The sequence below is a fragment of the Shewanella profunda genome, assembly GCF_023283765.1.
Lineage (GTDB): Bacteria > Pseudomonadota > Gammaproteobacteria > Enterobacterales > Shewanellaceae > Shewanella > Shewanella profunda.
In genome coordinates, this window is the sequence record NZ_JAKILG010000015.1 from 1 (window position 1) to 57,671 (window position 57,671).

57 protein-coding genes, 1 pseudogene and 1 riboswitch (1 of these 59 running past the window's edge) are annotated in these 57,671 nt (G+C 45.4%); of the genes and pseudogenes, 29 read left to right on the forward strand and 29 right to left on the reverse strand.

The window, feature by feature from the left end:
* Positions 1-363 precede the first annotated feature (363 nt).
* Complete coding sequence (locus L2744_RS09395; RefSeq protein ID WP_248991665.1) at positions 364-777, reverse strand: hypothetical protein; 414 nt, start codon at positions 775-777, stop codon at positions 364-366.
* A gap of 105 nt (positions 778-882) precedes the next feature.
* Positions 883-1,416 carry a hypothetical protein gene (locus tag L2744_RS09400; protein ID WP_248991666.1) on the reverse strand — a complete coding sequence of 178 codons (534 nt, stop codon included), beginning with the start codon at positions 1,414-1,416 and terminating at the stop codon, positions 883-885.
* 428 nt (positions 1,417-1,844) lie between these two features.
* Here L2744_RS09400 and L2744_RS09405 point away from each other — a divergent pair, with 428 nt between their 5' ends.
* On the forward strand, positions 1,845-2,102 hold the full coding sequence (locus L2744_RS09405) for a YceK/YidQ family lipoprotein (protein WP_283103937.1): 258 nt from the start codon (positions 1,845-1,847) through the stop codon (positions 2,100-2,102).
* A gap of 164 nt (positions 2,103-2,266) precedes the next feature.
* Here the strand turns inward: L2744_RS09405 and L2744_RS09410 are convergent, their stop codons facing one another.
* The 3 genes from L2744_RS09410 to L2744_RS09420 all read right to left on the reverse strand — a co-directional run bounded on the left by L2744_RS09410 (position 2,267) and on the right by L2744_RS09420 (position 5,442).
* Positions 2,267-3,388 carry an aminotransferase class V-fold PLP-dependent enzyme gene (locus L2744_RS09410; RefSeq protein ID WP_248991668.1) on the reverse strand — a complete coding sequence of 374 codons (1,122 nt, stop codon included), beginning with the start codon at positions 3,386-3,388 and terminating at the stop codon, positions 2,267-2,269.
* Positions 3,389-3,392: 4 nt separating this feature from the next.
* Entirely contained in the window at positions 3,393-4,571 is a 1,179-nt protein-coding gene (locus L2744_RS09415; protein WP_248991669.1) for a PrnB family protein, read from the reverse strand.
* Positions 4,572-4,830: 259 nt separating this feature from the next.
* On the reverse strand, positions 4,831-5,442 hold the full coding sequence (locus L2744_RS09420) for a TetR/AcrR family transcriptional regulator (RefSeq protein WP_248991670.1): 612 nt from the start codon (positions 5,440-5,442) through the stop codon (positions 4,831-4,833).
* A 158-nt stretch (positions 5,443-5,600) separates the two neighbouring features.
* Here L2744_RS09420 and L2744_RS09425 point away from each other — a divergent pair, with 158 nt between their 5' ends.
* The 3 genes from L2744_RS09425 (at position 5,601) to L2744_RS09435 (ending at position 8,166) form a co-directional block, all read left to right on the forward strand.
* The gene (locus L2744_RS09425) at positions 5,601-6,683 is read left to right on the forward strand and encodes an MBL fold metallo-hydrolase (protein WP_248991671.1); all 1,083 of its coding nucleotides are present in this window, start codon (positions 5,601-5,603) and stop codon (positions 6,681-6,683) included.
* Between the two features lie 352 nt (positions 6,684-7,035).
* The gene (locus L2744_RS09430) at positions 7,036-7,614 is read left to right on the forward strand and encodes a hypothetical protein (protein ID WP_248991672.1); all 579 of its coding nucleotides are present in this window, start codon (positions 7,036-7,038) and stop codon (positions 7,612-7,614) included.
* 39 nt (positions 7,615-7,653) lie between these two features.
* Positions 7,654-8,166 carry a M23 family metallopeptidase gene (locus L2744_RS09435; protein WP_248991673.1) on the forward strand — a complete coding sequence of 171 codons (513 nt, stop codon included), beginning with the start codon at positions 7,654-7,656 and terminating at the stop codon, positions 8,164-8,166.
* Positions 8,167-8,192: 26 nt separating this feature from the next.
* Here L2744_RS09435 and L2744_RS09440 read toward each other — a convergent pair whose 3' ends face one another.
* Entirely contained in the window at positions 8,193-8,357 is a 165-nt protein-coding gene (locus L2744_RS09440; RefSeq protein ID WP_248991674.1) for a DUF2986 domain-containing protein, read from the reverse strand.
* A 320-nt stretch (positions 8,358-8,677) separates the two neighbouring features.
* Here L2744_RS09440 and L2744_RS09445 point away from each other — a divergent pair, with 320 nt between their 5' ends.
* Complete coding sequence (locus L2744_RS09445; RefSeq protein ID WP_248991675.1) at positions 8,678-10,849, forward strand: TonB-dependent receptor; 2,172 nt, start codon at positions 8,678-8,680, stop codon at positions 10,847-10,849.
* A gap of 121 nt (positions 10,850-10,970) precedes the next feature.
* Here the strand turns inward: L2744_RS09445 and L2744_RS09450 are convergent, their stop codons facing one another.
* The 12 genes from L2744_RS09450 to moaA form a co-directional block, all read right to left on the reverse strand.
* Positions 10,971-11,138 carry a YqaE/Pmp3 family membrane protein gene (locus L2744_RS09450; RefSeq protein ID WP_248991676.1) on the reverse strand — a complete coding sequence of 56 codons (168 nt, stop codon included), beginning with the start codon at positions 11,136-11,138 and terminating at the stop codon, positions 10,971-10,973.
* A gap of 231 nt (positions 11,139-11,369) precedes the next feature.
* Positions 11,370-12,062 carry a TIGR01621 family pseudouridine synthase gene (locus L2744_RS09455; protein WP_248991677.1) on the reverse strand — a complete coding sequence of 231 codons (693 nt, stop codon included), beginning with the start codon at positions 12,060-12,062 and terminating at the stop codon, positions 11,370-11,372.
* Between the two features lie 48 nt (positions 12,063-12,110).
* Positions 12,111-13,367, reverse strand: a complete 1,257-nt coding sequence (locus L2744_RS09460) for a sensor histidine kinase (protein WP_248991678.1) — start codon at positions 13,365-13,367, stop codon at positions 12,111-12,113.
* A gap of 49 nt (positions 13,368-13,416) precedes the next feature.
* Complete coding sequence (locus tag L2744_RS09465) at positions 13,417-14,094, reverse strand: response regulator transcription factor (protein WP_248991679.1); 678 nt, start codon at positions 14,092-14,094, stop codon at positions 13,417-13,419.
* A 41-nt stretch (positions 14,095-14,135) separates the two neighbouring features.
* On the reverse strand, positions 14,136-14,657 hold the full coding sequence (locus L2744_RS09470) for a PepSY domain-containing protein (protein ID WP_248991680.1): 522 nt from the start codon (positions 14,655-14,657) through the stop codon (positions 14,136-14,138).
* A gap of 217 nt (positions 14,658-14,874) precedes the next feature.
* On the reverse strand, positions 14,875-15,978 hold the full coding sequence (locus L2744_RS09475; RefSeq protein ID WP_248991681.1) for an ABC transporter ATP-binding protein: 1,104 nt from the start codon (positions 15,976-15,978) through the stop codon (positions 14,875-14,877).
* On the reverse strand, positions 15,959-16,639 hold the full coding sequence (gene modB / locus L2744_RS09480; protein WP_248991744.1) for a molybdate ABC transporter permease subunit: 681 nt from the start codon (positions 16,637-16,639) through the stop codon (positions 15,959-15,961). The genes L2744_RS09475 and modB overlap by 20 nt, the downstream gene beginning before the upstream one ends.
* Positions 16,639-17,451 carry a molybdate ABC transporter substrate-binding protein gene (modA, locus tag L2744_RS09485; protein ID WP_248991682.1) on the reverse strand — a complete coding sequence of 271 codons (813 nt, stop codon included), beginning with the start codon at positions 17,449-17,451 and terminating at the stop codon, positions 16,639-16,641. Before modA ends, modB begins: the two co-directional genes overlap by 1 nt.
* A 57-nt stretch (positions 17,452-17,508) precedes the next feature.
* A complete protein-coding gene (moaE, locus tag L2744_RS09490; RefSeq protein WP_248991683.1) occupies positions 17,509-17,970 on the reverse strand; it encodes a molybdopterin synthase catalytic subunit MoaE in 462 nt (153 codons plus the stop codon).
* A gap of 1 nt (position 17,971) precedes the next feature.
* Positions 17,972-18,223 (reverse strand): molybdopterin synthase sulfur carrier subunit, encoded by a 252-nt coding sequence (moaD, locus tag L2744_RS09495; RefSeq protein ID WP_248991684.1) that lies wholly within the window; start codon positions 18,221-18,223, stop codon positions 17,972-17,974.
* A gap of 23 nt (positions 18,224-18,246) precedes the next feature.
* Complete coding sequence (moaC, locus tag L2744_RS09500; protein WP_248991685.1) at positions 18,247-18,723, reverse strand: cyclic pyranopterin monophosphate synthase MoaC; 477 nt, start codon at positions 18,721-18,723, stop codon at positions 18,247-18,249.
* 98 nt (positions 18,724-18,821) lie between these two features.
* Positions 18,822-19,802 carry a GTP 3',8-cyclase MoaA gene (gene moaA, locus L2744_RS09505; RefSeq protein WP_248991686.1) on the reverse strand — a complete coding sequence of 327 codons (981 nt, stop codon included), beginning with the start codon at positions 19,800-19,802 and terminating at the stop codon, positions 18,822-18,824.
* Positions 19,790-19,923, reverse strand: a riboswitch (molybdenum cofactor riboswitch). Its footprint overlaps the gene before it by 13 nt.
* Positions 19,924-20,171: 248 nt before the next feature.
* On the opposite strand from moaA, the gene L2744_RS09510 reads away from it, so the two are divergent.
* Together L2744_RS09510 and L2744_RS09515 are read left to right on the forward strand one after the other, a co-directional pair.
* Positions 20,172-21,821 (forward strand): electron transfer flavoprotein-ubiquinone oxidoreductase, encoded by a 1,650-nt coding sequence (locus L2744_RS09510; protein WP_248991687.1) that lies wholly within the window; start codon positions 20,172-20,174, stop codon positions 21,819-21,821.
* 344 nt (positions 21,822-22,165) lie between these two features.
* Positions 22,166-24,082 carry a methyl-accepting chemotaxis protein gene (locus tag L2744_RS09515; RefSeq protein ID WP_248991688.1) on the forward strand — a complete coding sequence of 639 codons (1,917 nt, stop codon included), beginning with the start codon at positions 22,166-22,168 and terminating at the stop codon, positions 24,080-24,082.
* Positions 24,083-24,155: 73 nt separating this feature from the next.
* On the opposite strand, the gene L2744_RS09520 is transcribed toward L2744_RS09515, so the two are convergent.
* From L2744_RS09520 to L2744_RS09540, 5 genes are all read right to left on the reverse strand, one after another.
* Positions 24,156-24,512, reverse strand: coding sequence for a DUF4870 domain-containing protein (locus L2744_RS09520; RefSeq protein WP_248991689.1), 357 nt, complete (start codon positions 24,510-24,512; stop codon positions 24,156-24,158).
* A gap of 37 nt (positions 24,513-24,549) precedes the next feature.
* Positions 24,550-25,245 carry an MOSC domain-containing protein gene (locus tag L2744_RS09525; RefSeq protein ID WP_248991690.1) on the reverse strand — a complete coding sequence of 232 codons (696 nt, stop codon included), beginning with the start codon at positions 25,243-25,245 and terminating at the stop codon, positions 24,550-24,552.
* Positions 25,246-25,349: 104 nt separating this feature from the next.
* On the reverse strand, positions 25,350-26,807 hold the full coding sequence (locus L2744_RS09530) for a sensor domain-containing diguanylate cyclase (RefSeq protein WP_248991691.1): 1,458 nt from the start codon (positions 26,805-26,807) through the stop codon (positions 25,350-25,352).
* A 307-nt stretch (positions 26,808-27,114) separates the two neighbouring features.
* The gene (locus L2744_RS09535) at positions 27,115-27,966 is read right to left on the reverse strand and encodes a PfkB family carbohydrate kinase (RefSeq protein ID WP_248991692.1); all 852 of its coding nucleotides are present in this window, start codon (positions 27,964-27,966) and stop codon (positions 27,115-27,117) included.
* A 575-nt stretch (positions 27,967-28,541) separates the two neighbouring features.
* The gene (locus L2744_RS09540; RefSeq protein WP_248991693.1) at positions 28,542-28,937 is read right to left on the reverse strand and encodes a hypothetical protein; all 396 of its coding nucleotides are present in this window, start codon (positions 28,935-28,937) and stop codon (positions 28,542-28,544) included.
* Positions 28,938-29,209: 272 nt separating this feature from the next.
* On the opposite strand from L2744_RS09540, the gene ovoA reads away from it, so the two are divergent.
* The 9 genes from ovoA to glnG all read left to right on the forward strand — a co-directional run bounded on the left by ovoA (position 29,210) and on the right by glnG (position 38,904).
* Positions 29,210-31,324 carry a 5-histidylcysteine sulfoxide synthase gene (ovoA, locus tag L2744_RS09545; RefSeq protein WP_248991694.1) on the forward strand — a complete coding sequence of 705 codons (2,115 nt, stop codon included), beginning with the start codon at positions 29,210-29,212 and terminating at the stop codon, positions 31,322-31,324.
* A 170-nt stretch (positions 31,325-31,494) separates the two neighbouring features.
* Complete coding sequence (gene ppnP, locus L2744_RS09550; RefSeq protein ID WP_248991745.1) at positions 31,495-31,806, forward strand: pyrimidine/purine nucleoside phosphorylase; 312 nt, start codon at positions 31,495-31,497, stop codon at positions 31,804-31,806.
* A gap of 275 nt (positions 31,807-32,081) precedes the next feature.
* Positions 32,082-32,678: a TetR/AcrR family transcriptional regulator gene (locus L2744_RS09555; protein WP_248991695.1), complete on the forward strand. Its 597-nt coding sequence runs from the start codon at positions 32,082-32,084 to the stop codon at positions 32,676-32,678.
* 155 nt (positions 32,679-32,833) lie between these two features.
* Positions 32,834-33,991: an iron-containing alcohol dehydrogenase gene (locus tag L2744_RS09560; protein WP_248991696.1), complete on the forward strand. Its 1,158-nt coding sequence runs from the start codon at positions 32,834-32,836 to the stop codon at positions 33,989-33,991.
* Positions 33,992-34,106: 115 nt separating this feature from the next.
* On the forward strand, positions 34,107-34,799 hold the full coding sequence (locus L2744_RS09565; protein WP_248991697.1) for a type 1 glutamine amidotransferase domain-containing protein: 693 nt from the start codon (positions 34,107-34,109) through the stop codon (positions 34,797-34,799).
* A gap of 129 nt (positions 34,800-34,928) precedes the next feature.
* On the forward strand, positions 34,929-35,555 hold the full coding sequence (locus L2744_RS09570; RefSeq protein WP_248991698.1) for a glutathione S-transferase family protein: 627 nt from the start codon (positions 34,929-34,931) through the stop codon (positions 35,553-35,555).
* A gap of 195 nt (positions 35,556-35,750) precedes the next feature.
* The gene (locus L2744_RS09575; protein ID WP_248991699.1) at positions 35,751-36,287 is read left to right on the forward strand and encodes a DUF4124 domain-containing protein; all 537 of its coding nucleotides are present in this window, start codon (positions 35,751-35,753) and stop codon (positions 36,285-36,287) included.
* Positions 36,288-36,407: 120 nt separating this feature from the next.
* On the forward strand, positions 36,408-37,454 hold the full coding sequence (gene glnL / locus L2744_RS09580) for a nitrogen regulation protein NR(II) (protein ID WP_248991700.1): 1,047 nt from the start codon (positions 36,408-36,410) through the stop codon (positions 37,452-37,454).
* Positions 37,455-37,491: 37 nt separating this feature from the next.
* The gene (gene glnG / locus L2744_RS09585; protein WP_248991701.1) at positions 37,492-38,904 is read left to right on the forward strand and encodes a nitrogen regulation protein NR(I); all 1,413 of its coding nucleotides are present in this window, start codon (positions 37,492-37,494) and stop codon (positions 38,902-38,904) included.
* Between the two features lie 524 nt (positions 38,905-39,428).
* On the opposite strand, the gene fieF is transcribed toward glnG, so the two are convergent.
* Together fieF and L2744_RS09595 are read right to left on the reverse strand one after the other, a co-directional pair.
* Positions 39,429-40,301, reverse strand: a complete 873-nt coding sequence (gene fieF, locus L2744_RS09590) for a cation efflux pump FieF (protein WP_248991702.1) — start codon at positions 40,299-40,301, stop codon at positions 39,429-39,431.
* Between the two features lie 53 nt (positions 40,302-40,354).
* Positions 40,355-40,846, reverse strand: a complete 492-nt coding sequence (locus L2744_RS09595) for a Spy/CpxP family protein refolding chaperone (protein WP_248991703.1) — start codon at positions 40,844-40,846, stop codon at positions 40,355-40,357.
* Between the two features lie 440 nt (positions 40,847-41,286).
* Here L2744_RS09595 and L2744_RS09600 point away from each other — a divergent pair, with 440 nt between their 5' ends.
* Together L2744_RS09600 and L2744_RS09605 are read left to right on the forward strand one after the other, a co-directional pair.
* Entirely contained in the window at positions 41,287-41,973 is a 687-nt protein-coding gene (locus L2744_RS09600; protein ID WP_248991704.1) for a response regulator, read from the forward strand.
* 14 nt (positions 41,974-41,987) lie between these two features.
* A complete protein-coding gene (locus L2744_RS09605) occupies positions 41,988-43,337 on the forward strand; it encodes an ATP-binding protein (protein ID WP_248991705.1) in 1,350 nt (449 codons plus the stop codon).
* A gap of 42 nt (positions 43,338-43,379) precedes the next feature.
* Here L2744_RS09605 and L2744_RS09610 read toward each other — a convergent pair whose 3' ends face one another.
* On the reverse strand, positions 43,380-45,290 hold the full coding sequence (locus L2744_RS09610; RefSeq protein ID WP_248991706.1) for a sigma-54-dependent Fis family transcriptional regulator: 1,911 nt from the start codon (positions 45,288-45,290) through the stop codon (positions 43,380-43,382).
* Positions 45,291-45,672: 382 nt separating this feature from the next.
* Here L2744_RS09610 and exaC point away from each other — a divergent pair, with 382 nt between their 5' ends.
* On the forward strand, positions 45,673-47,193 hold the full coding sequence (exaC, locus tag L2744_RS09615; protein ID WP_248991707.1) for an acetaldehyde dehydrogenase ExaC: 1,521 nt from the start codon (positions 45,673-45,675) through the stop codon (positions 47,191-47,193).
* A 152-nt stretch (positions 47,194-47,345) separates the two neighbouring features.
* On the opposite strand, the gene L2744_RS09620 is transcribed toward exaC, so the two are convergent.
* Complete coding sequence (locus tag L2744_RS09620) at positions 47,346-48,107, reverse strand: SDR family NAD(P)-dependent oxidoreductase (protein WP_248991708.1); 762 nt, start codon at positions 48,105-48,107, stop codon at positions 47,346-47,348.
* A gap of 140 nt (positions 48,108-48,247) precedes the next feature.
* Between L2744_RS09620 and L2744_RS09630 the strand changes: the two are divergent.
* A pseudogene (locus tag L2744_RS09630) lies at positions 48,248-49,170 on the forward strand (LysR family transcriptional regulator).
* On the opposite strand, the gene L2744_RS09635 reads toward L2744_RS09630, so the two are convergent.
* Together L2744_RS09635 and L2744_RS09640 are read right to left on the reverse strand one after the other, a co-directional pair.
* Positions 49,167-49,670 carry a class I SAM-dependent methyltransferase gene (locus L2744_RS09635; RefSeq protein WP_248991711.1) on the reverse strand — a complete coding sequence of 168 codons (504 nt, stop codon included), beginning with the start codon at positions 49,668-49,670 and terminating at the stop codon, positions 49,167-49,169. The pseudogene L2744_RS09630 and the gene L2744_RS09635 sit on opposite strands and share 4 nt — an antisense overlap.
* Positions 49,671-49,734: 64 nt before the next feature.
* Positions 49,735-50,199, reverse strand: a complete 465-nt coding sequence (locus L2744_RS09640; RefSeq protein WP_248991746.1) for a ribosomal maturation YjgA family protein — start codon at positions 50,197-50,199, stop codon at positions 49,735-49,737.
* Positions 50,200-50,419: 220 nt separating this feature from the next.
* Between L2744_RS09640 and L2744_RS09645 the strand changes: the two genes are divergently transcribed.
* The 9 genes from L2744_RS09645 to L2744_RS09685 form a co-directional block, all read left to right on the forward strand.
* On the forward strand, positions 50,420-51,007 hold the full coding sequence (locus tag L2744_RS09645) for a cytochrome b/b6 domain-containing protein (protein ID WP_248991712.1): 588 nt from the start codon (positions 50,420-50,422) through the stop codon (positions 51,005-51,007).
* 53 nt (positions 51,008-51,060) lie between these two features.
* Positions 51,061-51,507, forward strand: a complete 447-nt coding sequence (locus L2744_RS09650; protein WP_248991713.1) for a DUF1924 domain-containing protein — start codon at positions 51,061-51,063, stop codon at positions 51,505-51,507.
* A gap of 67 nt (positions 51,508-51,574) precedes the next feature.
* Positions 51,575-52,138, forward strand: coding sequence for a diheme cytochrome c (locus tag L2744_RS09655; RefSeq protein WP_248991714.1), 564 nt, complete (start codon positions 51,575-51,577; stop codon positions 52,136-52,138).
* Positions 52,131-52,397 carry a PepSY domain-containing protein gene (locus tag L2744_RS09660; protein ID WP_248991715.1) on the forward strand — a complete coding sequence of 89 codons (267 nt, stop codon included), beginning with the start codon at positions 52,131-52,133 and terminating at the stop codon, positions 52,395-52,397. The genes L2744_RS09655 and L2744_RS09660 overlap by 8 nt, the downstream gene beginning before the upstream one ends.
* Positions 52,397-53,056 carry a winged helix-turn-helix domain-containing protein gene (locus L2744_RS09665; protein ID WP_248991716.1) on the forward strand — a complete coding sequence of 220 codons (660 nt, stop codon included), beginning with the start codon at positions 52,397-52,399 and terminating at the stop codon, positions 53,054-53,056. The genes L2744_RS09660 and L2744_RS09665 overlap by 1 nt, the downstream gene beginning before the upstream one ends.
* A 5-nt stretch (positions 53,057-53,061) precedes the next feature.
* Positions 53,062-54,378 carry a sensor histidine kinase gene (locus L2744_RS09670; RefSeq protein ID WP_248991717.1) on the forward strand — a complete coding sequence of 439 codons (1,317 nt, stop codon included), beginning with the start codon at positions 53,062-53,064 and terminating at the stop codon, positions 54,376-54,378.
* Positions 54,379-54,480: 102 nt separating this feature from the next.
* Positions 54,481-54,957 carry a GNAT family N-acetyltransferase gene (locus L2744_RS09675; protein ID WP_248991718.1) on the forward strand — a complete coding sequence of 159 codons (477 nt, stop codon included), beginning with the start codon at positions 54,481-54,483 and terminating at the stop codon, positions 54,955-54,957.
* A gap of 339 nt (positions 54,958-55,296) precedes the next feature.
* On the forward strand, positions 55,297-57,072 hold the full coding sequence (frdA, locus tag L2744_RS09680; protein WP_248991719.1) for a fumarate reductase (quinol) flavoprotein subunit: 1,776 nt from the start codon (positions 55,297-55,299) through the stop codon (positions 57,070-57,072).
* Positions 57,072-57,671: the 5' portion of a succinate dehydrogenase/fumarate reductase iron-sulfur subunit gene (locus tag L2744_RS09685; RefSeq protein ID WP_248991720.1), read on the forward strand. 141 nt of this gene lie beyond the right edge of the window; 600 of the gene's 741 nt are visible here — the first part of the coding sequence; its start codon is at positions 57,072-57,074; the stop codon falls past the right edge of the window. Before frdA ends, L2744_RS09685 begins: the two co-directional genes overlap by 1 nt.

Sequence of the window (57,671 nt, forward strand, 5' to 3'; positions counted from 1 at the left end):
CTTCCACTAATTTATGCATAGGCCCTCCGGTGTGATGGGGTTTCTCTTGGTCGAAAGATCCGATCACTTGGAGGGCTATTAGTTCAAATTTTCTTATCCCGAGTTCAGGTTAATTACATACTGTATAAATGCAGCCGTAAAGAATAAAAGCCCCAATAGTTTTGCTGTCGGGGCTTTTTTGTATCGCTATTTTGATAATGCAACCAACGTAAACTACCGTTGAATCAGTTTTCTAAAGGTTTGATTCATATCAGCCCCAGAACAGCCGCGAATAGGGTAATAGGGCGGGGTTTTAGGGGATAGCGTGAATCAGTCTGGTATAGAGTGATTCACGAGCCCGGTAATTAACAAACGCATGATGTGTTAGTTTTTTTCATTGAGATAATCGATTGCGAATTCAATATAAGACAACAAATCTTCTACGTATCTGGGGAAAGAATACTCGGCATCATCAGGTTCTAAGTTTATTTTAGGTAACAACGAAATATCAATTTCATCGTTAAAATGCGGGTATAGTTTATGTGTAAGGTAATTACGACGAACAATTATAAACGATAAGATCTCACTAAGTTCATCAGTCACCAATTCAGATGCTTTACAAGTACTAACAAGCTGACCTAGCGTTGCTCGTTCGAGAGCATATTTGACCTGAATATTAGCGGTGAGAACAACAAATTTTAGAGCTGACTCCAATTTACCAGACATCAAAAACAGACGCCCCAAGCTTTCACAAAATCTCTCGCTCTTAAGCAACTCTTCATAAAAATCTAGAGACATGATGCGATTACTCCTGAACACATAACAACCAAACAGTAGACTACCACCGAACACTTCAACCGTTAGTTTTCACTTAAAAATCATTAACTTACAACAAAAAAACAGTTATACTTGAACAAGTTTTTGCCATTCTATATTTAGAGTATCAAAAGCCGCCTTGCTCCCTGTAAAATCAACAATTCCTTGTTCTAGCCGGTAAGCACTTGAGCCAGAACGATGTTTAACAGGTGCCGTTGTAACCTCAAATCTTACTTGGCTTTCATCCATTTTTATAAAGCTTTCTTCAGTTAGTGAATCTAGCAACTGATTTTTGAATAAACATTTTGTACTACCCCTATATTTTTGTGAGCCATAAAAACTAAGATATAAGTCCCTCTCTGAAAAAATGGATTTATTTATATATCCATAAAAACCTTTACCCCCAAAACACCAAACAAGCCCAACTGGAATTGGAGGTAACTCACCAATTGCAGGCTTTATCAACATTAGGCCTACAGAATCACCATTTTGAATTTTCCATAAATACCAACCTTGGTATTTATGGATCAAATTAACAAAAAATCCAAGGCTATATTCTTCATAATAGCCCACATCAAAATCACGCTCTGATGAGCCCAAAAATTTAGATAACCACCCCATATAACACCTTCATATAATTACATTCTAACTATAAAAACTGTTGAAGATTACGAAAGCAACGCAAAAAATATAGCCATCCATTTTAGATCAACAACATAATGCACTTTCAGTTTGCCTACAACCAGCTCTGGCTAAAATGGCTTGAATAACAACTACGTTATTGAAGTTGGTTGTATCTCGTTACAGTTGATGAATAATTGACAGATATAATCATATAGTTAGAATGCCAAGTTGTTGAAACAAAGTACGTTGGCGTCGAATAAAACCTGATCTGGTTCCACACCACTAACACTCTTAGTTGATAAGGTGAGTCGCTCATACCGAAGCAATGCAGTTTTTCACATATAAACAATGGAGTGGTTATGCGTTGGTTGACTTGGTTGGTCGTGTGCTGTTCTCTCACGGGATGTGCGACGATAACATCGAGGATGGGAGAAGATTCAACTTGGGGTCACTCTTTCTCCAGTGTACAAACGGCTGTTGATAATGGCGAAGAGTGTATGATTATCTCCACGTTGGCGGCCCCACCCTTGTTGCTCTTTACCATCCCTCTGACACTGGTGGATATGGGCAGTGCGCTGCTCGTCGACGCTGTTATGCTACCTGCAGATTTAGCGATCACACCCAGCAATCCGAAGCTCCACACCCCACGACCTATGGTCTGCCGCTATGACTACAAGATTTAAGCATGATCGCACCCAAAAATAACCTCAAGTTGCCTGTGTGACGGTGAGTTAACGCCGCCATACGGGAACGACCATGTAGCAGTTGGCATCCCTGAGTGTTGTGACTTGTTAGTTGTAATGACGTAGTACAGCACAACCTATCAAGCCATTTTAAATCATTTAAGTTAGCGATTGGCCTTAATCACACTCAATAACAATTGAATATCGGCTTTATTATTATAGATATGTGGTGATATACGGATCCCAAAGTCACGGGCATCGACGCGGATATTCGCCTTGGCAAGTGCAGCCATTATTTGCTCTTGTTGCTCGCCAAACTGCAAAACTAAAGTGCCACTGCGTTTTTCAGCCTCCCTTGGTGACACAAACTCTTGATCTAATTCCTCAGCAACCGCATCAATCAACAGTTGGTTACATTTACGCAGCTGTTCAGTTCCTATATCGGCAAAGTAATGAATGCTATGAGCAGCAATGGCATAGGGTGCAATGGAAGGCGTGCCACCCCAAAATCGTAGTGCCGAGCTATGATAACGAAAATCGTGGATATTAAACTCAAAGGGATTTTCATGGCTAAACCAGCCCACGTCCTTAGGTTGGCAACTATCAATAATGCTAGGATTAACCCAAAGATAGGCCGCTCCAGGGCCGGAGCAGAGCCATTTCACACTCGAACCTATCAAAAAGTCAGGCTGTAACTGTGCTAAATTAAGCGGAATAATCCCCGCTGATTGCGCGACATCCACCACACTTAAGCAACCATATTGGCGTGCCATAGCCAATATATTTGCGATCGGAGCCTGCTGCCCAGTATTTGAGTAAGCATGGCTGACAAAAACTAAATCTATATCCGAGCCCATATGGCTATCCCATACATTCGCATCGGTAATATCTAAGCTTTTAGGAATAAAACGCACTTCACAACTGGCGGGTAATGCCTTTTTAATGGCAAAACCCATGCTAGGGAAATCAATTTCACTCATCAACACCACGGCATGTTCGCGGTTTAAGCGCGCCAAAGACATGAGGATTTTTGCCAGCGCACTAGAAAGATTTACCTGCGGACAAAAATCCTTTTGCTGACCGTTAAATAGCTTAGATAAAGCAAAAGTAAAATCATCAATCACGCTCAACCATTGACCCCAAGGCTCGCGCCCAGAGTCCTGCCATGGTGCGAAAAATGCTTCTTTAAAGACCTGTTCGGTCGATTTTAGTGGCCGCCCAACGGAATGGTTCAACAAATAACCGGGGGTGGTGAGACAAAAATCCTTTTTAAAATCGCTAAACATGGGATTACCTCAAACTCTCTTTTAAACATTTAAGATCATCATAGCGGGTACGAATATCGCTACGTTTGGTGGCAGCGCGTCTATCCCGGAGTTTTTCGAGGGAACCGATCAGCACATGCAACGGTGGGCCACTCGCAGTCACCTTAGCCAGATGCTGTTGCTCCATGGTCGTTGAAGGCTCGGTAATATACTTAGTGACTAATTCATTATGGTGCTGAATTGCTGTCTCGCCATGTAATTCACACACTTCAATAAAGAGTTTTAGATTGTTTTGATACCATTCTTGGTTCGAATAGCCCTTTGCTTGCAAAAAATCATCCATCAAATTAGACCTACGCATGCATTCCCGCAGTAACAGTTGATCCTCTGGCATCATATATAAAAACTTGTCCACCAGCATTTGCGAATAGGAGGCTTCGTTAGCAAAACAAAGCCCTAACGTCAGATCAATAACGTTAATCCCCGCAAAGTCACCCGCGTTTGCGCCGCGATATATCACTGAACCTACACGATAAGGCTTGTAGTAGGGACGCACACAGTAAAAGAAGCGATCCGTATCTAAACGATTAAATAACTGTGTATTCGACTCAATCACATCCTGCAATGCCTGTTGAGCGACTCGCAGTAAATCGTGGCTTATTGGATGGGAAATCCCTAAAGGTTGGATTTTCAATAACGCATCAGCAGCGCGTTTATAGGCCAAGATGCCCTTGGTGTTGTAATCCACAAACAACTTTTCATCGGGTAAATCGGTAAAGCGCTTGTAGACACCGTTATGGGCACGATTGTGAGTCGTTAAATGTGCGGTAGCAAAGCGTGGCGTAACGCCAATGGAGGCACCAATATGCATAGCAAGTGCCGATGCTTCGGCAAGCGGTGAAATGGTTTCACGGGAGGGTTCGGTAATCTCGTGGCGTCTACAGGCAGCCATATAAAGGCCCACATTACCGAGTAAATCGAAGGCACTATCGAAGCCTTCATCGGTATTACCCTCATCGAGCAGTGTTTTAATCAATACGCGCCCTTCACTCTCTAGCGCCTGCTTGGCTTCGGCGCCTATATTGAGCACATTAGCGCGATCCGCTTGCTGGTAATAACACTTTTCGAGCTGCGAGTTGAGCTCGACAAAGCGGGTACGGATCCAGTCATCGAAGGCTTCAGTATTATAAGTTGCAGGTTTCACTTGGACATCCTTGAATATTATTATCGTTATTTTAGATGGAGTTAGTCCAGTCTAACGAGCTTAAAAGCAGCGACAAACTTAACTTAGCCAGTCTAAGTTAACAAGAATGCAACTAATTACTGAGTGTTGCTAGAGCTAGGCCAAAATTGTCAAAAATCTAATGCCACTTTTTATTTACACCTTGTACCAACGCAGATCTTAAAGGAGATTGCCTCGCAAAATAGAGCAAGGATGAGGAGTCGGCAGATTCTAACGAATATTAGGCCTGATACATGGCTAAAAACATCTTGATATTTGCGTCGATAATCGCTTGCTGGTGATTGTCGTAATTTTTCATATGGAATAGTTTTGGCCAGAAGGCAAACGCCTTAAACATGCCCCAAAACTGGGTCGATGCCATGGCGATATCGTCAATTTTTAAGGCGTTATGCTCCACAGCCCCAACAAGCCAAGCCTCTAACCCGCCTTCTTGTTTAGCAAGCTTTTCCATGGCTTCGGTCGCTTGACTAGGTGAACGAATAAATTCCGCCATCACTACCCGCGCCACATCGAGAAACTCTGGCTGCTGGTACAAAGCCCAGCAACGGCGAGCAATTTGCTGCAACTGTTCTTCAAGACTCTGCGCAGGATTAAAGACTAATGTCGCAGCTTCTTTGGTACGTGCCCACAATTCGTTAGTCGTCGTATCAAACAACACTTCCTTACTAGGGAAATGGTTATACACAGTACGTTTAGAGACATTTGCCCGTTGCGCAATCCTATCCATACTGGCGCCAACAAAACCATTAATCATAAATTCTTCCCGCGAAGCTTTGAGGATTGCCGCATGCTTCTGTTGAGAATGGGTCAATTTAATGGGTTGGTCCGCCATATATTTCCTGCACAATAAAATTATTTGCCGACATTTTACACTATCCAGTTTACTTTTACATCGCCACGAGTAAACTACACTGTGTAGTTTACTTTTAATAGTAATGACTGATGCCACTCAAGTTAACATTAACCCTACTGCTACTCGGGAGCTTTATCATGGCCATGCATATAGATACAGAAAACACTCAAACCTCGGCCCATGTCAAAGGTGACCGATTCAGTAATAACGCGCCCAACACCCGCAGCGGTGATGGCAATTTGCTGGCTATTTTATGGCGCTATATAACAGAACGCATTCCTGATAAAACTCCGAGTAGAGCTCTACCCGTCCACAAAATGCAGCTCAACACCGCAGTAGACATGGCTCCTATGCTTTATAAAATAAGCCACTCGACATTGCTGTTACAGCTCAATGGGCAATATTGGTTAACCGATCCGGTGTTTTCTAAACGTGCATCACCAAGCCAACTCTTTGGACCTAAACGCTTTCACCAGTTGCCAATTGAACTCAAGAGCATCCCAGCCCTTGCTGGCATTATTTTGTCCCACGATCATTATGATCACTTAGAGAAACACAGCATCTTAGTCTTGGCCGAACGTACTCAAAAATTTATCGTACCACTGGGGGTTGATAAGCATTTGTTAGAATGGGGAATTCCAGCGAACAAGATAGTTGCCCTTAATTGGTGGCAAGAAACTCAACATGCAGGAGTACATCTTACCGCCACACCCGCCCAGCACTTTTCAGGGCGCGGACTCACGGATAAGAACCAAACCCTGTGGGCATCTTGGGTTATTCAAATACCGACACTAAAATTGTTTTTTAGTGGCGACTCAGGCTATTTCGATGGTTTTAAAAAAATTGGCGATAAATTCGGCCCCTTCGATTTAACCTTAATCGAGACAGGTGCCTACGATGAGATGTGGGCGGATATTCATATGCAGCCAGAGCAATCACTGCGGGCACATTTAGATCTCCGCGGACAACATCTGATCCCAATCCATAACAGCAGTTTTGACCTCGCGCTCCATAGTTGGTACGAACCATTGGAGCGCATTGCCACGGCAGCCAAAGCCTATGATGTTCCCCTACTGACGCCAATATTTGGACAAGGAATCAACCTGAGTGAATTGGCCAACAGTTGCGCATTGAATCACAGTTGGTGGAAAGCCTATTTACCTGAAAATAGACCTCAATTTGAGATCATTCCCGCACGGATAAGTTCGGATAAGTACTAACATTCATCGCTCTCAGGGGCTTTTTAAAAGCCCCATAGCAACTTAAGTATTAATCTCATCCATTTATGATGCTCTGCTAGTATTTGCTCCATGGATTTTAATCCCGATGGTCATGTCGCTATCATTGCTGAAGTCCATGAAAGCATGTTGAAATTTCCCAGCAAAGTCCTGTGCCTTTCGGTCCAGCAAGAGAACATTTTCGATTAATTCAACGCGATGGATTCTGGTATATTGATGCACCTCGGCTACAAGGCTGATTAAGATGACAAGCGCTAAACACAGATATAGATGTAAAGATTAAGCCTTGGGAACGCCAGCCCCATATCAAAGGTCCCTTTGAGGAATAACACAAATGTCAGTGCTCTCTTGGTTTAAAAAATGCGTTAACCTTATTAAATCATCCAAGCAAGACGCTGCATTGCCAAGGGTTTTTAGTCAAATGCAAATGCCTGATATCACAATACCTAAGCAGCAGGCTTATCCACTGGTGACGCCTATGGTACAGGGCGATATTTATGCCTATCAAATACATTGCTTACTCACCCTTAAAGGTAAACAAGCCATCGATGCCCTAATTACCAATGCAGGCTTTGAAGCATTACCAGAGCACACGACTCATTTTGATGGTCTAATAAAGCATTCAAACCAATCAACCAGCTTGTTTTTAAATCAATATGCTGACTTTGCAGGCGTTTGCATGAATTTAATCACTAACGATCAAGCCCTACTTGAGCAATTGATTAGCTTCAAGTCGGCGTTACCGCATCCCTGGGAGAGCTTTCCCGATATAGCCCCTGATACACTCGGCAGCTTGCAAGGAAATATCGACTTTTGGTGTCACTATTTTTGGCATCCCTATTGGCTGTCACTCTCACAAAGTGAACGCTTACAATATCCCGAAAGTTGGCGAGAATTCAGCGAGTTCCATTAAAGTTTGAGGCATTTACAGAGGCTTAATTCAGGATAAAAAATGAAATTGAAATATGTTGGATTAGCGCTAGTGTTGCTGTTAATCGGTGGTTATCTGATCCCTGAGGCACCAATGATCCCCGTTAAGGGCGCCAGCAGCAAGGATTGGAATAGTCAGACCTTCTGGTATGAGCCTTGGGGAGCCTCCGGCGTACATAAGGGCATAGATATTTTTGCGACCAAAAACACCGCCGTTATAGCTCCAACAGCCATGTTAATCCTCTATCGAGGTGATATTTTCCAAGGTGGAAACGTGGTGATAGGTCTTGGTCCTAAATGGCAAATTCACTACTTTGCCCATTTAGCAACAATCGACCCAAATACTGGATTGATTGCTAATCAAGGTGAAACCATTGGAACAGTGGGTGATACAGGCAATGCACAGGGTAAGCCACCACACTTACACTATTCAATATTAAGTTTATTACCTAAACCTTGGTTGATAGATACATCGACTCAAGGGTATAAAAAGGCGTTTTATCAAAATCCTATCAGCTATTTAGAGGCACTATAGTCTTTTTGCAACAGTTCAAGCTGGCTTTAAGCAATAGAATCACAAGGCAGTGATTCGGGCAACACTCCTAGCGGTAACGCTTCTCTGTCTGCCTTGGCAATATATTTTGGTTTATTGCTGGTCTGCAGCTTAGCATTGGCTTTTTTAGCTTTATTCTTCAAGGTTTGGTTTATCTTCTTTTTGCGATTCATATCGGCACCAATGCAGCATAAAGGGGCGTGATTATAGCCAGTGGCTACCGCTTGGGACAATGAAAAGAATCCAAATAATACTACAGTGCTAAGTCTTTTTATCCCTGTCTAAATAACCGTTCCGAATCGCCAATCACATCTTACGGATATTGCGGTATAACAAAACGATTTCATTTGCGACACGACTAGACAATTCATTATTCCTCCCCTAAAATCCGCAGTTAACAGTAATCATTATTATTTGCAATATTGTTTAACGGAATATGATCAATGCCAAGGAATCCGGTATAACAAACTCATTCGCCCTAGCAGGAAGTTATATGACGTTCAAAAGCTCGCTTGTCGCCTTAGCAGTATTTACCGCACTAACTCAATCCGCTGCCGCACAAGATGCCTCAGACAGCAGTAATAAAAATAAAGAAATTGAAAAAATCACTGTCACCGCAAGCCGTATGGATAAATCCCCAAGCTCGATCCCTAATACAGTCACTATTATCGACCGCGTACAGTTAGAGGAACAGTTCCGTACCACTAAGGATTTATCGACCATTATCGGTAACTTAGCGTCTAGTTTTTCCCCTAGTCGGCAGAAAATGAGCAACACAGGCGAAACCCTGCGTGGCCGTCCGCCGCTCATTATGATCGATGGTGTACCGCAATCGAACCCGCTGCGTAGCGGTGGTCGCTCGGGTCAGACGATCGACCCTGTCATGATTGAACGGATTGAAATTATCCACGGCGCCAATGCAATGCACGGCTTAGGCGCACAGGGTGGGATTATCAACTACATCACTAAGAAACCATCCGGTAATAATGAGCATGTGATAAGTTTTGATGTCACGGTACCGGACTCAATGAAGTCCAATGGTATCAGTTTTGGCACCAGCTATGCGTTTTCCGGAGAGTCAGAATTTATCGATATGCTAGGTTCGGTAAGTTATCGCAATAATGGCGTCTACTACGATGCTAACGATGATGTAGTGGGAGTGGACACGACCCAAGGCGAGTCGATGGACAGCCAAAGTGCTGACTTCTTTATCAAGCTGGGTCATAACTTTGCTGAGTCACGCATAGAGTTAATGGTGAACCACTACAATACGGATAACAATGGCGATTGGATGCCTATCGCGGGTGATAAGCCCAATGGCGTGCCTACTGGCGCAGTAGAAGAAACTCAGCCATGGGATGCGGCCAACAATCAAGTAACCACCACCAGCTTAACTTACACCCACGAAAACATTGGCGGCCAACAACTCAACCTACAGCTCTTTAATCAAGACTTTAAAGCAGTTTATGGCGGTGGTTGTTTTGAAAGCTTCTACGATCCCTCCTTCGAAGGAAGTGACGAAGTCGTCCAATGTGGCGTCGGCAGTGAAGGCGAAAACTTGTATTACGAGCAATCGCGTAACTCCTCGGTCAAATGGGGTTTAAAAAGTTCGTTAATTGCTAAGGATATTGCAGGCTTAGGGATTGACGCCGCCTACGGTATCGACCTTTTCCGTGATACCACAGAACAAGACTTAGTCAAAACTGGTTTTTCATGGGTGCCCGAAAGTACCTATGATAACATCGCACCATATTTACAATTAGACTATGATTTAATTGAAAATTTAACTCTCTCTACCGGAGTTCGTTATGAACATGCCGAGCTGAGTGTCGATGATTACAAAACCCTCTGGGGCGCAGGTAATAAGCAAATAGCAGGGGGTGAAGCCACCTTTGACGAAACCCTATTCAATATCGGAGTGTCCTACAAAATCACTCCCAATATTCGTGTTTATACTAGCTATAACGAAGGTTTTGGCATGCCGGACATAGGCCGTATTCTCCGTGATGGCAAAAGCTTCCCAGGGGCGAACCCAAGTATCAGTGACTCACTTGCACTCACACCTATAGTCACAGATAACGTGGAAGTAGGCGCCGATTACCAAGGCAAATACCTGAGTGCCAAAATTTCCTACTATCGCTCAGCCACAGATTTCGGCTCACGTTTAGCCTTAAACAGTGATGGTTTCTATGATGTAAAACGGGAAAAGAGCGTTATCGATGGCATCGAAGCAAATGTCACCGCTTATCTTACCAATAATGATGATTTAGGCATGAATATCGCCATTCAACAGGGAGAATACGATTCTAACGGCGATAACAAAGTCGATACCGATCTCGATGGTGCCAATATTGCGCCAAATCGTATCAACCTATATTGGACGCATAATTTTGATAATGACATGTCGACCCGTGTTCAAGCCAACTACTTTATGGATCGCGACTTTAAAAATGCAGCGGGAACTCAATATGCAGAATTTGATGGTTACACTACCGTCGATGCCTCCTTCTCTATGCCACTCTATACTGGCACCCTGAGCCTAGGCCTACAAAACCTGTTAAATAAGGATTATTTCAACTATTACTCACAAACCATGGGTACAAATGATCGCTATTTCAAAGGGATGGGACGAACTGCAACAATAGGTTATACACTACCTTTCTAAGCTGCCCTCATTTTTAGCCACAAAAAAGCTCAATCACATTGCGCTTTTTTGTGCGTTACATACACCAAACAATCTCAAAATCTAGGATCCGTATCCTTGAGAGTGCTTGGTATAAAAAGAACTACGCCTTAGTCACAACCCAAAGGGCGTGTAATAGACCAGGGAACCAGAAAAAGAGACAGAGTACTATATTTATTAATAAATCCTTCCCTGCCCCCGCCTTTAAAAATACCGCCACTGGCGGGAGTAGAATAGCAATAATGACTAAGAGTAATTTATTTGTATCCATAACTAAGTGTCCTTAAAAGCTGGGGAATATACTCTGTTAACTTCGCAGGAAGCCTCAAGATTTGCAATCACTTTAGGCCATGTTGACGTTTCGAGATTAAATTTTGTTCGTTTTGGCAAGCTCGTGCTCGCGAAACGAGGAGTGAAGTGTTGTTATTCTATTCAAATGACGAGTGACAATAAGCAACAATCACAGCACAGCGCTACGCTGCACAACGAAGGCTAAGTGAAACTAGTTTCCCTTAGCTGGCCAGTCTAAAGTATCAGGCTCACGCCACGCATCAAGGGCTGTAATCACCCCATCGCAACTAAACCTCTCACCCTGTAGAGACCTATCCTGATAGGCATAATCTTGCCATCCATTCTCCGCATCGTAGTAACGAAAATACAGACTATAAGCATGCAGATAACAACGATCAGCACTCTCACCACCATATAATTCATCGCCTAAAATCGGCACACCTAAACTTGCCAATGCAACTCTTAATTGATGGGTTTTACCTGAGTGGGGTTTAAGCAAATATAAGCGTAACCCCTCATCGACACTCTGTGAGAAAAATTGCGTAATTGCAGGATTGTCTTTAGTTCGCAGTAGCTTAAACATACTACGACGCGATTTTGCCATATCACCAATCACCCAGCCTTGCTTCTTTTTTGGCTTGCCCTTAGCAAGGGCGAGGTAATATTTCTGTACTTTATGGGCGGTAAACAACTCAGTAAATTGCTTTGCAGCGACAGCGCTCTTAGCCAAAATCAACAGACCAGATGTGGGTGTATCTAATCGATGCACGGCAAAGAGCTTAATACCAAGATCTTGCTCAACCTGTGCTACTACACCCGCAGTTCCGTCTTGACTGTGAAAGTGCACCTTAGGGGATTTTGAAATAACAAGAAAGTCGGCTTCGTTAGCAATGATTCGGTACATAGAAACTCTTAATACAAGATTATCGACACAAAAATGCGTGCCATCTGCTTAGAACTGAATAGTAACCACTAAGCCAGGCTGATTATCACTAAGTTTAATTTGCGCATTGTGCCGTGAGAGAATCGCTTTGACCATAGATAAACCCAAGCCAGTACCCTGTAAATGTCGGCTAGGATCGAGACGCACTAAGCGCTCAAATACTCTCTCCTTACTCTCATCGGGAATACCAGGGCCATTATCGCAGATCTGAATTCGCGAGCCTGATTGAATAATATCAATCCGTGCACCCTGCCCAGAATATTTCATCGCATTGTCGACCAGATTGTATAAGGCTTGGAATAATAAATATTTATCACCCAACACTGTATGATCAGATAGCAACGACAAACTTAAGGTTTGTTCGTTCGACTCTGCAACAGCATCAGCCATTTCCAATAAATCGGTACAGAGTTGCGCAAGACTTAGCTCCTGTAAATCTAAAGCCTGCTGACCTTCCTCAATACGGGTGAGCGATAACATGGCATCAAAAGTTGCCAGACAGTGATCAAGCTCCTCAATTAAAATCACACAGCCTTCGCCGATATCATCATGGGATTTAGTCGCCAATTCCTCTAGCCCGATACGGATATGGGATAAAGGTGTACGTAAATCATGGGCGATATTGTCAGTCGCGCCGCGCACTGCCATCAGGTTATTTTCGAGGATATCCAACACATTATTAAACTGCAGCGCCAGCATATCGAACTCATCCTGACGCCAACTTAACGGTAAACGAGTATCGTAATGACCACGCTCAATCTGTTCACTCAAACGGTTGTATTGTACAAGCCGACGCAAAATAGCCTTAGAAAACAAATAACCCAGCGCTAAAGTTAACACTATGGTCAACATCACGGCCGTTGCAGCGGCGCTGATAAATTTATCGATTAAGGTCGCGAGGTTATCGGTGCGAGTAGCGATAAGCACTGGGCCATAACGCGTCATCACCAATCCACCCGTGAGAATATGCAGCTTATCTGGGCCACCGGTTAATATTGGAAAATCCCGCGTCTGCGGCAGCATAGGCATGCCTTCAGGCATAAAACTTAAAGCACCCACCATATCGTAGCTATTACGCCACGCAATCAGGGCGGTCTGTGGATCGGCTGCGCGAATTTGTGCGGCAAAACTGCGACGATCAACCGTTAAGGCAAGCTGCTGATAACGCTGGGTTTCGGATTCAAGATATTGAGTAACTTGGTACTGTTGCTCAATGATCAACTGTCGATAGAGGGCAAATAGCAACGCACCTATGATCACAGTCACTAAGGTCGAAAAGATAATTGTGATGCGCCAAGCGCTACTTTGATAAGGCTTAATGCCTTTGGCGTAGGCGATAACCCGCTCCCCTTACGGTTTCAATAAGCTCACCATGGCCTAACTCTTCAAATTTACGCCGTAATTTTGCAATATGCACATCAATCACATTGGTGCGAGGATCGAAGTGATAATCCCAAACCGCTTCAAATAATAGTGTGCGACTAATGACTTGATTTGCGTGCTCCATCAAATATTTAAGCAACTGAAACTCTTTAGGCTGCAACATTAACTCTTGCCCGTCCAAGGTCACATTACGGGTCAGTAATTCCATCCTCAATCCACCGACCACTAAATCAGTCGAAATTGGCACGGATTGACCACGCTGCATCAGTTTTTCGGCGCGCACTAACAGTTCAGAAAAAGCAAACGGCTTAGTCATATAATCATCGCCGCCCGCACGCAGACCTTTAACTCGCTCATCTACATGGGCTAAGGCCGATAAAATCAGTACAGGCGTTTGATTACCCGTAGCCCTTAAGGCGGCGAGGAGTTTCAAACCATCGAGTTGGGGTAACATGCGGTCAAGGATCACTAAATCATACTGGCTGCTTGTTGCTTGCAGTAACCCCTGATGACCATCGCTGGCCGTTTCGATATTGTGCCCTTGTTCGAGAAATCCTTTGACGATGTAATCTATGGTTGTCGCATCATCTTCAACTAAAAGTATTTTCATCTGTATGTTGCGCTCCTCAATCTTCACTGATGTTGTAGGAGTTAATCCCACTTGAGTAAAGGTAACTGCCGTAAATTCTCAACATCAAAAGCCAATTTATACTTACCCGTGTCATCCAGCAATTTAAGCTCTAAATAGCTAATGCCTAAATCATGGTCCAATTTAGCATCGGTTAAGAAACCTTTATGATCTTTAATGGCCATGGTAATTAAGCCTGAAAATGTCTGATGTTTGCTCGTGATTAATCGCGTTGCCTCAACCTCGCCTAAATCGTCAGCGCCAACCTTACCTGCTTTTTGTTTCAATAACTTGCCATCACGGGCGCGATATTCAAATCGAGTAATAGCGTTAGCTAAAGGGTTAATCAACTCAAATTGGTAGACTAACTCTCCTTCCTGCATTTCCATTTCAAATTCGGCAATAACCCCAGGAAAGTCCTTTTCAATCTGCTGCATCACTTTCAGTGGAGGTTGATAATCCCCACTACCCAACATTGAATACAAGCTCTGGGCAGCAGATACTACCCCCGATACCAAGATGAATCCTAGCAACCATAGTCTCATGGTTCCTCCATAAAAATCGGTTAAGTTTATATCTTATGAGACAATCAGTTATAAGTCGATGGAGCAGATTGCCACCATCTTTTTATCCCATCATTACAGTATTAAATCCATCAAAGATAGTCGCTAAATGTGGTTAGTCTACCTAATGGTGGCTGAAACACCGATGGAAACTAGATTAAGCTTTGATCATCTGCGCAATTTTTCGCTAAGAGAGGGATTATTCCAGAATATGAATTTGCTCGGATTTAAGCGCCACCGCAGTTTGCATGCCCTTAGTCAGTGATAATTTTTGGGCGAGATGGAGTGAAACTTCAGTATTGAGTTGCAATTGAGTGCCCGTAACATAGCAGATAAGTCTTACGGATTCACCCATCACTAAAATAGAGTCAACAGTTACATTTATCTTATTGAAGCTGCGGCATAGACGCCCATTCGATATCGAATTAAAACGGATACCTTGATTAGGGATCACCCAGCGTACTTTGCTTCCCACTGGGCGATCTTTGCCGTAGTCACAGGCGATTAGTTGCTCGCCAAACTTAAGCCAAGTAAGGTCTTTAGTGCTGTCTTGGAATATCACTTCCGCATCGAAAATATTTCTTAACCCCATTTGCCGCGCGACCGCTTCATTACGCGGCCTAGACAACACCTCGAAGGGTGCACCCTGCTGTAACATCTTTCCTTGGCTGATCAAAATCATCGAATCGGCCAGTAGCAGAGCTTCATTTAAATCGTGGGTAACCATGATCACTGGGCATAATAACTGCTCTTTGAGGCGAGCCAGTTCAAGGTATAAACGTTCACGGGTTTCCCTATCTACCGCAGAAAAAGGCTCATCCAACAACAAAACCGACGGTTCGCGGGCAAGCGCTCTCGCTAAGGCGACGCGCTGTCGCTGACCGCCAGATAAATGCGCCGGTAATCTATCCGGTAAACCCTGTAGATTGACCCGTTCGAGCCAATCTTTAGCGCGCGGTATGCGCTCCGCCTTGGGAATGTGATCAAGCCCAGCAACCACATTCTCTAGGGCGGTAAGATTGGGAAATAAGCCAAAATGCTGTGGCATATAGCCAATATGGCGTTGCTGCGGGCTTAAGGCGATGCGCGCTTTATCATCAAACCAAGACTGATCGCCAAAATGAATTCGTCCCGCATCGGGGTAATTTAACCCTGCTATCATTCGCAGCAACGTAGTTTTGCCGCCACCAGAAGGCCCCACCACAGCAAGTACTTCACCCGCCTTACAGCGAAAATCGGCATTGAGCTTAATGTGTTTATGGCTTTGGATCTGGCAGTGCAGATCAGCGATGATTTGCGCCACGCTGACCTCCTAAACGCCGCGATAAACTGGTAGTAAGCGCCAACGCCGTCACTGCAAACAGCAATAACACTAAGGACATAGTACCTGCCGCATTAAAATCGAATGACTGCACGCTATCGTAGATTGAAATTGAAATTGTCTTAGTTTCACCTGCAATATTGCCGCCCATCATCAGCACGACACCAAACTCACCTAGCACATGGGAGAAACACAGGACGAGCGCCGTTAATACACCCGGCCAAACCATAGGCAGTTCAATTTTAAGCAAAATTTTAAGTCGACTCATACCACAACACGCCGCAGCATCTCGGACATCAATCGGCACAGTCTCAAATGCTCGCTGAATGGGTTGCACTGCGAAAGGAATATTGACGAGCACGGATGCAATAACCAAACCGGAGAAATGAAACACGAGTTGCTGACCAGTAATTTGCTCAATCCACTGCCCGAGCCAACTTTGACTACCCAGCCCCACCAGCAAGTAATAGCCAATCACGGTCGGCGGTAAAACTAAAGGCACCATAATCAGCGCCTCGACCCATGATTTACCGACAAATTGGCGATAGGCTAATGCCCGTCCGGCGAGAATAGCTAAGGGGATAAGCACTAAAACAGTGATGCCACTCAGCTTGACCGATAACCAAAGTGCCTGCCAATCCATCATGGCTGCTCTGGTAATGAAAAACCATAATCGGCCAAAATACGCCGAGCGCTATCGGCTCTTAAATAATCATAAAAATGTTGGGCTGTTTCACCCGCATTTGCCATTAATGCCATACGTTGAAACAGTGGACTATGCATTTTTGCGGGTACTATGGCGTAATCGCTATGTTTAGCAAAAGTAGGAGACATAGCTAAAGAGAGTGCAATAATCCCGCCCTGGGTTGAACCACTAATCGCAAACTGCCCTGCTTGGGACACATTTTCCCCTAGGATCAATTTAGGTTGAATCGCATCCCATAACTGCACAAACTGCAGTGCCTCTTTGGCCTTCTCGCCATAGGGCGCGTGATCAGGATTGGCAATCGCAAAACGGGTAATTTTACCGGCAACGAGAGCTTCGGCTAACCCCTTTAGCTCAGGGTCAACGGACAGACTACCCGCTTTAGGTACAACGATGGCGAGTTGCCCTTGGGCATAAAGAACGCCAGCATCACGGGCGATACCTGCGCGATGCAATTGCTGAATATATTTTTCATCCGCAGATAAAAATAATTCATAGGGCGCACCATTTTGGATTTGAGTGGCAAAATTTCCCGATGATCCGTAGGAGATTTTCAGCTTTAATCCGGTCTCATTGGTAAATTTTTGGCTAATGTCATCAAGGGCAAAACGTAAATCAGAGGCGGCAGCAATCGCGGGCACAGATGCAGTACTTTTACTCACCTCAGATCCAGCACTCACCGACAAAGAGTATGATAAACAACAAACAGATAAAAAAACCGAGCAAACAAAACGGGTTAAACTCACCATGTTGTCAATCTTCCATTAATTTGTGTTAGCAATATAGGCCTATTTTGTCGCCAGCTTTTATGCTTGCCACAATTTAGCCGCCTGCTCATCGGCATCTTTCGCCTCAACCCAATTTTTACCTTGCTCACCCGCTTCTAACTTCCAGAATGGGGCTTTAGTTTTTAAAAAGTCGATCAGGAACTCACAAGCGGCAAAGGCGGCTTTGCGATGGGCACTCGTCACGCCGATAAATACAATTTGCTCACCCAGCGACATAGTACCGACACGGTGGATAACAGTGACCTTATTCAGCGGCCAACGGCTACGCGCTTCGGCGACAATTTGCTCCAGCACGGTTTCTGTCATGCCGGGATAGTGTTCTAAAGTTAAATCGCTAACTAAGGCGCCATCGTTAAAATCACGTACTTTGCCAACGAAGGTCACCACTGCACCATCGCTATCATCTTGGGCTAACTGGCGATATTCATCGGCGACGCTAAAGTCGACCACTTGAACACGAACAGAGGGTAATAAACGCATATTAGCCTCCAGTGACGGGCGGAAAGAAAGCGACTTCATCACCATCTTTAATGGGTGTATCCCATTGGCTGATCGTCTGGTTAACCGCCACCAGCAACTTATCGGAGGCTAATACCTTTGCCCATTTTTCATCGGTGGCAGCCAGAGTTGCCCGTAATGCTTCGGCGGTTTGCGTCTGCTCACTCGCTTCTAGGCCTAACTTGGCAGTCCCCAATAACTCTCGAACTTGAGCAAAAAACAACACGTTAATCATAATTCTCTCTCGTTTTAGATCCGCTAAATCTTAAAATGTCCCGACTTGCCACCGCGTTTTTCTAGCAAGCGAACTTGGGAGATCACCATATCTTTTTGCACGGCTTTGCACATGTCATAGATAGTTAATGCCGCCACAGAGGCCGCAGTTAAGGCTTCCATCTCCACGCCCGTCTTGCCGGATAACTTGCATAAACTGGTGATCCGCACGCGATTATGTTCGGGCTGCGCCTCTAAATCCACTTCGACCTTAGTCAGCATCAATGGATGGCATAAGGGAATAAGATCTGAGGTTTTTTTCGCAGCTTGAATACCCGCAATACGCGCAGTGGCAAACACATCACCCTTGTGGTGGCTGCCACTCATGATCATCTCGAGCGTTGTGCTCGCCATCTCGATAAAGGCTTCGGCGCGAGCTTCACGCTCAGTTATTGCCTTTTCGGTCACATCGACCATATGGGCATTGCCGTCGGCATTAATATGGGTAAATACATTGCTCATTGAAGCAGTCCTTTAAAAAATGATGCCAGCCTAAGGTGTTGGTAAATTGAGCTATTGTCGCGCTAAAACCAATGGGATAGCAGAACCGAGTCAACCATTTAGCCACCAATAGACGCAAGATGTTGTGTCACACCCGTAATGCCTTGATGCAAATAATGGGTTTCTTTCTTCTGGGCTAATTGACCGTGCAAACGCTCAATTAATTCCGCTTGTTGATCGGGATGTTGCAGCAAATCGCGCAAATCGACACCGGATTCGGTAAAGAGGCATAAATGCAATTTGCCCTTCGCCGACACCCGTAAACGATTGCAAGTAGCGCAGAAATTATTGGCGTAGGGCATGATCAAGCCAATACGCCCCTTATAATCAATGTGACTGAAATTTTGCGCAGGACCATCGGAGGCACTTGGCGTATCGAATTGCCAACCATCCGCCAGTAACTGAGCTTTAATATCGGCACCCGCTAGATGATGGGCCTGAAAATACTCACGACCAAGGCCGGTTTCCATCAGTTCGATAAAGCGCAGGTCGATTGGCGTGTGTTTAATCCAGTGTAAAAAACGTGGTAAATCTTTATCGTTTAAGCCTTTAAGCAAGACCGCGTTGATTTTTACGCGCTCAAAACCTGCCGATAATGCGGCATCGATACCCCGCATCACTTCGTCAAACTTGTTCTCGCCCGTGATCTGATAAAACATTTTGGGATCTAAACTATCCACAGATACATTAATACGGCGTAGGCCAGCATCAAACCACTCTTTGGCGTGTTTTTCGAGTCTATAGCCATTAGTGGTAGTCGCAACGGTATGGATACGAGGATTATCGGCAACCACTCGAATAATATCGGTAAAGTCTTTACGCAGGGTAGGCTCACCGCCTGTGATACGGATTTTTTGAGTGCCAACTTGGCTAAATGCAGACACGAGATTTTCTATTTCATTGAGAGATAAAAATTTTGGTTTGCCATCAGGATGATAGCCATCGGGAAGGCAATAGCTGCATTTGAAGTTACAAACGTCTGTGACAGACATCCGCAAATAGTGAAATTTTCGACCAAAGCTGTCTTGTAATTGAGACATGATCACCTTTCCAAGTGTGGGAGGTGAGAGCATTTCTTTACTCACCCCGGTGGCATTATTACCACGGCTACACCTCCATATCTATTGACGTAGGTAGGCAAGCTCGGAGAACCGTCGCTGGTGATTATAGGCCGAAAGTCGTCCCTAGCTATACCCCTAAACAGGTATTTCTTGGTCTCGATCAAACAAGCGTGAATAATCTGTGACAGTGCTCACCCAAAGATTTGCATTGAATTAGACTAAACAGCACGTTTATACACTGTGCCCTAGGCCTATTTTGAGGTAAGGTGAACATCAGTAATAAAACGCCCGTTTACAAACTACAACACCCAATAAAAATTGGGGAAATGCGAAGGAAGAGGTGAACTGATGGAACGCGAATCAATGGAATTCGATGTCGTTATCGTCGGCGCGGGGCCAGCTGGCTTGGCAACTGCGTGTCGATTAATGCAAATATCACAGGATTCAGGTAAAGAAATCACTGTCTGTGTGGTCGAAAAAGGCTCAGAAGTGGGCGCGCATATTCTATCAGGCGCGGTCTTCGAACCTAAAGTGCTAGACGAACTGTTCAGCGACTGGCGTGAAAAAGACGCCCCAGTGAAAACCGCTGTCACCCACGACGAAATCTACCTACTCAGCTCCGCCACCGACGGCCGAGTGATGCCGAATGCTTTTGTGCCAAAAACCATGCACAATGAAGGCAACTACATTATCAGCGTAGGGAATCTATCCCGTTGGCTGGCTAGCCGCGCTGAAGAACTCGGTGTCGAAATATTCCCAGGGTTTGCAGCAAGTGAATTGTTATTTAACGAAGATAACAGCGTTAAAGGCATTTTAATTGGCGATATGGGCATCGGTGCCGATGGAGAGCCTAAAGACAGTTACATGCCCGGTATGGAACTGCACGCTAAATATACCGTATTCTCCGAGGGTTGCCGCGGCCACTTAGGCAAGCAACTGATAGAGAAATATCATTTAGATAATGGTAAAACACCCCAGCATTACGGCCTAGGCTTCAAAGAAATTTGGAAAGTCCCCGCCGAGCAACACGAACAAGGCAAAGTGGTTCACACTGGGGGTTGGCCCTTAACAGAGGGCGCCTCCGGTGGCGGCTTCCTTTACCATATGGAAGACAACCAAATTGCGGTCGGGCTCATTATCGATTTGAACTATAAAAATCCGCATCTGAGTCCATTTGACGAATTCCAGCGCTATAAAACCCACCCTGTGATTGCCAAATATTTAACGGGCGGAGAGCGTCTTAGCTACGGCGCCCGCGCTATCACCAAGGGCGGCTTAAACTCACTGCCTAAGATGAGTTTCCCCGGAGGTCTTATTATAGGTTGTAACGCCGGAACCTTAAATTTCGCTAAGATTAAAGGTACTCACACTGCGATGAAGAGTGGGATTGTTGCCGCAGAAACCTTAGGTAAAGCTATGATGGCAGGGGTTGAAGGCGGTAAAGATCTCGACTGTTACCAAACTCACTTTGAAGAAAGCTGGCTGCATGAAGAATTGCATAAATCCCGCAACTTTGGCCCAGCGATGCATAAATTTGGCACCTATTTAGGTGGCGCTTTCAACTACATAGATCAAAACTGGTTTGGTGGAAAGTTCCCTATCACACTGCGTGATGAACACCCAGACTATGCACAAATGGCACCTGTGAGCGCTTACAGCAAGATTGATTATCCAAAACCCGATGGCAAGCTCAGCTTCGATAAATTGTCCTCAGTATATCTGTCGAGCACTTATCATGAAGAAGATCAGCCATGCCATTTACGCCTTAAAGACAATAGCATTCCACTGGGCATTAACCTCACTCAGTTTAATGAGCCAGCACAGCGTTACTGCCCTGCGGGTGTGTATGAAATTGTCGAAGAGGCGGGGCAACCCAAGTTTGTGATCAACGCGCAAAACTGCATTCATTGCAAAACCTGCGACATAAAAGATCCGAGTCAAAACATCACTTGGGTAACGCCGGAAGGCGGCGGTGGGCCAAACTACCCCAATATGTAATAGGTTATTAAACCATGTTTGCTAGGGCGCTCAATTGGGCGCCTTTTTTCACTTATAGCACGAATAATTCACCTTTTGCACTTGCCCTTATGCGTGACATTCGCCACAATCGCCGTACAAAAAAGAGTGCGTTCAAATCACCATTCATTTCCATCTATACTCTACATAATTAGATCTACCGCAAGACCAACAGGTTAGGCCAAATAAATATCTTTTAACGCTGTTTTATTCGGCAATCGACCTAGACTAAGGTTAACTTTTAGCATTCCTGTCCGATAATGAATGTCGTACAAGAGTGCGTCGACTGACATCTCAAAACGTCCAACACAGGCATATTGATATTTATGATATTGAATAACCTCACCATCAAGCAGAAAATTCTGCTAACCGTGACATTTGCAGTACTGCTGTCGACCATACTCGTTGGAGTATTAAGCCAGAACAGCGCTAAACGTGTCGTAGAACAGCGTATGCTTGGGTCCGAAATGCCCAGCTTAATGATGCAAATCCGTAACAAAATTGAGCTAGATATTTCCAGTTTGATGAACGCCGCTGAGCAATTAGCCGGCAGTCGCATGCTGCTACAATGGCTTGAAAACGATCGTCCTCAGCAGCAAGAAGCCCAAGTAATTGCCCAATTGAAGGACATCACCCTCCAATACAAACTAGCCCAAGCCTCCTACGCCGACAGACAAACTGCCGCCTACTACACTCAGGATGGTTTTCTACGCGTATTAACACCTGCGCAGGATAGCTGGTTCTTTGCTTACCGCGATAGCGGGCAGGAACGTATGCTAAACGTATTTACAGAGGCAAATGGCGAGGTAAAACTCTTCATTAACTACCAACAACCTAACGGTCGTGGTTTGGTGGGTCTGGCAAAATCCCTCGATGATATGGTGCGTTTACTCGGTTCTTTTAAGATTGAGGAAACGGGTTTCGTTTACTTAGTCGATGCAAAAGGTGAAGTAAAACTCCACCCAGATACCAGCCAAATTGGTAAAAGCACCTTAAACAGCCTCTACAAAGATGGAAATTCAAACTCCTTGTTAAACCCTAGTGATTTCAACCTCGTTAACACTAAGGTCAACGGCAAAGACATGCTGGTTGCGAGTAGTTATATCCCCTCTATGGATTGGTATTTAGTTGCACAGGTGCCTGAAGCAGAAGTCTTCGCGCTATTAGCAGATGCGGCTTATCAGATCTTAATTTGGACTCTGCTAATTGCAGCGGGCTTTATTGTGCTTGCGATTGCCGTAGCGGGCTCAGTTAGCCGTCCTATCGCCCAAGTTGCCGCTATGTTCCGCGATATAGGTGAAGGTGAAGGTGATTTGCGCCAACGTTTACCCGTTAATGGTGAAGATGAAATCGCACAACTCGCTAAAGGATTTAATAGCTTTATTAGCAAAATCCAAGAGTCAGTTATTGAGGTTGCCCAAACCAGCGAGCAATTAGGTTACTCAGCTAAAGATGTATCGAACCAGGCACAGCAAACCCTAGAAGACAGTCACGAGCAAAAAGATCGCACTATAATGGTGGTAACCGCCATTAATGAAATGGGTGCCACTGTTAACGAAATTGCCAGTAATGCTGCCCAAGCAGCCGTTGCTGCCAAGGATGCAGATACTGAAGCCAGCAGCGGCCAAGTCGTTGTGACCCGCGCCCGCGATACTATTAATCAACTGTCTAAAGATGTCGGTCAAGTGGGTGAAGTGATTGAATCCCTCGCGACACACACTAAATCCATCGGCGGAATTTTAGATGTGATCCGCGCAATCTCTGAACAAACTAACTTGTTAGCCCTTAACGCAGCCATAGAAGCGGCGCGTGCCGGTGAAGCTGGACGTGGTTTTGCTGTTGTGGCCGATGAGGTCCGTAATCTAGCATCACGCACTGCGGCATCGACGAATGAAGTGCAGAGCATGATAGACAAGCTGCAATCTGAAGCGACCCGAGCAGTTAATGCGATGGCACAGAGTCGCACACGCTCCCACGAAGGTGTTGTAGCCGTTGATGAGGCAAGCCAATCTTTAGTAGGGATTAGTGATCGTATCGGTTTGATTAGCGATATGAATATCCAAGTTGCCGCCGCAACGGAAGAACAATCCACAGTGGTCGAAGACATTAACCGTAACGTGACCGAGATTAACGATATCACCCAGCGCACTGCCAATACTGCCCAAGCCGCGGCACAGGCAAGTCTTGCGTTAAATCAATTGGCCCATCGTTTAGATACCTTGGTCGCTAAGTTTAAGGTGTAAACATTACTCTTACTCCATAAAAAACGCCTTAGATGCTTCCATCTAAGGCGTTTTTCTTTGATCCTGCGAAAGATTAATCCATGGAAATAAATTTAATTGTGAGTGGATAGCGGTATACCTCTCCCTCACTCGCTTTAATAATCCCAAGCACGGTACACACCAAGTCCAAAATAGCGAGCACAATTAAGAAGATAAACCCAATACCGATAAAGGCTAACACACCACTGATAATCACATAGATCAATAAGCTCAATTTAAAGTTCAAGCAACTACGACCACATTGATCCACAAACGCCGACTCCTCGCGTTTCATTAACCAGATGATGAGTGGCCCAAGAATAGAGCCCAATGGCACGAGATAACCGATAAAACTCGATGCATAAACCAGTAGGCCAAAATCTTTATCACTTTTTGTAACGGATTCAATCATAACGCCATCCCTGTATTATCATTTTGAATATAAACACTTATTTACCGCTCGGCCCATATAAACGCATTTGCCAATCTTCCACTGTTTGTGATGATAAGCGGCGTTGCAAGCTATTGACCCAACTCTGCGCCAATCCCTCACAGGAAGCTAAACGATCATAGGCACTGGCATTGAACGTTGGCGAAAAGTACAGTGACATAGCTTCGGCGACACTGATATCAGTGCGACGCTCAACCAATTCAATTTTGTCGTTTAACTGGATAATCCCTGGTGTTAATATTCTATAAAACCAACCACATAATTGGCTCTGCTGCATGGCTAGGGCAAATTCACTGTGACCAAATTGTAGATTCAATTTAAAGCAAGGTGAGCGTGGCTGAGTCACTTGAACCTTTACAGCACCAATCTGCAAGATATCCCCAATATTAATTTGGGTTTCATTTAGCCCAACGGTGCTAATGTTCTCCCCCATAGTGGGCGCATCTTCAAACTGTGTCATTAAATCCCAGCGACGATACTGACCATAATGCTCACGGGGAAAGTGATGTAACACGCGGTCGAGTCCACCATGGTGCTTGGGATCGGCCTGTGCATCTCCTTCAACATGATCAATATGCACTATAAGTTGTTGAGTGGTTCGCTTACTGTCTATCCCCGTCGAAACACCAGCAATCTGTTGAAGATCCGCGCCGAAATACAGTCCAGATAACTTACTAATCAATAATGTTGACATCTACCATCCCTACGTATACTGCCTGTAGTATTAATACAAAAGTGTAAAGCAAGATACTTTGAATAACAAAATGGCCCGTCTCAATCACCTAGTCAATGGCTTATTCAGTTATTCAATACGACTTGATTACGACCCGCCTCCTTCGCTTGATACAAAGCTAAATCGGCGCGTTTAATCAGATCTTCCGATGTTTCCTGTGGCTGAAATTCTGCCACACCAATGCTCACTGTAATAGAGATATGGATACCGTTCACTTTAAGCTCACGTTGTGAAATAGAACGACGAAATTGCTCCGCCAGCTCAGCGGCACGGCTCAAATCCATCTCAGGAACTAAGATCAAAAACTCTTCGCCACCCCAACGGCATAGCACGTCTTTTTCTTGCAGCTGTCCACGCAATAAATTGCTTACGGTTTTTAATACAAGATCCCCAATACTGTGCCCATAGTTATCATTCACTTTTTTGAAATGATCGATATCTAACAATAAGATAGATATCGCTGCTTGGGTCGATTGGGCATTATTCAACGCTTGCTGAAAATACTCCTCAAACACTTGACGATTCGCCGCCCCCGTTAGCTTATCAGTCGAAGCCATAATTTCTAGCTTGCGCTGATATCGTCCTAAGGTCATGTTTGAGATAAATAAAATACCAATAGTCACAATTAAACTCAGAACCAGATTTCCCCAAAAAGTGTTAAGTAAATCTTGCTCCTGGGGGGCTTCTTCCTGCTCAACAATCAAATACCATTTAAATTCAGAAACTAAACGACTATTCAAATAGACAGTTTTGCCATTTTTCTTATAACTAAATGCCGCACTAGGACTGGTTAAAATGCGTGTGGCTAATTGTTCTAGTCCGGCACTGGTTTGTAACGAACCCGACCCATCATAGGCATCGCCGTGTAATGTGACATTACCTAATCTATCGGTAAAAAACACACGTCGGTTATAACGCTTCTGGTAAAGTTCTACCAGTAATTTGACTTTCTCAACCGCTAAACCAACACCGGTTACTCCGATGAACTTACCTTCAAAATCAAATACTTTATAGTTTACGAATACGGTTGTCTTACTACGATCCGCCGTGTCGGCATCAATATTGACCTCATAATGTTCAGACTCGGGTAAAGATCGTACCCGAAAGTACCAAGCATCATTAGGATCAACATCTTGGATTTGTTTTAAAATTCCCGAAGAATGGTAGTAATTTCGACTCTGCTCTGAGACAAAAAAGCTGGTGACTGTGTCATATTTATCTTGAATTTCCTTGAGATAGCGAATGAGTTTTTCCGGCTCTTGCTCAAGATTCAAGGTCCAATCCCGCACAAAGGTATCCTGTGCCATCAAAGATGATATAAAAATTGGACGCAGTAGATCCTGTTGAATTTCTGAATAAATATTATCGCTAGTTAGAGGTAAGGTATTGCTCTCAATTTGTTGACTGAGCGAGTCGTGAGCCACTTTGTAACTGATACCACTGGTCACTAAAAAGGCAAGTAATAGCAATACAGATAAAAGCCAAATAAATTTTCTTCGATCATTCCAAACGTTATTGCCCATTCTCAACTCCGACGGCAGCACTCCACCTTGAGTAGCTTATTATTTTAATTTCACGATAACTATTTTAGTTGCATAAATGTATATCAATTGCACTAATGCCGCACAACATTTCAACAATATGAATGTTCTATACTTTATTTTGCGCAAAAAAATGCCCCGTTGGGGAAACGGGGCAAAAACATGCGAACCACAAAATGGGAGAAAAACACAGAAAAAAGTTAAGGGACAATAGCTAGTCGTCACTGTGGTTAAATTTAACAAGCCTAAATGACAAAAAGATGAATCGAACCAATCAATAGGTAATTTATTACATAGACGCCTTAGCCTCTAAATATGCTTTGAGTGCATCCCCAGGGATAGAACTATCCGTCGCCACTGCAAATGCAGCCCATATGGCCCCCTCAGCCATAGCATCTGTAATCGATTGGCCCGAACACAAACTGTGGATTAATCCTGCAGCATAGGCATCTCCTGCACCAGTTGTATCAACCACTTTTGCAAGTACAGCCGGGACATGCTGCACCCGATCCTTGGTATAAACATCAGCGCCATTGATACCATCGGTCACAACAAAATAACGCAATGAGTCACCGCCAATACTCACGCCATACTCCCAAGATGCGGTATCACAACGCCCCTGCATATCACTCACCGATGCTAATAAAACATGGCAGGGTCTAGGTCTATCGTCCTTGGCTAACTGGGCCACAACGAGGCAATGCTCTAACGCTGTCTTTGCCCAACTGACGGTGCCCTCGGCCGAGGTATTAAAATACAACGCATCCCACTGATGCCACTTAGGCGGAACAGACAGTTCAAAAATCGGCCTTTGTGGACGAATAATAGTCCGTTCACCATCGGGAGTCATGACTAGGAGCATTTCACAGGTATTTCCAGCCCTTCGTTGCACTAAGCGGCAATCGAGCCCCTGAGTGCTCGCTTCAGCAATGGCCCAATCTCCCATCTCATCACGACCGACTTGACTTACCAGCGCTACTCTATGCCCTGCCCATACAAGTCCGAGTCCAGTATTAGCGCCACCACCGCCAAGCCTTTGCCCACCATCTTGATAATGGAAACGGCCTCCGGTTTTTAGTGGTTTATCCAGCAGTAAAATTCGGTCACAGTTGAGATTCGCGACCAGTAAAATATTCGCCATTACAGGGCTCCATAGGACGATAAAGTAAAGCGGCTAAATAGGAAACTCAAAGTGTTCCCAATCTAGATCAAAACTCCGATAGGTACAATTCAATCCGTCACAGTGAGACCTTACTACGGCGACAAGTCCACAGCAAAAAACCTATTATCCGTGTAAGCCTTTGACTCCAATCCATTTAAGATAACTCATATCAAAACCATAGCGAAATTAAGTAAAATGCAATAACAAATTGTTTTAAAAGAATAAATATCAATCACCAAGATAGCTGTATCTGTGCCACCACGTCGACATAAAGAACCATTACTCACATTTATTTCGAACAGGTTAAAATACGTACTCATAAATAAAAATATGAGCAGGATCAATACAATACTAATGGAAATATTGAATAACGAAGAAAATAGGGAAGAACAACTGCGGCGTTATCGACTCTGTCTAAAAGAATTTAGTGAGTTGGATTATCACGATGCCTACATAGATCAAATAAAACAGGATTATCAATTGCTTAAATTTTTAATCAAGGAGCAGCCAGTCATAACACAAGAACCAACTGCCCCTTGAAATACTTACCTAAATTAATCGACAGATGTTAGCGGCGATAACGAAGCAAATTTAACCTCTAATTGCCAATCAGGAATCACCATCTCCGAAGGCTGCCAGCTATCATCGACCCACTCATAGATTAAGCCTGGATCTTCCTCTGCATTGACTAACAAACGGCGACCATCTTTCAATACAAGCGTGTAATCAAGACCCTGAGCATCAACACTCTCTATATCCCCCAAGACAGCGTGATAAATGCTCGAAATGGCTCCAGTCGCTTTCACGGCATCGATATTTTCTGCCCCACTGTAAAATCTTAATGCCCCATTGGTAGTGGGTTTATGAAATATAAACTCTTCAGTAACGCCCACAACGATCGACGGATCAAGTTCATACCAAGCGGGTATCCATAATGCGTTAATTGTCATCCCGTTATATCCTGCATAATAATTTTACGGACGGGTTCATTCTGCCTTAACCTCGACAGAGAAAATACAGCTATGGGATAAAATAATTTTTATCCCACCCAGATGGATTTACACCTAGAGCACAGTCAAAGTGATCCTAAATTTTGTACTGGCGTATATAGCCAAACTATCTACAACTGCAGAATTTAACAAAAGTGTTGATATTGCTTTGGTATAGTTGAGTCATTGCCGAGCTTGCATTGCAGGCCAATAAATATGGAGTTGCTTACCCTATGGATAAGCCTAAAACGCAAAACCCTCAAACACTTAAGCTCACGGGTGACAACGAGCTGCAAAAACGCCAAGAGCTTAAGCAATACTTGAACCAAACATGGGCATTGTATGAGTCTCTATTTGAGCTTATTCAACAGGATAATGCCTACTACTTGAAAGCCGAACCACTGCGCCATCCACTCATCTTTTACTTTGGTCACACTGCCACTTTCTACATCAATAAACTCAAACTCGGCAAATATCTCGATAAGCGTATTAACGACCATTTTGAATCTATGTTCGCCATTGGTGTCGATGAAATGTCTTGGGATGATCTCAATGACACCCATTACCAATGGCCAAGTGTGTCCGAGGTTCGCCAATATCGCCAACTGGTTAACACTGTCGTTAATCAGTTTATCGACACTATGCCACTCTCTCTACCGATCACCCAAACGTGCCCAGCTTGGGTCATTCTTATGGGGATAGAGCATGAGCGTATTCATTTAGAAACCTCATCGGTCATTATTCGCCAACTCCCCCTAGAGGAAGTTGCATCGATGCCACTCTGGCCCGAGTGTCAGGACACAGGAACGGCACAATGCAACCAGTTAATCGCCGTCGCAGGTAAAAAAGTCACCCTAGGCAAAAAAGAGCAAGACCAAACCTATGGTTGGGATAATGAATACGGCAATAAAACCTTCAAGGTTGCCGATTTTAAGGCCTCAAAGTTTCTAGTCTCGAATCAAGAATATCTTGCCTTCGTTGAAGCGGGTGGATATCAAACACCCAATTATTGGAATGAAGAAGGTCAGGCTTGGCTCGGCTATACGCAGGCAAACATGCCGCGATTTTGGCGATTACGTGAAGGTAAATGGTGGCAGCGTAATTTAGCCTCAGAAATCCCCCTTCCATTAAACTGGCCAGTGGAAGTCAATCAACTCGAAGCCAAAGCCTTTTGTAACTGGAAATCCCAGCAAAACCATAGCAACATTCGCCTATTAACCGAAGCCGAATGGTATATTCTTCGGGAAAACATTCCTACCGATGCACCCGAATGGAGCGAGGTGCCAGCCAATATTGCTTTGGCTTATTACGCTTCTTCTTGCCCCGTTAATCGCTTCGAACATAATGGCTTTTTCGATATTATCGGTAATGTTTGGCAATGGACAGAAACTGCAATCGATGGTTTTAACGGCTTTGCCGTGCATCCACTATACGATGACTTTTCCACTCCGACATTCGATGGCAAGCATAATCTCATCAAGGGTGGCTCGTGGATTTCTACTGGTAATGAGGCCATCGCCTCATCACGCTATGCATTTCGTCGACATTTTTATCAACATGCGGGATTCCGCTATGTTGAATCCTTACAAAATCCAGCCCTAATGACAGAGGTTAATGTGTACGAAACCGATGAACTGATTTCCCAATACCTTGAGTTTCACTATGGTGCCGAATATTTTGGTGTAGCTAATTTCTGTGTTAATGGCGTACAGCAAGCTCTAGCTGAAATTCAACTCACGCATACAGCAAAAGCCTTAGATATTGGTTGCTCCGTTGGCCGTGCCAGCTTTGAACTGGCAAAAGTGTTTGAGCATGTCGATGGCATCGATTTCTCGGCGCGTTTTATTCAACAGGCCTATGCGTTGACCGAACAAGGCGAAAAGCGCTACACCATCCGCACAGAGGGAGACTTACTGGAGTTTAAGAGTGCTAGCCTAGCTCGTCTAGGTTATAGCGAAGAGGCTAAAAAAGTCAGCTTTATGCAAGGCGACGCCTGTAATTTAAAACCTATCTACACAGGTTACGATTTGGTTTACGCCTCGAATCTTATCGATAGATTAAATGACCCTAAGCACTTTTTACTCAGTATTGGTCAGCGGATTAATCAAGGTGGATACCTTGTTATTGCCTCACCGTATACCTGGCTTGAGGATTACACACCAAAGGATAAATGGCTGGGAGGGATCAAAATGAAGGGCGAAAACTTCACCACCTTGGATGGCTTGACCGAAACCTTAATCGGCCAATTTGAGCTAGTTGCAGTCAAAGAGATCCCTTTTGTGATCCGTGAAACTAAACGTAAATTCCAACATTCGATTTCGGAAATGACCATTTGGCGTAAGCGTTAATCCCCGTTAAATAGATGAACAAAGCATCCATAAAAAACGCGCCCCGCCAGAAACCCACTTCTGGCGGCTATACCATCTGCCCCGCTACGAAGTAAACATACAAATAATGTATGGAAATTTATTAACTATGCATATAAATTCATCTTCAACCCATTTACAGAGGATCTATGATGAGTTTAATCGAGCAAGTGTCAGTATCTAAAAAAGCCAATATCTACTTTGATGGTAAGGTTGCTAGTCGAAGTGTATTTTTTGCCGATGGCAGTAAGCAAACCTTAGGTGTTGTATTACCTGGAGAATATGAGTTTTCAACTTCTCAAGGTGAAATAATGGAAGTCACCAGCGGCCGTTTTGAAGTATTACTACCAGAAAGCTCGGTATGGCAGGAGTTTAGTGAAGGTACTCAATTTGAACTCGCCGCGAATGTCAGCTTTAAAATCCGCAACACAGCTATCGCAGAGTATTGTTGCAGCTACCTCTAACGATAAAATTTGATTAAGTGATAGTGCAATAAGCGCTTAAATTTCAATCGATAATAGAATGCTCACAGTGAAATTTCATCTCAACACTGTGGGTATTTTGCCCCGCCGAACTATTTATCCATCAGAGTGTTTTATCCATCTGACTTTTATCAATCGGGCTGCTGTATGGAGCAGACTGCTAATCTCACGATTTAAAACCCATAAATCGAGTGCTTCAAAATCGCCGATAAAAACATCACTAGACGACCGGTCTAATTTAACCTATGATCTGTACCATGAAAACAGAAACTCAATCCACTCGCCAACATATCCTTGATATCGGTTACACACTGATAGTTAGAAAGGGCTTTTCTAGCGTTGGCTTAGCGCAACTGCTACAAGCAGCACAAGTCCCTAAGGGCTCGTTTTATCACTACTTTAAATCTAAAGAACAATTTGGGGAGGCACTGCTGACAGGTTACTTCGAGCAGTATCAAGCCAAACTCGACGAACTCTTTAGCAATAATCAACTCACAGGTTTTGAGCGCCAAATGCACTACTGGCAGAAATGGTTACATGTGCAAAGCGATACCTGTGTCGATCAAAAATGTCTAGTGGTGAAACTCAGCGCTGAAGTTGCCGATCTATCCGAAGCTATGCGCCTTGTTCTATTAAAAGGCTCCACCAGTATCATAGATAGACTCACGGACGGTATCAGAAGTGGGATTCTTGATGGATCAATTCGCGAACAAGATCCGCAAACAACGGCTGAGATGCTTTACCACATGTGGTTAGGCGCAAGCTTGATGAATAAATTAGGTCACAGCACTTGCGCACTCGAACGCGCACTGGCAACGACCGAGTCCACCCTCAAATCCGCACAGAAGTTTTGAGTATCTCCCTAACAATAGCAATTAAATCCTAGGGATATTGCATTGGTTGGTGAGCAAGGGGTTGTGCTTTGTTTTTTATTTTACGTCTCAAATATAGACGACTGGTCTATTTATAAAGGCCAACATATTCACCTAGTAACAGGATAAATATCACTATGCTCAATTTTAACTATTACAACCCCACCCGCATCCGTTTTGGTAAAGACACTATCGCCGAAATCGACTCATTAGTGCCGAACGATGCCAAAGTAATGATCCTCTTCGGCGGCAGCAGTGCTAGGAAAACAGGCACGTTAGACGAAGTTAAACAATCACTTGGCAATCGTTTCGTCGTAGAGTTCGATGGCATTGAGCCTAACCCAACCTATGAAACCTTAATGAAAGCCGTTGCCCAAGTGCGCGAACAGAATATCGACTTCCTCCTCGCGGTTGGCGGCGGTTCGGTCATCGACGGCACTAAATTTGTTGCCGCTGCAGCGGTGTTCGAAGGTGAACCTTGGGACATTCTCACTAGCTGGGGCGCAAAAGTAACTCAAGCCATGCCTTTTGGCTCAGTGTTAACCTTACCTGCGACCGGTTCCGAGATGAACAATGCCAGCGTAGTGACCCGCAAATCACTGCAAGCCAAGCTGCCATTCCGTAATGATTTGGTTTATCCACAATTCTCAATACTCGATCCAACGAAAACCTTCACTCTGCCAGAACGCCAAGTAGCCAACGGTGTAGTCGATGCTTTTGTGCATATCACAGAGCAATACCTGACTTACCCAGTTAACGCCGCCGTTCAGGACAGATTTGCCGAAGGTCTATTGCAAACCTTGATTGAGCTTGGCCCACAGGTACTGGTTCAACCAGAAGACTACGACATTCGCGCTAACTTAATGTGGGTTGCCACTATGGCACTCAATGGCACGATTGGCGCAGGTGTTCCACATGACTGGGCAACCCATATGATTGGCCATGAACTGACTGCACTTTACGATATCGACCATGCACGTACACTGGCAATCATTCTGCCTGCCCTGCTGCAATGTACAAAAGTGGCCAAACGCGAAAAGTTACTCCAATACGCAGACCGAGTGTGGCATATCAATACAGGTACAGATGACGAACGTATCAATGCTGCCATTGCAAAAACTAAGGCTTTCTTCGAAGCCATGGGCATAGCGACACATTTATCTGCCTATGATCTCGATGCTAGCCACGTAGAAACTGTCGTAAAACAGCTTGAACTGCACGGCATGGTCGCTCTCGGTGAGCACGGCAATATTGACCCAGCCATGAGTCGTGATATTTTGACCTTAGCCCTATAACGTCAAACTGTATCCTGATTGTGTATACCCAAACAACCTGAAGATGCAGGATTCAGGTAGCTTGGGTATAAACCCAAAGCTCACACATATTGATGTGAGCAACTTAGGTAAAGGTATGAAAATGAATATATTAATGGTACTCACGTCACATGATAAACTCGGCGATACAGGCTTAAAAACCGGCTTTTGGCTCGAAGAATTCGCCTCACCTTTTTATACTTTTAAAGATAAAGGTTTTCACATTACCTTAGCCTCGCCACTGGGCGGCCAGCCACCGCTCGATCCTAAAAGTGATGAGCCAGACTTTCAGACCGAAGCCACAGCACGCTTCAGTAAAGATCTTGAAGCCCAAGAACAACTTGCCAATACCACTCGCTTAAGTGAAATCAATGCCGCCGATTATGATGCGGTTTTCTATCCGGGCGGCCACGGTCCATTGTGGGATCTTGCCGAAGATAAACATTCTATCGCCTTGATCGAGCATTTTTATCAAGCCAATAAACCCCTAGGGCTCGTATGTCATGCGCCAGCTGCATTGCTGCATCCTAAAGCAAGTGATGGTAAGCCATTGGTCAGCGGCAAGCGCGTTACCGGTTTCAGCAACTCTGAAGAAGAAGCCGTGCAACTCACTGATGTAGTGCCATTTTTGGTTGAAGACATGCTGCAGAAAAATGGTGGCAATTATGTCAAAGGTGATGATTGGACAAGTTTTGTCGTCGCCGATGCACACTTGATCACAGGCCAAAATCCGGGATCATCCGAAGCCGTGGCTGAAGCCATAGTCGCTCAACTCAATGCGAGAGGCTAAGCACCAAATTACGCAACACATCAAATAAAGACAAGCGTGCTAGTGTGCTCACTGCGTTAGCAATAGCTATCGCACCATAATGGTGCGATAGCAAAAAAAAATGCACTCTCAGAGTAGAAAGGGAAAACAATGATCACCTTGCACCATCTCAATAAATCACGCTCTAAACGTATCATCTGGTTGCTAGAGGAACTCGGTCAACCTTATGAAATTAAGAGTTATCAACGTGATAGCCAGACTTTCCTCGCGCCACCGGAACTTAAGCAAATTCATCCGTTAGGCAAATCACCCGTTATCGAAATAGACGGCCAAATGATCGCCGAATCGGGCGCGATCACTGAATATCTGATTGAAAAATATGCGGCAGATACTTTAGCACCAGCAAGAGACAGCGCAGACTATGTCAGCTATCTGCAATGGCTGCACTTTGCCGAAAGCTCGGCCATGCTGCCTTTGTTACTGCGTATGTTCGTGCAAAAAGATGGCTGTAAAACCAATTTCCTTGAAGGTTATGCGGCGACTGAAGTCAGTAAAATTAGCCACTACTTCAATGATATGTTAGCAGGCAAAACCTATCTTGTTGCAGACAAGCTCACAGGTGCGGATATTATGATGTCCTTCGTGGTAGAGCTACTGACTAACAGTGGCGATCTCGTGAAATTTGAACATATTCAACGCTATGCTACTCAATTATCCCAACATAGTGCTTGGAATAAGGCAAACCAAATAGAGCAGAGTCTCGATATTAGCCTATAAAATACCAGTAGAATTCAGGCCTATAAGGGCCTGAATTATCTTTCTACCATCCCCTTTTCGATAATCATCTCAGCCCAAATATTTGTCAGTCCTAGGCAAATTCACCTCACTACTTGGCGAAATAAACACCATGATTTTTGATAAAAAAGGGGCTAATCTTGATTAACTTTATCTGTACGTCACAAGGACTTTAGCATGCGCGCATTCACACTCATCGGCTTATTGCTGCTCAGCATGCAGGCACAGGCCACGATTTATAAATGGGTTGATAAGGATGGTAAAGTCCACTACTCAGATGAGCCCAGAGCCAATGCAGAAGTCGTTGAACTAAATGAAAAAACACTCAACCAAATCGCCTTACCTCCCGTAAAAATAGCATCAGATAATAACAATCAAGTGATTGAAGACATTCAGTATCAAATCAACATCATCTCTCCGGAAGAAGAAGCCACAGTTAGAGATAATAATGGGGATTTTGAAGTGGTTGCGACTGTCAGTCCAGAAATAAAAAGCCAATTCCTAATGCAGTTAAAACTCAATGGCAACGTAGTTGGCCCACCTCAAGTTGGCGGTAGATTTAAATTGACTAACGTTGATAGAGGCGAATATACCCTAGTCGTCGATGCCATGACTCAAAACGGCAAAGTCTTTGCATCAAGCTCACCAAGAAAGATATTTCTTCATCAAGCGGCGATGAGCAAGACCCCAAAGAAACAACCAAAATCCGATTAAAACATATAATAACAATGGATTAGGTTATTCATGGTAAGTTAAACCGTTTGATGAAGTCGAGTTGCAGCTTGCACCAAATCGGTGCATCATGGGGTGCAACCCTATTTTTAGGAACGGTCAATGGATAAAGAGACTCTGCTCAATCATTTAGTTACCGCTGTACTTGTCATAGATAAGGATCTAAAGCCTTGCTATGCGAATGCGGCAGCAGAGCAACTGTTAGGTGTGGGTAGCCATAGGCTCATAGAACAAACCTTGCCTGAACACTATCAAATCCTCGGTGTCGAGGCACAATTGTTAAGTAGCGCCGTAAAAGCTAGCCAAGGATTAACGGTTAATACGGCAACCTTGGTCACTTTAGATGGTCAACATCACACTGTCGACCTCACTCTTGTACCACTCCAAGATGAGGCCGAGTTGAGCCTTCTCGAACTGCGTCAAGTCGATCAACAGAGGCGTATCCACCAGCAACTCAGTCAAGATGCACAGCAACAAGCTGCGCAGTTTCTCGTGCGTAACTTAGCCCATGAAATCAAAAACCCTTTAGGTGGACTCCGTGGTGCTGCACAGTTGTTATCGAGGGAACTTGACGATCCTGCGCAAAAGGAATTTACGACACTTATCATTGAACAAGCGGATCGTCTGCGTAACTTAGTTGACCGTTTACTCGGCCCACAAAGACCAACCCAGCACAGCCTGCACAATATCCATAAAATTGTGCAAAAGGTTTATAAACTGGTCGAAATGGCACTGCCTCCTAATATCCAACTCAAACGGGATTATGATCCATCCATTCCCGATATTGAGATGGATCCAGATCAAATGCAGCAAGCCGTACTGAACCTTTTGCAAAACGCAGTGCAAGCACTTGAGCATACAGGTGGCGAAATTTTGATCCGTACCCGCACCCAGCATCAAGTCACCATTGGTTCGCAGCGCCACAAGTTAGTGCTGACATTGTCAATTATCGATAATGGCCCTGGCATACCACCTGAGCTAATGGATACCCTGTTCTATCCTATGGTGACGAGTCGCGAGCAAGGTTCAGGTTTAGGCCTCTCGATTGCCCATAATATTGCCCGTTTACACTCGGGCAGAATCGATTGCCTCTCCAGCGCAGGGCATACCGAATTTACCATTTCGTTACCGATTTTAAGCGCTAAATAATTTCACAGTACCTACCCATACCGTATGAGGAAGCAAGATGCGAATTAGTGAACAAGTGTGGATCCTCGACGATGATAGCTCGATACGTTGGGTGCTAGAAAAAGCACTTCAAGGAGCCAAACTCAGCACCGCCAGTTTTGCTGCTGCAGAATCCCTGTGGCAAGCCTTAGAAATATCCCAACCTAGCGTAATAGTGTCGGATATCCGTATGCCGGGTACAGATGGGCTCAGCCTACTCGAACGGTTGCAAATCCATTACCCGCATATTCCCGTGATCATTATGACCGCACACTCAGATTTAGACAGTGCAGTCAGTGCCTATCAAGCTGGGGCATTTGAGTATTTACCTAAACCCTTCGACATTGACGAAGCCATTTCCCTCGTCGAACGAGCCCTTACCCATGCCACAGAGCAAAGCCCAGCTCCTGTACAAGAAACACAGGTAAAAACCCCTGAAATCATTGGTGAAGCACCTGCAATGCAAGAAGTGTTTCGCGCTATTGGCAGGTTATCTCGCTCGTCTATCAGTGTGCTGATCAATGGTCAATCGGGTACGGGTAAAGAGTTGGTTGCTGGCGCATTACACAAGCACAGCCCGCGTAAAGATAAGCCGTTTATCGCATTGAATATGGCTGCAATTCCTAAAGATTTAATTGAGTCAGAGCTTTTTGGCCATGAAAAAGGTGCTTTCACTGGCGCCGCCAATGTGCGCCAAGGTCGCTTTGAACAAGCTAACGGTGGCACCCTCTTCTTAGACGAAATCGGTGATATGCCACTAGATGTGCAAACAAGGCTACTGCGAGTACTCGCCGATGGACAATTCTATCGCGTGGGGGGCCATAACGCGGTGCAAGTCGATGTGCGTATCATAGCAGCGACGCACCAGGATCTTGAATTACTAGTACAAAAAGGCGGCTTTAGGGAAGATTTATTTCATAGGCTCAATGTGATCCGCGTACACTTACCGCCACTTTCACAGCGCCGCGAGGATATTCCCCAGCTTGCGACTCATTTTCTCGCATCTGCCGCCAAGGAAATCGGGGTTGAAACCAAGATCCTCACCAAGGAAACTGCCGCTAAACTCTCGCAACTCCCCTGGCCCGGTAACGTACGACAGCTCGAAAATACCTGTCGTTGGTTAACGGTTATGGCTTCAGGGCAGGAAATTTTGCCACAGGATTTACCACCAGAGTTACTTAAGGATCCCGTGAGCATCACCCACGCGACTAAAGTTGGCCAAGACTGGCAATCGGCATTGACCGAATGGATAGATCAAAAACTCTCTGAAGGAAATAACGATCTGTTAACCGAAGTACAACCCGCATTCGAACGCATATTACTCGAAACAGCGCTGCGTCATACCCAAGGTCATAAACAAGAGGCGGCGAAACGTTTAGGCTGGGGGCGAAATACCCTAACGCGTAAATTAAAAGAACTGTCGATGGATTGAACCAACGTGATGGAGTTGCCTTTGGCAACTCCATGCGTCAACCACATTAAGTCAGCACTTGTAGCATAAGTCGCAGCAAATTGATTATGCTCGAATAAATGACACGCACGATACTTCTACGCCTTCGACCTATCAAACATTCTTCAATCACAGTGTTGCCTGTTTCAGCACAACACAAACGCGCACGCCAAAAGAAGGGAAAAGACCAAATATTAAGCCGGTATTGTTTATCTCCATTACTAAGCGCAATACGCCTAGGAAGATAAAAAAGATGCCGCTTATACCATTGTATTGGCTGCATCTTTTTTACCTCTAATTGAGCTTCCTGCGCCTGACAAATAATTGCACTTTCGTCTTGCAGCAACCGCAACTCAAAGCGAGTTGATAATCTGTGGTAACAACAAATAAGCCTAGTACTCTCGTCCAATCGGTGGCTTTGCTTCTCTATCCATAACGCCATATCCCTATACTCCTAAGCGATTCATACCGCGCTATCATCCTTGAATTAGACCATCAAGCGGCTTTTAGCTTACCGGATCTTGGTGAATAATAACTTCTGCGTCCTCAAAGGCGGCTTTAACCCTTATCCCAGTGGAATCGGCAATACCGTGGGCCTCATTTAAACTCAAATTCCCATCAAGCTCTAAATGAAATTGAATAAAAACAGTTTTCCCCGCCTGACGTGTACGCAAATCGTGCAACCCTTGCACCCGTGGATCTTCCACCGCTATTTGAGTGATTTGCTGACGAGTTTCTTCGTCCAACTCCCGATCTAACAGCGCTTGAATTGAACGATAACCTAAGCCAAAAGCTTGGTGACCTATATAAAAGGCAATCAATACTGCAAATAAACCGTCAGCCCACCACCAACCATATTGGGATAAGACTAGCGCTAACAGTACCGCAGCATTGAGGAATAAGTCCGACTTGTAGTGTAATGAATCGGCTTCAACCACAGTACTTTTGGTCGCCGCTAATGCCCGTTTCTGCAATATCACTAAAGCCAATGTCAGTATAATCGCCATCACTGACACTATTACGCCCAGGGTCGCGTGCTCTACTGGAACAGGCGATAATAGCCGTTCTCCACCATAAAAGAGCAGTAAGAAAGCTGAGCCCATAATAAAGGCTGATTGAGCTAATGAGGCTAATGGTTCAGCTTTACCATGACCATATCTGTGGTCGTGATCGGCTGGAACGATTGCATAACGAATAGCAATAAAATTAACAATAGAAGCAAGTGCATCGGCAAAGGAGTCAGTCAAGGATGCCAGCATACTGGCTGAACCTGAATACAACCATGCTACTAGTTTGATAGCAATAAGGGTCAAAGCGGTAGCCACGGAAGCGCGACTAGCCAGTTTGACCCAAAAATCGTATTGGGAAGTTTGAGTCATATAAGGGGTCTATCTCGGGAAGCTATGACTCTATTGTATATCAGCTAAGTCACTTAACCGCGAGGTTCTTTCTCGGCTTGTGCTTCAAATCGTGCTTTAAACTTAGCTTGTTGCTCTGGCGTCAGCAGATTGTAGATTTGGTTCTGAATTTTCATACGCTCAATAGCTTGCGCTTGGCGTTTATCTTGTTGTTCGTTCAGCAGGGCATTAGCTTGAGTTTCATCGAAAGTTGCTGCGGTAATCACAGCCAGCATCTGATTACGATGCGCTAGCAGTTCTTCTTTCGTTGGGAGCTCATCGGAGCGAGAAGCTTTTTGCTCTGCAAAAATTTTTTTAATATCCACCTTTTGGGCATCGGTTAAATCAAGTCCTTCAAACATTTTATGCATACCACCATATTCCATTCGGCCCCCTTTTTTATGAAACTCCCCCCTTGGGTAATCACTGCCTTGGGTTGGTTCTGCACTAACTGTCGTCGCGAATACAACTGAACTCGCTAAAATAGCAAATAAGCCTGCTTTCAAAGGAGATAATGTTTTCATCATGTTAACCTCAATATATAGCTAGATAAGACACAGTGACGACCCTTTTAAAAGCCAAATCACTTTCGACCATCACAGTCTATAGTGCTATACGTAAGTGAGGACGTTGTCTGAGTAAATCACTGTAAAGTTGCGGCAATAACTATACCCAAACAACCTCAAGATGCAGGATTCAGCGGCTGATGTTAACGGAATGGTAATGCACTTTAGGCAAGGCCATTTATTGCTCCTGCATAAATGGCATTCACGCCATCCATGACGATTGCGGTTATTTGTAGACCTAGTGGACTAAGTTAAAGATAACGTATAGCAGATTATCTATTCTTTACTTTGGCTTACATTGCTACACAGCAATTGACATCAAAACGGGTATACTCAGCCAAAGTACAAAATTGCCAGAGATAAAAGCGTACAAAGCCATATCACAGAGATTAAGGAACACTATGAGTCGGATATTATTAATCGATGACGATCACGGTTTATCGGAGTTGCTAGGGCAGTTACTTGAACTAGAAGGGTTTACATTGACTTTGGCCTACGATGGTAAACAGGGTTTAGATCTTGCACTCGCAACGGATTTTGATCTGATTTTACTCGATGTTATGTTGCCTAAATTAAATGGTTTTGAAGTTCTGCGTGCACTGCGCCAACACAAGCAAACCCCCGTATTGATGCTCACTGCTCGCGGCGATGAAATCGATCGCGTCGTTGGTCTGGAAATTGGTGCCGATGACTACCTGCCAAAACCCTTTAATGACAGGGAGTTAATTGCGCGTATTCGGGCCATTATCCGCCGAGCCCATTTAACCGCCCAAGAAATCCATGCAGCCCCAGCACAAGAGTTTGGCGATTTGCGTTTAGACCCATCGCGCCAAGAAGCCTACTGTAACGAACAACTGATTATCCTCACGGGGACAGAATTCACGCTACTGCACACTCTCGCACTGCATGCAGGTGAGTTAATGAATAAGGAAGAATTGAACGAAATCGTGCTTGGCAAAAAACTGATGCCCTTTGATCGCAGTTTAGATATGCACCTTTCGAATTTACGTAAAAAGCTACCCGAACGTAGCGACGGCCGACCTAGGGTAAAAACTATCCGAGGAAAAGGTTATATCTGGCTACCATAAGGGCGGAATATATTGTGCCTAATCGTTTATTTATCAAATTATTACTTGGCTTTTGGCTTTGCAGCTCGCTGATCATTGCTTTGGTCGGCCTATTGCCATTGCTACAACAAAATCACGATAGAGCGCCAATTCCACCCCATCTCGAAAGTGCCTTATCAGCGATTGCGATGCGATTTCAAGAAGATCCCTCCCTGTTTGAGTCTGACTTTTTACGTCGATGGGAAAGACAAAAAAATATGGAAGGAAAACCACTACGTATTTATCTCGCCAATAGTCAAGGGCATGTGATTAACACCCAAAAAATAAGCCGTGGTGTCCGCAGCTTCATGTTGATGACAGATGAAGATAAGCAACCGATTAGCCACCAATTTAAAGACGAACTGGTATTTGGCCCCTACAGCTTCAAAATCAAAGGTGAAACCTACTTGTTATACGGCCGTCTGCCTGGAAACTTTCCACGGCCTTGGTTTTTCTTCTTTGTCGAGAATAAACTTTTAACCTTAAGCCTAGCGATTCTACTCTCAGGATTATTATGTGGATTACTCGCATGGCATTTAGGTAAGGCGTTAAATTCACTTAAAAAAAGTGCTAATGCTCTAGCCGATGGCGATTTAAGTAATCGTGTTGATAAAGCAACCACTAAACGTAACGATGAGATAGGCCAACTAGCAACCGCCTTTAACAGCATGGCCGACTCCATCGAGAATATGGTAAAAAACCAACAGAGACTGATGGGTGATATTTCCCATGAGCTACGTACGCCTCTGACGCGCTTACAATTATCTCTGGCACTTGCCCGCAAAAAAGGCCAACAAACCACAGAAACTGACCGCATAGCCTATGAAGCTGAACACTTAGAAAAACTCATTGCCGAATTAATGGAATTATCACGGGTCAAACTCAGTACCAATGAAACCAAGGTTCGGCTCGGTCTAGCTGAATCCTTAAGCCAAGTGTTAGACGATGCCGAATTTGAAGCCGATCAGCAGGACAAAAAAATCACTATCGATATAGATGAAGACATTGAGTTAGCACACTTTCCAAAATCACTTTCCCGCGCGATAGAAAACTTGCTACGTAACGCGATTCGTTATGCCGAAAACGATATTTATATTCACGCCAGCACAACGGCAGACCAAGTCCATATCACGATTAAAGATGATGGTCCGGGCATCGACCCTGCCGAGCTTGATGCTATTTTTAAACCTTTCTACCGCCCAGATTCTGCAAGACAAAGGGAAAGTGGGGGTTGGGGTTTAGGGCTCGCCATTACCGAAGCCGCCATTACTGCCCATAAAGGAAAAATTAAGGCGAAGAATAGAGTACCGCATGGGCTCGAAGTTAATATTACCCTACCCGTCTAAACCTTAAATCAGCCTGCGTGCCACTAAAGCTTATCCTCAGGGCTAAGCTTTAAGCCCCATTTGTTTCAATTTACGATACAAGGCATTACGGCTGATGCCTAAGCGCTTAGCGCATTGACTCACATTGCCATCGCAGGCCTGATACGCCTGCAGCACATTGCTATAAATGGCGCCATGGAGAGAGTTCGCACCTGCAGGAGCTAAGAGCGTGGAATTTAGCCGCGGCGCTAGGCTTTCCTTTGTTGGGGAGTCCCTTTTAGGGGAGGATGCAGAACCCGATCTGGTTATCGCATCTAGCTCGGCCCCCAGCGGCTCAGCATTTAACGCCGAACAAGTTAATTTTTCGGTAAGATAATCGGGTAAATGTTGCGAACTGAGGATCTTATCCCCTTCTGCCATTAAACACGCTACCTGCATAAGATTATCCAGCTCGCGCAAATTCCCCGGCCAGTCGTGTTGCATCAATAACGCTAACAGTTCTGGGCAGATATCTTGCTCGGCAATGCGATGTTTACGGTGTAATTTATGGATAATACGCTCGATATCCTGCCGTTCACGCAGCGCAGGTAAACGCACCTGCAAGCCATTGAGTCGATAGAACAAATCCTGTCGAAACAACCCTTGAGTCACCTGTTTTTCTAAATCCATATGGGTTGCGGCAATGATTTGGATATCGACTTTGAAACTTTGATTGCTACCAACGGGCACCACTTCGCGCTCTTGCAATACTCTGAGTAAACGACTCTGGGCCGCCAGCGGCATTTCACCGATCTCATCTAAAAACAAAAAGCCGCCGTGAGCCTGGCGAATTTTGCCGATAAACCCAGTGCGATTCGCCCCCGTAAACGCGCCCGCCTGATAACCAAAGAGTTCAGATTCCACTAACTCGGCGGGCAATGCGGCGCAGTTCACCGCCACTAAGGGCTCGGTGCGACGCGCACTCTGGGCATGGAGCTTTTTAACAAATTGCTCTTTACCGACGCCCGTTTCACCGAGCACTAACAGCGGAATTTGCTTAGTGATCACCTTATTGGCATGTTGCCAAGCGCGTTCTAATTGAGGATCGCGAAACCGAACCCCCAATTGATTGAGTGATTTATTGCTAATCGCAACTCGACCCTTAGCGCTGGGAATATGTAAGGATTGAGTCTGTAGATGCAAGGCTAAATGCTGATTAAAGCCACCCGCACGGCTCCAATTATCGCCTAAATACTGTTCGACGGTATCGCCCACCTTGGCATGGTTAAGCAATTGTTTCGCCATGGGATTACAACCCACAATGCGACCATCACTGTCGGCAATCACTATGCCCTGCCAACCCGAATTGAGCAGATTGGGTTGCGCAGCTAAATCGATTCGATAATGACTGTCTGGCAAATGACACAGGAGTGCAGTCTCAACCTGCTGCGCTAAACTCGACACTAACATCAGCGTCTGCTGGGTGTGTCTTTGTTGCTCGCTGGTGATATCGATCACCCCGAGCATCTCACCTTGGGGGGAAAATATTGGGCATGCGGTACAACTCATAAAACGATTCAGGCGAATAAAATGCTGCTCACCCACCACAGATACCGCCTGTTTTGCGGTTAACGCAGTCCCTATCGCATTAGTGCCTTTGTGTTGCTCGAGCCAATTAACCCCGATATCCAAAGCCACATCCGCAAGCTTAGTAGAATAACGGCTCACGCCCCAGTGCCTAAGCACATAACCATCGGCATCGGAGAGTAAAAGGCGGCTATTAGAATGCGCCATCAATTGATTAAACAAGGGCAAGGCATGGGATTGTACTAACGCTATGAGCATTTGATATTGCTCATGTTTCTGCTTTAGCTCACTCGCATCGAGCCTGAGCTCTTGGGGTAATTGAAATTCAGACAAGCCAGCGCTAATGCTGCGCTGCCACGAATCGGCCAACCACGCCTGTGTCGATGGAAAATGCAGTTTAACTGTCATAGCCGTGCTCCCCCGAGCGGTGTTCCATTTCGGCACAGCTACAGTGTGCCATTGGATGACAAAGTGACCACAGGACACACTTCTCCCTCTGGGTGTCCATACTTATTCAAATCTACAAAATTAGCTTTTCATCATACTGTTAGCGCAACAAGTGTACAACTCCTGCCAGTTTGGCACTCTCCTTGCGATGCACCATAGGTGTGCAACCATCAGGTGTTGCATAAGAGAACACTAAGCCAATCAATAGGATTGGCTTAAACCAAAACGAAATATATATAAAAAGATATCCATTAGAGATGCATCAACAAGACTCCCTTGCTGAAGCGCACAGCGTAAAAATCGCCGACGCCACAGCATGCCATCCATAAGAAGGAATGATTCTATGATTTATGCTCAACCCGGAACCGCAGGCGCAATCGTTAACTTTAAAGAAAAATACGCCAACTTTATCGGCGGAAAATGGGTCGCCCCGGTCAATGGCAAATACTTCGACAATCGCTCCCCCGTGAATGGCCAAAATTTTTGCCAAATCCCGCGCTCCGATGCTCAAGATATTGAATTAGCATTAGATGCCGCCCACGCTGCTAAAGAGGCATGGGGTAAAACCTCAGTCACCGAGCGCTCAAACCTGTTACTGCGCATTGCCGATCGCGTCGAACAAAACCTAGAATATTTAGCCGTTGCCGAAACCTGGGAAAACGGCAAAGCGGTGCGTGAAACCTTAAATGCCGACTTGCCCTTATTCGTCGACCATTTCCGCTACTTTGCGGGTTGTATCCGCGCACAGGAAGGCAGTGCTGCCGATATCGACGGCAATACAGTCAGTTATCATTTCCCCGAGCCTTTGGGCGTGGTCGGCCAGATTATTCCTTGGAACTTCCCGCTCTTGATGGCGGCATGGAAAATCGCCCCTGCGCTGGCGGCGGGTAACTGTGTAGTGCTCAAGCCTGCTGAGCAGACACCGGTATCGATTCTGGTCTTGCTCGAACTGATTGAAGATCTATTACCCGCGGGGATTCTCAACGTAGTCAACGGCTTTGGCACCGAAGCAGGACAAGCACTGGCCACCAGCAAACGCATCGCTAAGCTTGCCTTTACGGGCTCCACCGAAATTGGCTATCACATTTTAAAATGCGCCGCCGAATCCTTAATTCCATCGACCGTTGAACTCGGCGGCAAGTCGCCTAACGTGTTTTTTGCCGATGTGATGGACCATGAGGACGAGTATTTAAATAAAGCTGTCGAAGGCATGTTGCTGGCCTTCTTCAACCAAGGCGAAGTCTGTACTTGCCCATCACGGGTGTTAGTCCAAGAGTCGATTTACGATCGCTTTATCGAAAAAGTGCTCGCGCGCGCGCAAACCATTAAGCAAGGCGATCCCTTAGATACCGACACTCAAGTTGGCGCTCAAGCCTCTAAAGAACAGTTCGATAAGATCTTAAGTTACTTAGCCATAGGTAAGGCTGAAGGCGCAGAAGTGCTACTAGGCGGCACACTTTGCCAACTCGATGGCGGCCAAAGTGAAGGCTATTACATCAGCCCGACGATTATGAAAGGCCACAATAAGATGCGTATCTTCCAAGAGGAGATCTTCGGCCCCGTGATTTCGATCACCACCTTTAAAGATGAAGCCGAAGCGCTGGCGATCGCGAACGATACTGAGTACGGCCTAGGGGCTGGCGTGTGGACGCGGGATATGAACACGGCTCAACGTATGGGACGTGGCATTCAAGCTGGCCGCGTGTGGATTAACTGTTACCACGCCTATCCAGCCCATGCCGCCTTTGGTGGATACAAAAAATCCGGCATCGGCCGCGAAACCCATAAGATGATGCTCAACCATTATCAAAATACCAAGAATCTCTTGGTGAGTTACGATGTGAATCCTTTAGGTTTCTTTTAAAGGGCTATTTTTAAAAGGCTTTGTCCACATGTTTTATGAATGACTTTATATCAGTCATTTATCTTCAATAAATCATAACAAAGAAAGGGCGAATCGCCCTTTCTTTATTTCTGTCGCGCAACATTAATAAATCAAACACTTACAAAAAATACTTAAAGAAACATACCGCCAGACGCTTCGATACGCTGGGCATTGATCCAAGCGGCCGCAGGCGATAGCAAGACGCTAATCGCACCGCCGATATCGTCAGGCAAACCCACACGCCCTAGCGCAGTTTGCTGCGCTAAAAACTGATTCATCTGCGCATTATCCCGCACCATACCGCCGCCAAAATCCGTTTCAATCGCCCCAGGGGCAAGCACATTGACGCGGATACCCCGTGGGCCTAACTCCTTCGCCCAATACTTAGTCATAGTCTCGACCGCGCCTTTCATGGTGGCATACGCGCCAAATCCGGGAATCGCAAAGCGCGTCAAACCAGTGGAAATATTGATAATGCTTCCCCCATCCATCAGCTGCGGCAGTAAGCTTTGTGTCAAAAAGAACGGTCCTTTAACGTGGATATTCATCAAGGTATCGAACTGTTCGATACTAGTTTCCGCCATAGGCACATGAATCCCTATACCAGCATTGTTAATCAAATAGTTAAACGACTCCCGCTGCCATGTTTGGGCTAATACGGTGCTAACTTGGGTGGCAAACTCGGCAAATGAGTCGCTATCGCTCACATCCAGCGGCAGCGCAACGGCTTTGCGGCCAAGCCATTCAATCTCGGTGACGACTTCAGCGGCCGCAGCGGCATTCGTTTGGTAGGTTAAGATAATATCTATCCCCTGCGCCGCTAATTTGAGGGCAGTATTTTTACCTAAACCGCGGCTGGCGCCAGTGATGAGTGCAATTGGAGTCGTGTTCATGGTCAGTCCTTATAATTGTCGCTTGGAAGTGAAACCTAAGCCTTGTAGGCCTAATTAACTGAACACAGCTTATTACTTGCAATTAACGAGATAAACACACTATAAATGCTAAGACTGTTAGCCAATAAAGGACAATCACCGTGCAAGATAGATTGCAAGCCATGCAAATTTTTATGCGAGTCGCTGAATTACAAAGCTTTACCCAAGCTAGCGTCAGCTTAGGCCTATCGAAAACCCATGTATCGAATGTGGTGGCGCAGTTCGAAACATTTTTGGGTGCGCGCCTGCTGCAACGCACCACGCGAACGGTACGGCTAACCCAAGATGGCCAGAGTTGTTACGAGCGTTGCAAAAGTTTATTGGCGGAATTTCAAGAATTAGAAAGCCTGTTCCAACTGCAAGCCGAGCAAGTGTCTGGGGGCTCAGAGTCGATATGTCTACAGGCATTGCCCGTAACTTAGTGCTACCTAAACTCCCTGAATTTATTGAGCAATACCCACATATCGAGCTTGAGCTCAGCAGCACAGATCGTAAGGTGGATGTCATTGCCGAAGGGTTCGATTGTGTTATTCGCATCGGCAGTGTGCAGCAAGAAGGACTTATAGCGAAAAGGCTCGGGCATTTTAAGATGCTCAACTGTGTCAGCCCATCCTATATTGCCAAATACGGTAAACCTGAAAGCCTTGAAGATCTGACCTTACACAACCACAAACTCGTCCACTATGTCAGCCAGTTAGGGGGCACTGACTCAGGCTTTGAATATCAAGATCCCCACACTCATCAAGCGGATCTCGCCATCCAATTGCCTAAGTTGATTACGGTGAATAATGCCGATGCCTATAGTTCAGCCTGTTTAGCTGGGCTGGGGATAATCCAAGTTCCCAGCATAGGGGGGGCTAAGTATTTACAAACCGGAGAATTAATCGAAATTCTACCAGATTATCCAGCACCGCCTATGCCAGTGAGCTTAATCTATCCCCACAGGCGGCACTTATCTAAGCGCCTGCAAGTCTTTATGGCATGGTTAAATCAGCAGATGACGCCGTTTTTAGTCCAGCATTAAAGGGACTTTTCGATTGCCCCTAAACGCTGGGCCAATTCAACAAGAGAGGCGGCTGTTTGCGGATCATTTTGGGGATCGACGACTTCGACCAACTTAAGTTTCGGCCGAGGCATTAACCAAGATGTGCCCGCAGTAATCACTAAATCCAGCACAAACTGACCATAATAGTGCAACCGCAAGCGGTTATCCGCCATGGGCCAGTGGGCATAAAGCAAAAATGAATCATACAGTTGTGCCAAAGATGTTTTTGTAACTAAGGCAAATGTATCATCAAGCAGACTAAACTCGGTTGATTCTTCAAAGGGACAATCGAAAGAAGTGATAACCAAATACCCCGAGGTCTTATTGGGTAAAACGCAGCGATATTGACCTTCAATCACTAGGCCCGCAATAAAGGTATGAGTCTGTTGGCCATTAAAATACAGAGGCATTTTCAGTGGGTCAGGCTCAAGTCCATCTTTACATTCTGCTAGCAGTGAAAACCCCGTTATCGGCTGCATACCCTTACCCCGCTTAGCTAGCTAATACCTTACTAGTCGCACTAATCTTGCGGATTCAAAAGCGCTAGGACTCGCAACGCTTCCAATAACAGCCCAGTAAGATCAGATAACCGACAAAATACGCCACGAGATCTAATGGATCGAAATGGCTACCTATCACTATCCGTGCCAATCGATTTCCGCCCAAGCCTAGCTTATCGACTAAGCCCCAATACTGGCCAAATTCGATGGCAAAGGCAAACAGCAGTACCACCAACGCCAGCCAAGGAGTTTGAAAAAAACGCTTAATGCCATCGCCTGTGTTTTTTACTGCGGCTTTTTCTACCGGATTGGCAATCGGAACGACAGCCCGCACCATGCAAAACAGTAAGATCACCACCAATACATCGCCCACAAAACCACGAATAAAACCCGCAGGTGCATACAAAGCGATTAAGACTTCGGTCAAAAATAATAAAACCGCATAAATAAAAAAGGTTTTACGACTCGGATGACGGCTGAATAAAACGCTAACAACGGCGGCAGACATAGATAAGTTAATCCCTAACTTCACTCGATTGAGGTGGCAGAATCTACCGTAATACCAAGAGGTTAACAAGTGAGCTTTCGTTGACATTTAAGGCTCACCACCCGAGTAAGCGCGCCACTTAACCCCACCAATTCAATGAATGTTCGCGCCTCAAAATTTAAGCGAGGTTTAAGTTTGGGTTAAGTAGCCTACACCTAAACCCACTTAGGAGCGTCACACCATGTCATCAAGCACACTGCAAACCATCAAAGTCTGGGACCTGTTGATCCGCATATTCCATTGGTCACTCGTCGGCTTTTTCACCTTAGCCTATCTCACAGAGGGCGAAGATGAGTGGATGACTATCCACAGTTACGCAGGTTATAGCATCTTAATTTTACTAGTGTTTCGCCTGTTATGGGGCGTGGTGGGTACCCACAATGCGCGCTTTAGCAACTTTATCACTCGCCCTAAAGAAGTACTGGTGTATCTCAAAGGACTCATCACAGGTAAAGCCAAAGACTACATAGGCCACAACCCCGCAGGGGCAATGATGATCGTTGCCTTGATCGCCAGCATAGCCATCACGGGATTCTCGGGTATGGCGCTGTACGCCACCGATGGACACGGCCCATTAGCCGCGAGCTTTTTCGCCACTTGGCCCGAAGGCGCATTAAAAGAAGTCCATGAGTTTTTTGCCAACTTCACCCTGTTCCTTGTGGTCATCCATGTCGGCGGCGTCATTGTCAGCAGCCTATTACACAAAGAGAACTTAGTCAGAGCCATGGTCACGGGCAAGAAACAACGCCCAGTGAAACAACAAGATTAATGGGTTAGCCATTTTGCTTAGCCACAAGACATCCAGCCCAAAAGGAATGCCCTATGAACAGATTCACTAGACACACGAATAAGAAACGCCTTGTCATCATCGCAATTTCAACCTTGCTGCTGAGCAGCCTTAGCGTTAGCGCCGCCAACAGTAAAGTGCAAAGCCTGCCACTCAGCGCCGAGCGCATCGGCACGCAACTGCAACGCTATCAAGCCCAAGGCGCAGGGCCGTTTACCGCCGCCGCAGGACAAAAGCTTTGGTTGCAGGAAATAGACGGTCGCAGCTGCGCCAGTTGCCATACCGCTAAAGTCACCGATATGGGGATGCACCAAAATACCCGAAAACCCATTGACCCTATGGCGCCGTCGATTACCACTGATCGTTTAACCGACTCAGCCAAAATTGAGAAATGGTTTAGCCGTAACTGTAACTGGACCTTTAAACGCGACTGCACGCCGCAGGAAAAAGGCGATGCCTTACTCTGGTTAAGCCAGCAATAACTGCAATTTTTCGATCAATTAAATTCACTGCCTTCAATTAAAGGTAACGGCACAAAAGGAAGATATCATGACTCAACAAGCTCACCCCATTAGCTGGCTCCTAGGCTCATCACTCACGGCCGCGGCATTAGCTATCGGCGTTATCGGCGTCAGCCTAACCTTAACGGGTACAGGCTATGCGGACGATGGCCGCGAGCTCAGCCGCAACATTCCACAGAATGCGGAATACATTGCAGAATGTGGCAGTTGCCATATGGCCTATCCAGCCAATTTACTCCCCGCCGACAAGTGGCGCGCCATTACGGAAAATTTAGAAAATCACTTTGGTGACAACGCCAGCGTAGATCCTCAAGTCACTGCTAGAATTGAGGAATATCTAGTTCAACATGCAGCGCAAAATGGTAAGGTGATGAAAAACAGTACGCCGCTGCTCGCGGGCATGGGGCCGCAAAAGATCACAGAACAGGCATTTTTTATTCGCAAACACGATGAGATCCCAAAGCGAATGGTGCAAGATAACCCAAAAGTCGGTTCATTCAGTCAATGCAGCAATTGTCACAACCTCGCAGAGAAGGGCATATTCGATGAAGATACCGTTAATATTCCTGGCTTTGGCCGTTGGGATGATTAGCAGTCCAAGCACTGATGCCCACGACGATGATCTTTCAAGCAAGGTGGTCGAGTGGGTTAAGGAGGGCAAGGTTTTACCCTTCGACACCATAATGCAACGCTACGAATCACGCCTACAGGGACGGCTGCTGGACTTAGAAGTCGAGCAGAAACATGGTCGTATCATCTACGAGCTCGAAATCCTCCGCGAGGATGGCATAGTGTATGAAATCAAAATTGACGCCAAAACCGGCGAGTGGCTAAAGGAAAAGGTCGACTGATGCGTTTGCTATTGATTGAAGATGATATCGATCTGGTCGCGCGCCTCATTCCCGCCCTTAACAAGGCGGGCTATACCGTCGAACACACAGATAACGGTATCGACGGTGCCTTTTTAGGCGAAGAAGAAAACTTCGAAGCCGTTATCCTCGATCTCGGCTTGCCCGGCAAACCCGGTTTACAAGTCCTTGGCCAATGGCGACAAAAAGGCTTGGCTATGCCAGTGCTTATTCTCACCGCCCGTGATGCGTGGCACGAACGGGTCGACGGCCTCAAGGCTGGGGCCGATGACTACCTCGGCAAGCCTTTTCACATTGAAGAACTACTCGCAAGGCTCGAAGTGTTGATCCGCCGCCACTTTGGCCGCGCCGACAATGTGCTACAACATGCGGGTGTCTCCCTCGATGTCGACAAACAGGCGGTCACCAATGTCGACGGCGAAGTGATAGAACTGACCAAGATTGAATATCGTCTGCTGCATTACTTAATGGTCAACCCCAGCAAAATCGTCTCTAAGTCCGAGCTGAGTGAGCGCATTTACGAAGAAGATCACATCAAAGACAGCAATGTCATCGAAGTGTACGTCAACCGCCTGCGCCAACGCTTAGGCAAGGATTATATCGAAACCCGCCGCGGCCAAGGTTATCGACTCAAGGAGTAAATGGCGTGTATTCACTCAAGGGTTATCTAACGCGCAATCTGCTGATTATGCTCACCTTTGCCATGGTGCTGTTACTGTATTTTCTGTATCAAGGTATCCAAGCATTAACCCAAGACTTTGTCGCTTCGCGTCTACAACACGATGCCGACAGCCTGATCTCCGCCCTTAATAAAAATCCCGATGGGGCTTGGGCACTCACCACCGACCGTTTACCTAATGTGTACCACAGGGTCAATTCTGGGCATTATTTTGCCATTCAAATCGGCGATTCAAATCTGCGTTCACGCTCCCTATTCGATCAAGACGTGAATATTCCTCAGCTAAAAGCGGGCGAGCAACACCAAGCCACTGAGTTTGTCAGCAAAGAGCATTGGCTGATGTTTAGTCAGGCCGTTATCAAAGATGATCAATTAGTTACTCTGTGGGTGACAGAAGATATTAGCTCGCTTGAACAAACCCAAGTGCAGTTTTTAGCCTTTGCCACCGCAGCCGTGTTACTCACGATTATCATCCTATTAATGGCCCAGCATCAGCTACTGAAACGCGGCTTTAAACCCTTAGAACAGATGCCCGAAGCCATACGGCAGATGCGCACCCAAGGGCAAGAAATCAATCCCGCCAAAGTACCGAGTGAAATCGTCCCGCTGATTGAAGAGATAGATCGCTTAGTCAATCAATTGGGCCAACGAGTGCAACGCTCCCGCAATGCTCTGGGTAACTTGGCCCATGAAATGAAACGTCCGCTACAAGGGCTACAATCCTACCTAGAAAGCCTACCACCGGAACAAAGGAGTGAGGGCAGCAAGGTGCTATCAAACCTGCACCACATCATCGAGAGAGAGCTTAAGCGGACTAAGATTGTCGGCCTGTCCACTCCTGGGCGTTATACCGTCCTCGATGACGATCTCGCGCCGCTTATTCAAGTGATGCAACGCATCTACCCAGATCGCGTCATTCAAAGCCATTACGCGAGCGGCTTAGTAATGCCGTTTGATCGGGATGACTTACTCGAGCTCTTAGGTAATTTGTTGGATAACGCCTGCAAACATGGCCGCAAAAACATTGAGATCCGTATCAGCCAACAGAACGTTCCAACCTCAGGCTATGGGATAGAAGTGAGTGACGATGGCGAAGGCGTCTCAGATACCGCGCTGTCGATCATCATTGAACGCGGCATTCGGCTAGATGAAAGCATCCAAGGCCATGGTTTAGGATTGTCTATCTGCAAAGATATCATCGACAGCTATCAAGGCGAACTCAGTTTTAGCCATGCGAAACAAGGCGGACTCAAAGCCAGCGTATTTCTGCCGCTCCCGAATTAAGCGGTATACTCACTCGGCCTGTGACCACTGAGTTCATGCAAGCAAATAGAGGGTATAATTAACCCATTCAAACCCCTTTCCCCAATCAGTCTAGAGATTTATATGAAAGTTATCGACCTAAAATCTGCCCCGCAACACATTCCACAATTGGCGGAGTGGCATCATCAAGCATGGGCACATTTGAGTCCTGCGGATGCTTCAGTCACCACGCTGATTGCAGAAATGAACGAGTATTTAACTGATGCAGCTATGCCTAAGATGTTTATCTGCGAACAGGCAAATCAAGTGATGGGATCATCGTCATTAATCGCCGCGGATATGGACAGCCGAACCGACCTAAGTCCTTGGCTCGCAAATGTGTATGTGAATGCCAACCATAGAAATAAAGGACTGGGTAAGTTGCTCGTCAATGCCGTAGTTGACCACGCCAAAGCGATTGGTTTGCAGAAAATCTATTTGTTTACCGCAGATAAAGCCGATTTTTATCAGGCACTGGGTTGGTCAATGATTTCACGGGAAGAGTATAAGGGCGAGATGGTCACGATAATGGAATATAAGTTGACTAGCCCAAATAAATAGAGGCATTAGCAAACTTCACAATAGGACAATTTCCTCAAGTTTTTAGCTCGTTTACTCGATCGACCCTACCCCATATCCAGTTGTTTTTGTGATAACAATTTAAGTTAATAAGGATAAATAAGTTACAAAAGCGCACTTAGTTTCAATATCGCCTACCCCCAGTTTTAGGATTTTTGCCGTTGTTATACTCACATCGAAAATAAATCAGACGACAGATCCACTCAAGAAACATCATTTATTGATTGAGTTTTGATGATTCCGAGATACGAGTAAAAACGTGACCCTACCTATACCGTCCGTTTTGAACAGATAAACATCATTCCTGCTGGAGGGATAATTTTGAAAACCATAACCACAGATGTGGCGGTCATCGGCGCTGGTGGCGCGGGTCTTCGCGCAGCAATTGCTGCAGCAGAGGCTAATCCAAAGCTAAGTATCGCTCTCATTTCCAAAGTATATCCAATGCGTTCGCATACCGTTGCTGCCGAAGGCGGCTCGGCTGCGGTAATTAAAGATGAAGACAGTCTGGATAACCATTTCAATGATACGGTTGCCGGTGGCGACTGGCTATGTGAACAGGACGTTGTCGAGTATTTCGTCGAGAATGCGCTACGTGAAATGACCCAGTTAGAGCTATGGGGTTGTCCGTGGAGCCGAAAACCTAACGGTGAAATTAACGTGCGCCGTTTTGGTGGAATGAAGATTGAACGAACTTGGTTTGCGGCCGACAAAACCGGTTTTCACATGTTGCATACCCTGTTCCAAACGTCGATGAAGTACAGCAATATCGTGCGCTATGACGAGTTCTTCGTACTGGATCTCATCGTTGTCGATAATGAAGTGCAAGGTGTTATCGCCCTGTGCATTGCCGAAGGCGAGCTAGTTTGCTTTAAAGCCAAATCGGTGATCTTAGCAACAGGTGGCGGTGGCCGTGTCTACCACTTCAACACCAATGGCGGCATAGTAACAGGCGATGGAATGGCTATTGCCTATCGTCATGGCGTACCACTCCGCGATATGGAGTTTGTGCAATATCACCCAACGGGTTTACCCGGCACGGGGATTTTGATGACGGAAGGATGCCGCGGTGAAGGCGGCATCATGGTGAATAAAAACGGTTACCGTTATCTGCAGGATTATGGTCTAGGGCCAGAAACCCCTGTTGGTCAACCACAAAACAAATACATGGAATTAGGCCCTCGCGATAAGGTTTCTCAAGCATTTTGGCATGAGCAACGTAAGGGAAATACTATCAAACATCCTTTAGGAGATGTGGTTCACTTAGATTTACGCCACTTAGGTGAAGACTATCTCAAAGAGCGCTTACCCTTTATCTGTGAGCTTGCAAAAGCCTATGTCAACGTAGACCCAGCTAAAGAACCCATTCCTATTCGCCCTACCGCCCATTACACCATGGGAGGTCTTGAAACCGATCCTCAAACTGAAACCCAAATTAAAGGTTTGTTTGCCGTTGGTGAATGTTCTTCAGTTGGCTTACACGGTGCTAACCGCCTTGGTTCTAATTCGCTGGCAGAGCTTGTTGTATTTGGCAGATTAGCCGGTGAGACAGCGGCTAAGCGCGCCGCAGAATTCCAAGGATGGAACTACGATGCTATTAATGACCAAGCAGCAGCAGTTGAAGCCCGTCTCGATGCACTATTAGCCCAGAAAGGTACCGAAAACTGGTCTGATGTACGTACTGAAATGTGTAAGAGCATGGAATCTGGTTGTGGTATCTACCGTGATGAAGCAGGCATGCAGGCTACGATTGATAAGCTTGCCGAGTTACGTTTACGTTATAAAAACATTCAAATCACCGATAAGGGCAAAGTATTCAATACCGATCTGCTCTATGCCATTGAAGTAGGCTTTAGTTTAGATGTTGCCGAGGCCATGGCGCACTCAGCAATTCAACGCCGAGAATCCCGTGGAGCCCACCAACGGCTCGATGAAGACTGCAACTCGCGTAATGACAAGGATTATCTAAAACACTCCCTTGCACTCTATAACCCTAATGCTGTGCCAACCATCAAGTACAGCGAGGTGAAGATCACTAAGTCTCAACCTCAAGCGCGCCTGTATGGTGACGCCGCAAAACAGCAGGAGAAAGTCTAATGACTGAGCATAATATTCAGACTGTTAATATCCTTAGATACGATCCAGAAAAGAATAACGAACCCTTTCTTGAGACGTTTAAAGTTCCTGCGGATAACACGACCTCGATACAGGATGCGTTAGCTTATATTAAAGATCATATGGATAAGTCTTTATCCTATCGCTGGTCTTGTCGCATGGCGATTTGTGGTTCCTGTGGTGTGATGGTTAACAAAGTGCCTAAACTGGCCTGTAAAACCTTTTTGCGCGACTACCCAGAGGGTGTCACGCTTGAGCCACTCGCCAACTTTGCCATTGAGAAAGATCTCGTGGTCGACAAAGCTCCCTTCCTTGAACGATTAGAGGCAATGAAACCTTATATCATTGGCAATGATCGCAAACCTGAAGACGGGCCAAATCTACAAACTCCGGCACAAATGGCCAAATACAAGCAGTTTGCAGGTTGTATCAACTGTGGTTTGTGCTACGCAGCGTGCCCGCAGTTTGGTTTGAACCCTGAGTTTATCGGTCCTGCCGCCATCACGCTTGCCCACAGATATAACTTAGATAGTCGTGATCTTGGCAAAGTTGAACGCATGAAACTTATCAACGGTAAGGAC

Excerpts from the sequence above, each read along its gene's own strand:
- L2744_RS09450 (WP_248991676.1), bottom strand. The coding sequence starts at position 11,138 with ATGGATACAAATAAATTACTCTTAGTCATTATTGCTATTCTACTCCCG.
- L2744_RS09600 (WP_248991704.1), top strand. The coding sequence starts at position 41,287 with ATGAGTCGGATATTATTAATCGATGACGATCACGGTTTATCGGAGTTG.
- L2744_RS09515 (WP_248991688.1), top strand. The coding sequence starts at position 22,166 with ATGATATTGAATAACCTCACCATCAAGCAGAAAATTCTGCTAACCGTG.
- L2744_RS09395 (WP_248991665.1), bottom strand. The coding sequence starts at position 777 with ATGTCTCTAGATTTTTATGAAGAGTTGCTTAAGAGCGAGAGATTTTGT.
- L2744_RS09620 (WP_248991708.1), bottom strand. The coding sequence starts at position 48,107 with ATGAACACGACTCCAATTGCACTCATCACTGGCGCCAGCCGCGGTTTA.
- glnL (WP_248991700.1), top strand. The coding sequence starts at position 36,408 with ATGGATAAAGAGACTCTGCTCAATCATTTAGTTACCGCTGTACTTGTC.
- L2744_RS09535 (WP_248991692.1), bottom strand. The coding sequence starts at position 27,966 with ATGGCGAATATTTTACTGGTCGCGAATCTCAACTGTGACCGAATTTTA.
- L2744_RS09405 (WP_283103937.1), top strand. The coding sequence starts at position 1,845 with ATGGGAGAAGATTCAACTTGGGGTCACTCTTTCTCCAGTGTACAAACG.
- L2744_RS09560 (WP_248991696.1), top strand. The coding sequence starts at position 32,834 with ATGCTCAATTTTAACTATTACAACCCCACCCGCATCCGTTTTGGTAAA.
- L2744_RS09650 (WP_248991713.1), top strand. The coding sequence starts at position 51,061 with ATGAACAGATTCACTAGACACACGAATAAGAAACGCCTTGTCATCATC.
- L2744_RS09675 (WP_248991718.1), top strand. The coding sequence starts at position 54,481 with ATGAAAGTTATCGACCTAAAATCTGCCCCGCAACACATTCCACAATTG.
- L2744_RS09425 (WP_248991671.1), top strand. The coding sequence starts at position 5,601 with ATGGCCATGCATATAGATACAGAAAACACTCAAACCTCGGCCCATGTC.
- L2744_RS09610 (WP_248991706.1), bottom strand. The coding sequence starts at position 45,290 with ATGACAGTTAAACTGCATTTTCCATCGACACAGGCGTGGTTGGCCGAT.
- fieF (WP_248991702.1), bottom strand. The coding sequence starts at position 40,301 with ATGACTCAAACTTCCCAATACGATTTTTGGGTCAAACTGGCTAGTCGC.
- L2744_RS09565 (WP_248991697.1), top strand. The coding sequence starts at position 34,107 with ATGAAAATGAATATATTAATGGTACTCACGTCACATGATAAACTCGGC.
- L2744_RS09640 (WP_248991746.1), bottom strand. The coding sequence starts at position 50,199 with ATGTCTGCCGCCGTTGTTAGCGTTTTATTCAGCCGTCATCCGAGTCGT.
- L2744_RS09420 (WP_248991670.1), bottom strand. The coding sequence starts at position 5,442 with ATGGCGGACCAACCCATTAAATTGACCCATTCTCAACAGAAGCATGCG.
- L2744_RS09470 (WP_248991680.1), bottom strand. The coding sequence starts at position 14,657 with ATGAGACTATGGTTGCTAGGATTCATCTTGGTATCGGGGGTAGTATCT.
- L2744_RS09570 (WP_248991698.1), top strand. The coding sequence starts at position 34,929 with ATGATCACCTTGCACCATCTCAATAAATCACGCTCTAAACGTATCATC.
- exaC (WP_248991707.1), top strand. The coding sequence starts at position 45,673 with ATGATTTATGCTCAACCCGGAACCGCAGGCGCAATCGTTAACTTTAAA.
- L2744_RS09455 (WP_248991677.1), bottom strand. The coding sequence starts at position 12,062 with ATGTACCGAATCATTGCTAACGAAGCCGACTTTCTTGTTATTTCAAAA.
- L2744_RS09660 (WP_248991715.1), top strand. The coding sequence starts at position 52,131 with ATGATTAGCAGTCCAAGCACTGATGCCCACGACGATGATCTTTCAAGC.
- ppnP (WP_248991745.1), top strand. The coding sequence starts at position 31,495 with ATGAGTTTAATCGAGCAAGTGTCAGTATCTAAAAAAGCCAATATCTAC.
- L2744_RS09410 (WP_248991668.1), bottom strand. The coding sequence starts at position 3,388 with ATGTTTAGCGATTTTAAAAAGGATTTTTGTCTCACCACCCCCGGTTAT.
- L2744_RS09430 (WP_248991672.1), top strand. The coding sequence starts at position 7,036 with ATGTCAGTGCTCTCTTGGTTTAAAAAATGCGTTAACCTTATTAAATCA.
- L2744_RS09655 (WP_248991714.1), top strand. The coding sequence starts at position 51,575 with ATGACTCAACAAGCTCACCCCATTAGCTGGCTCCTAGGCTCATCACTC.
- modA (WP_248991682.1), bottom strand. The coding sequence starts at position 17,451 with ATGGTGAGTTTAACCCGTTTTGTTTGCTCGGTTTTTTTATCTGTTTGT.
- L2744_RS09595 (WP_248991703.1), bottom strand. The coding sequence starts at position 40,846 with ATGATGAAAACATTATCTCCTTTGAAAGCAGGCTTATTTGCTATTTTA.
- L2744_RS09520 (WP_248991689.1), bottom strand. The coding sequence starts at position 24,512 with ATGATTGAATCCGTTACAAAAAGTGATAAAGATTTTGGCCTACTGGTT.
- L2744_RS09555 (WP_248991695.1), top strand. The coding sequence starts at position 32,082 with ATGAAAACAGAAACTCAATCCACTCGCCAACATATCCTTGATATCGGT.
- L2744_RS09575 (WP_248991699.1), top strand. The coding sequence starts at position 35,751 with ATGCGCGCATTCACACTCATCGGCTTATTGCTGCTCAGCATGCAGGCA.
- L2744_RS09445 (WP_248991675.1), top strand. The coding sequence starts at position 8,678 with ATGACGTTCAAAAGCTCGCTTGTCGCCTTAGCAGTATTTACCGCACTA.
- L2744_RS09665 (WP_248991716.1), top strand. The coding sequence starts at position 52,397 with ATGCGTTTGCTATTGATTGAAGATGATATCGATCTGGTCGCGCGCCTC.
- L2744_RS09635 (WP_248991711.1), bottom strand. The coding sequence starts at position 49,670 with ATGCAGCCGATAACGGGGTTTTCACTGCTAGCAGAATGTAAAGATGGA.
- L2744_RS09440 (WP_248991674.1), bottom strand. The coding sequence starts at position 8,357 with ATGAATCGCAAAAAGAAGATAAACCAAACCTTGAAGAATAAAGCTAAA.
- L2744_RS09530 (WP_248991691.1), bottom strand. The coding sequence starts at position 26,807 with ATGGGCAATAACGTTTGGAATGATCGAAGAAAATTTATTTGGCTTTTA.
- moaC (WP_248991685.1), bottom strand. The coding sequence starts at position 18,723 with ATGAGCAATGTATTTACCCATATTAATGCCGACGGCAATGCCCATATG.
- ovoA (WP_248991694.1), top strand. The coding sequence starts at position 29,210 with ATGGATAAGCCTAAAACGCAAAACCCTCAAACACTTAAGCTCACGGGT.
- modB (WP_248991744.1), bottom strand. The coding sequence starts at position 16,639 with ATGGATTGGCAGGCACTTTGGTTATCGGTCAAGCTGAGTGGCATCACT.
- L2744_RS09465 (WP_248991679.1), bottom strand. The coding sequence starts at position 14,094 with ATGAAAATACTTTTAGTTGAAGATGATGCGACAACCATAGATTACATC.
- L2744_RS09435 (WP_248991673.1), top strand. The coding sequence starts at position 7,654 with ATGAAATTGAAATATGTTGGATTAGCGCTAGTGTTGCTGTTAATCGGT.
- moaA (WP_248991686.1), bottom strand. The coding sequence starts at position 19,802 with ATGTCTCAATTACAAGACAGCTTTGGTCGAAAATTTCACTATTTGCGG.
- moaD (WP_248991684.1), bottom strand. The coding sequence starts at position 18,223 with ATGATTAACGTGTTGTTTTTTGCTCAAGTTCGAGAGTTATTGGGGACT.
- L2744_RS09510 (WP_248991687.1), top strand. The coding sequence starts at position 20,172 with ATGGAACGCGAATCAATGGAATTCGATGTCGTTATCGTCGGCGCGGGG.
- L2744_RS09400 (WP_248991666.1), bottom strand. The coding sequence starts at position 1,416 with ATGGGGTGGTTATCTAAATTTTTGGGCTCATCAGAGCGTGATTTTGAT.
- L2744_RS09540 (WP_248991693.1), bottom strand. The coding sequence starts at position 28,937 with ATGACAATTAACGCATTATGGATACCCGCTTGGTATGAACTTGATCCG.
- L2744_RS09645 (WP_248991712.1), top strand. The coding sequence starts at position 50,420 with ATGTCATCAAGCACACTGCAAACCATCAAAGTCTGGGACCTGTTGATC.
- glnG (WP_248991701.1), top strand. The coding sequence starts at position 37,492 with ATGCGAATTAGTGAACAAGTGTGGATCCTCGACGATGATAGCTCGATA.
- moaE (WP_248991683.1), bottom strand. The coding sequence starts at position 17,970 with ATGCGTTTATTACCCTCTGTTCGTGTTCAAGTGGTCGACTTTAGCGTC.
- L2744_RS09525 (WP_248991690.1), bottom strand. The coding sequence starts at position 25,245 with ATGTCAACATTATTGATTAGTAAGTTATCTGGACTGTATTTCGGCGCG.